Below are 56,340 nucleotides of genomic sequence, written 5' to 3'. Positions count from 1 at the left end.
GCGTACGCCGCGCTGCGCGAGGATCTCGGCCAGGGCGAGACCGACGCGTTCGCCGGATCCGAGTTCCCGGCCGGCCGTTCGTACGACGCGATCGTGGTGATCAGCCGCTCCGGTACGACGACCGAGGTGCTCGACCTGATCCGCGCCACGGACCTGCCCACCGTCGCGATCACCGCGACCCCGGACTCGCCGATCGTCGAGCTGGCCGACCAGACCATCCTGCTCGACTTCGCCGACGAGCAGTCCGTGGTGCAGACCCGGTTCGCGACCACCACACTGGCGCTGCTGCGCGCGTCGCTCGGTGAGGACCTGTCCAAGGCCGCTGCGGACGCTCAGACCGCACTGACCATCGACGTCGACGACCTGGCCAAGCTCGAGCAGGTCACGTACGTCGGAACGCGCTGGAACGTCGGCCTGGCGCATGAGGCCGCGCTCAAGCAGCGTGAGGCCGCCTCGGCATGGACCGAGGCGTACCCGGCGATGGACTACCGGCACGGCCCGATCGCGATCGCGCAGCCCGGCCGCGGCGTCTGGATCTTCGGCGAGCCGCCGGCGGGCCTGCTGGACGACGTCAAGGCCACCGGCGCGACCATCGTCCACCACGCCGACCTCGACCCCATGGCGTCCCTCGTCGTCGCGCAGCGGGTCGCGGTAGCCAAGTCCCTCGCTCTCGGCCTCAACCCCGACCAGCCGCGCAGCCTCTCCCGCTCGGTCATCCTCGACTGACCGCAGCAGCCCTTCTCGAGACGGTTGCGACGCGGCCGAGAGCCGCGGCCGCGACCAGGGCGAGGGCCACGACCAGCAGGGCGTTGTGGGTGCCGACAGCCGGGACCAGGAGGCCGCCGGTGGCCTGGCCGATCGCGGCCGCGCCGACCCGGAGGCTGGCGGCGGAGGTGCTGACTCGGCCTTGCAGGGACTCCGGGCTGTACTGCTGGCGGGCGGCGAACATGGCAGGAAGAGTGGGGCCTTCCAACAGGCCGCTGGCAAACGCCACGAGCACGAGGACGGCGAAGCTGGTGGCCAGGGGCCAGGTGCCCAGGGCGACGCCGTACGCCGCAATCGACACGATGACGATCTGCTCAGGGCGCCACCGCGCTTGGAGACGAGTCAGCAGGAGCGCTGTGGTGACACTGCCGAGCTCGATGGCTGTCCACAGGTAGCCGGCCGCTGACCTGGGCATGCCGAGCGAAGCCATGTGCACCGGCAGGGCGATCAGCAGGATGCCGGTGGCCCCCATCAGCAGGGTTGTGGTCACAGTGGAGGCCCGCAGTCGTGGCGTGCGGACCAGGTGAGTGAGACCGGCCACAACAGCAGGCAGCAACGGTTCTCCAGCGGTCTGCAACGGTGGCAGGGCGGGCAGGCGGCTGATGGCGCAGACGCTGAGTGTCGCGGCCACGGCGATGACTACAACGGCGACTTCGACTGACAGGGTGGCTGCGATCGTGGCGGCCGTCGCAGGGCCGGTGATGGTCGCGGCACCGAAACTGGCAGCCTCGAAGGAGTTGGCGCGGGCCAGTCGCTCTGACGGGACCAGGCTCGGCAACATGCTGGTGAATCCGCCGCTCACCATCGGCAGCGTTGCACCGGCGACTGCTGCGAGCGCCGGCGTGATCCAGTGCGCGCTGTGGCCGACTACGGCCAGCAGACTGAGCATGACCACGCCGAGCACAGCCTGGTTGAGTGCGAGCGCGGTCCGCCGGTACGGCGTTCTGTCCAGCCATGCACCGAGCAGAGGGCCGGTGGCGACCGCTGGAAGCGCATAGGCGGCTCCGGTGATCCCTGCCAGTGCCGGACTGTCCGTCCGCTCCAGCACCAGCAGCACCAGCGTGAACGCGACCATCTCGTCGGCAAGCCGGGCCAACGTCGCCGCCAAGTAGTAGCTCGCCACGCCGGTCCTCCTGTAACGCAAAGATGGTCGTTACGCGTTACTATAATAAAGACGTTACGGAGGGAGTCCAGTGGAAATTCAGACGCCGGACCGGCAGGTGCGGCTCGCGGTCGACCTGGTCAACACGCGCACCCGCAACCCGGAGCAGTTGACGACGCCGGCCGACGTACGCGTATTTCTCCTCGAGCACGGTGAGTCCGACCCGATCACGCTGGACGAGGACGACCTGGTCGCGGTCCGAGAGGTCCGGGAGCGGGTCCGCGAGGTTTTCCACGCCGACCCACGCACAGCGGCCCTGAAGCTCAACGAGCTGCTGGAGGAGTACGCCGTACGCCCGTATCTGTCCGACCACGACGGGTCGCCGTGGCACCTCCACGTGGCGAAGCCCGGAGCCACCTGGGCCGAGTGGCTGGCGGCGACGACCGCGCTCGGGCTGGCGGCCTTCGTGGCCGGTCACGGGTTCGAGGCGCTCGGGATCTGTGCGGCGGCGGACTGCGAGCGGGTGTTCGCCAATGCGGCGGAGAAGCGGCCTCGGAGATTCTGCACGCCGCGGTGCTCGAGCCGGACGCGCGTCGCGTCGTACCGGGCCCGGCAGCACTCCCAGTAGTCGGGCCCTGGTCTGTCACGCCTAGGATCGGGAGTGGGATTCCGGGAGTGGGAGGAGTGCGAGTTGAGTCACACCGTGCTGGCCGAGCTGGTGGCCAACGTGCTGAAGGTCACCGCCAAGGCCGGAGACACGGTGGGCCCGGACGACACGCTCGTCATCCTGGAGTCGATGAAGATGGAGATCCCGGTGCTGGCCGAGGTGGCCGGCACCATCACCGAGCTGAGGGTCGTCGAGGGCGAGGTCGTCCGCGACGGCGACCCGATCGCGGTCATCGAGGAGAAGTAGTTCAACCGAAATGACCTCTCACGCGTCTTGTGTAGTGAAGGCACCGGCCGGGAACTTCCGGCCGGAGCGCCGCGTTGAGCCGTCGTACCAGGAACTCAGGGTCGAACCCGGGTTCTCCCGACGTGCGCAGAGGACGGTGACCGCGGCACCATGGCCTTCACGCTCATTGCCGAGAGGACCCAGGGAGGCGTTGCGGTGAAGCCGTTCGACACGTCGACGGTCCCCGCACCCCAACAGGTGCCGGACGCCCCGGACGCACTGCCGTCGTGGGACGAGATCGTCCGCACCCACTCCGCCCGGGTCTACCGCCTGGCGTACCGGCTGACCGGTAACAAGCACGACGCCGAGGACCTCACCCAGGAAGTGTTCGTCCGGGTGTTCCGCTCGCTGTCGTCGTACACGCCGGGGACGTTCGAGGGCTGGCTCTACCGGATCACCACGAACCTGTTCCTGGACGGCGCCCGCCGCAAGCAGCGGATCCGCTTCGACGGCCTGCCCGAGGACGCACACGACCGGCTCCCGGCCAAGGGCGAGGGCCCGGCCGAGAAGCTCGACTCCGACCTGTTCGACCACGACGTGCAGGACGCGCTCGACGCGCTGCCCGAGGACTTCCGCGCGGCCGTGGTGCTGTGCGACATCGAGGGCATGACGTACGACGAGATCGCGGACGTCCTGGACGTGAAGCTCGGCACCGTCCGTAGCCGCATCCACCGCGGCCGGTCGATGCTGCGTAAGCACCTGGAGCACCGGGCCCCGCGGTCCGGCCAGACCCGGGTCGGCGGCCCGCCGGTCGACGGCGGCCTCTTCGGCGACGGAGGTGACCTCGCATGACGCACCCGCTGGACAAGCTGAGTGCCGTGGTCGACGGCCAGCTCGACCACGACTCCCGTGACAAGGTTCTGAGCCACCTGGTCGGCTGCGACACCTGCCGGTCCGAGGTGGACGCCCAGCGGCGGCTCAAGGCGCGGATCGCCGCGCTGGAGTCGCCGGATCCGTCGACCGACCTGATGCAGCGGCTGATGGGCGTCTCGTCGTTCTCGACCGAGCCACGGGAAGAGGTCCGTCCGGTGGTCACTCCGGTCAACCTGTTCCCACAGCGCTCCGCGTTCCCGGCCGGACGCACAGGTGGCACCCGACCGGGATCCGCCCGCGGCAATCGCTCCCGCCGTCGCAGCGGCGTCCTGGGCGCGGCCGGCTCAGCTGCCGCAGTCGCTTCCCTGCTCGGTACGGCGTTCGTGGTCGGCGACCCGTCCCGCTCGGAGCAGCCTCCGACGCTGCAGCCGCCGGTGGCGAGCTTCTCGTCCGACCACGCGAGCACCAGCGGCGGCGCCCCGTTCGCTGACCCGGTCGCCCTGCTGAACTCCTACAACGGTGCGGGGTACGCCGGGCTCAACAGCCCGACGCTGCGCCCGGTGGCCCTGACAGGACGCTGACCGGTGAGCCTCTCCCGGCTCGCTGTCCTGGTCAGCACCGCCCTGATCGGCTTCGGCCTGCCCACATCCGCCGCGGCGGTCCCGGCGCTGTCGAAGGCCGACTCGCCGACGGCGGTCAGCTGGTTGCAGAGAGCGGCTGTCGCGCCGAACCACATCTCGTACCACGGCACGCAGATCATCACCGCCTGGGGACCGCAGGGCGCCAGCTCGGCGATGCTGGACATCCTGCACGCGGCGTCGCAGGGCTCTGAGATCAGTGTGGTTGGCTCATCCGCGCCAGGGGCCAAGGCGTTCGTACAGCGCGCCACCACCACGGACGCCGCCATCGACGGTGGACCGCTGGCGTTGCTGCAGGCGACGTACCAGCTGGTCGACAAGTGCTGCACCGACCTGATCGGCCGGACCGCTGTGCTCGTGGAGGCGCTGCGGGACGACCAGACGCTGGCGGCGAAGTTCTGGATCGACAAGGCGACCGGACTGCTGCTGCAGCGTCAGCTGTTCAGTGCGGACGGCAAGACAATGGTGCGCGCCACCGTGTTCACCGAACTGGAGGTCGAGGGCTCGGAGTTCCTCGGCCACCTGCCGCCGACGGTCCCCAGCGGTGTCGAAGCGCTCGGCATGGGCAAGGTCGACAACCTGCGTTCCGAGGGCTGGGTCTGCGCACCGCAGCTGCCTGCGTCGCTCAAGCTGTACGACGTCCACCAGGACACCAGCAACGGCTCTCTGCAGTTCTCGTACTCCGACGGGCTGTTCAACGTCTCCCTGTTCGAGCAGCGCGGCACACTGGATCCGGCCGCGGTCGCGGGCTTCAGCAGCACCGACAGTCCTGGTGTATACCTGCGGTACGGCATGCCGTCGTACGTCGTCTGGTCGTCCGGCGGAATTGTCTACACATTGATCGGGGACCTGCCTCCCGACCAGCTCGGACAGGTGGTCAGATCCTTCCCGCACGAGCTGCCGGCCGAGCTGAGCGCGATCCAGCGACTGGGAACCGGGCTGGCCAAAATCGCGACCTGGCTCACTCCGATGGGTGCACTCTCGCCGAAGCTGGGATAATCAAAGGTGGAAGGGTCTCCCGGTTACCTCCGGAGGGCTCCACCGATGACCACGACGACGACGTGAGGCGGGCACCGTGACCAGCGACGACGCCGAGCCGACAGTTCCGAATCCGGCGACCACGGAACCGACCGCGGTCCTGCCCGCCGCGGGCCGGCCCAACGGGAACGGGGCTGCGGCAGGCCCGCCGCTGAGTGCGTTGACCCCGCCGGCTCCCGGATCGGGCGCGATGCCGTTGCGGACGCCCGGCTCGGACGCGGCGTACCGGCAGACGAACGGTGGCCGCTCCACCTCGCAGCGTAGTTTCGGACGTCCGGAGCCGCAGCAGCAGACCTTCCGCCCTGTGTACCAGGGACAGGCCTGGCCGACCGAGCAGCCGCAGTACCGGCCTGCCTACGTGCCGCCGCCACCGCTTGACTGGCACCAGCAGCAGGCCCGCTCGTACGCGGCGGAGCCGCAGAAGGTCAACAGGGTCGTCACCATCGCTGCTTTGGTCGCCCTGGTCATCGGTGTCCTCGCCGGCGCCGGTGCGGCCACAGCCGTCGTCGCGCTCAGCGGCAACAACACCCCGATCGCACAGCAGCCCGAGCCGCCGGTCGGCACCGGGGCCGACCCGAAGATCCGCACCGGCTCGGTGTCCGCGGTCGCCGCGACCCTCCTGCCGAGCGTGGTGCAGTTGAAGGTCGAAGGCTCGGACAACTCCGACGCCACCGGGTCCGGCTTCGTGATCGACAACGCCGGGCACATCCTGACCAACAACCACGTGGTCGCGGCCGCGGCCAAGGGCGGCTCGATCCAGGTCGTCACGAACGACAACAAGACCGCGACCGCGCGGCTCGTCGGCCGTTCCCCGGCGTATGACCTGGCCGTGGTGCAGGTGGCCGGCCTGACCGCGCCGTCGGTGCAGTTCGGTCGCTCGGACCAGGCGGTCGTCGGGCAGGACGTGGTCGCGATCGGCTCGCCGCTCGGACTGGCCGGCACGGTCACCTCGGGCATCATCTCGGCGAAGAACCGCCCGGTGACGACGGGCGACGATCCCGCGGAGGCCGCGTCGTACATCAGTGCGCTGCAGACCGACGCGGCGATCAACCCCGGCAACTCCGGCGGTCCGCTGGTCGACATGAACGCGCGGGTGATCGGGGTGAACTCCGCGATCGCTACCGTCCGCGGCTCTGAGGAGGGCCAGAGCGGGAGCATCGGGCTCGGGTTCGCGATCCCGATCGACCAGGCCCGGCGGACCGCCCAGCAGCTGATCGCCACCGGCAAGGCGTCGTACCCGGTGATCGGGGCCAGCGTGGACATGATGTTCGAGGGCGGCGCCCGGGTCAGCGCGGTGAGCCCGAGCTCGCCGGCCGCGCGGGCCGGTCTGCGGGTCGGTGACGTGATCACCTCCATCAACAGCGACCCTGTGGACAGCGCCGAGGTGCTGATCGTCGCTATCCGCACGCACCAGCCTGGGGAGGCCGTGCGGCTCGCCTACGAGCGCGGCGGGCGCTCCCGAACGGTTACGCTCACTCTCGCCCAGCAGATCGGCTGAGTCCCCATGACAGTATTGATGCCGCGGCTCCGTCGCGGCGGGTCATGTGGCTGTGACTCCCGGCCTTCCCTCGTCGCTCCGGGCGCTTCGTTCCCTGCACTCCTCAGTCCAGGCCGGGAGGCCCCATGACCGGACTCGGGATACCCTGGTCGGCGTCTGAAGCGATGTACAGAAGTGAGGTGGGGACATGTTCGGCATCGGGCCACTCGAACTGGTCGTGATCGCGATCGTCGCCGTACTCGTTTTCGGACCGGACCGACTGCCGGAGTTCGCCCGTACGGCGGGACGTCTGCTGCGCCAGGTCCGTCAGATGGTGACCAATGCGCAGAACGACCTGCGCAACGAGCTCGGCCCGGAGTACGCCGACCTCGAGCTGCAGGACCTGAACCCGAAGAACTTCGTCCGCAAGCACCTGCTCGAGCCGATGGACGAGGACGACAAGCCTGTCGCCAACTTCGCCGACACCACCCCGCAACGCCTCCCAGCCGGCGCCAAGCCGCCGTACGACCCCGAGTCGACCTGACCTACCCCGGTCGCGATCTGGTCAGTCGGTGATCAGTAGGTCGTAGGTGACCTTGTCGTCGACATGTGTGCCGATCTCGAAGGCGGCGCGCTCGGTCCCGACGTGGCGGAAGCCGGCCTTCTCGGCGGTACGGCGGGCCGCCGTGTTGGAGGCCGCCGTACGGATGAAGATCCGCCGACCGCCGAAGCCGCCGGCGCTCGCCGGAGCGAAGTACCACTGGGCGACCCGCTGGATCGCCTCGCTCATCACGCCGCGGCCCTGCGCCTCGGGGTGCATCCAGTACCCGACCTCGGCGTCCCGGACCGCGCCGCGGACATGGATGCCGAACAGCGTGATGTTCCCGAGCCCCTGATCGGTCGCGGCGTCTGCCACGCACCAGTTGAGCCGCTTCCCGGCCGCTGCCTGCTCGGCCAGGTCCTTCAGCCAGAACCGCGCGTCCTCCACGGTGAACGGCTGTGGGATGAACGGCAGGAAATGCGCGGTCGCCTGGTTGGTGCGAGCCGCGGAGATCCGCGGTGCCTCGTCCTCGCGCCACTTCCGCAGCCGCAGCCGTGCTGTCTCCAGCACGGGATGGTCCACGTTCAGCGGCCCGCGGGGGAGAGGCCGAGCTGGCGGCCGAGCAGGCCGCGGGGCTTGCCGCCCAGGGTCGACGCGATCTTGTCGAGGACCTGCGCGGCGGGGGTGTCGGGGTCGGCGGCCACGAGCGGCTGGCCGAGGTCCCCGCCGGCGCGGAGGCGCTCGTCGAGCGGGATCTCGCCGAGCAGCGGGATGTTGTAGCCGAGCCGCGCGGACAGGGTCTCCGCGACGCGCGTACCGCCGCCGCTGCCGAAGATCTCGATGCGGTGCTCGGGACCGCAGTGCGGGCAGGGCAGGAACGACATGTTCTCGACCACGCCGGCCACCCGCTGGTGCACCATCTGCGCCATCGTGCCCGCCCGCTCGGCCACCTCCGCGGCGGCCTCCTGCGGGGTCGTCACGACGATCACCTCGGCACTGGTCAGCCGCTGACCGACGGAGATCGCGATGTCACCGGTGCCGGGCGGCAGGTCGAGGAGCAGTACGTCGAGGTCGCCCCAGTACACGTCCGCGAGCATCTGGACCAGCGCGCGGTCCAGGATCGGGCCGCGCCACGCGACCACCTGGTCGCGCTTGGGCTTCAGCATGCCGATCGAGATCACCTTCACGCCGTGCGCGGGCACCGGCATGATCATGTCGTCCACCGCGGTCGGCCGCTCGTCGGCGACCCCCAGCATGGCCGGCACCGAGTGCCCGTAGATGTCCGCGTCCAGGACGCCGACCGACAGGCCCTGGCGGGCCATCGCGACCGCGAGGTTGACCGTCACCGACGACTTGCCCACGCCGCCCTTGCCGGACGCGATCGCGAACACCTTGGTCAGCGAGTCCGGCCGGGAGAACGGGATCTCCTTCTCGGCCACGCCACCGCGCAACTGCGTCTGCAGGGCCGCCCGCTGCTCGGCCGACATCACGCCGAGGTCGATCTCGACCCCGGTGACACCGTCCAGTTTGCTCACCGCGGCAGTGATGTCGCGGCGCAGCGTGTCCTTCATCGGACAGCCGGCGACGGTCAGCAGGATGCGTACGGCGACCACGCCGTCCTCGCGGACGACGACGGTCTCGACCATCCCCAGATCCGTGATCGGCTTCTTGATCTCCGGATCCATTACGCCACCGAGCGCCGTGGTCACCTGATCAGCAGTGAGAGCCATGCCCCCAGGCTACGTGCTCACACCCATCCACCCGACCACGGTCCATGTGACATACCCCCCGTGGGGGCGTTGCACAGGCACTGGTGCGCCCGCACAGGAAATAACCTGTCCAACGCCCCCGGCGCGCGGGTCCACCCCCGATGCGTGGCGCGCCGGCCGGGAGGCTGGCGTTGCGTCAGAGGCCCGGGGCGCCGTAGATGGGGAACCAGCGGGAGAGGTCCGACTCGAAGTTCAGGTCCGCGCCGACGACGGACTTGATCTGGAGTTCCTGGGCGTTGTCGCGGCGGTCCGTGCCGACGGGGACGAACGGGTACCACGAGCCGCGTTTGTAGAGGTAGACGAGGCCGACTGACTGGGTGCCGTTGGTGAAGGCGACCAGGGTGCAGAGCAGGGCGTTGCCGAAGCCGGCGTCGACGAGGGACGTGTTGACGGCGTGCAGGTCGGTGACCAGGGTCTCCAGATCGTCCGGGGCCGTCTGCCGGACCAGCCAGGTGAAGCCGTACGAGTCCGTCGTACTGGTGAACTTGCCGTTGTCCAGCGCGAGCAGCTTGTCGACCTCCTCGCGGAGTGTGGTGAACCCGCCGCCCTCGGCCGCCTTGAAGCAGACCGAGCCGCTGCCCGTCGGGCGGAAGCCGGCCGCGGTCTCCAGAGTGATCGCGGCCGACGGAAGCGAGAACAGCTGATCGAGGTTCGGCGGGACGGCTTTGCTCCGGCCGAGCAGGATGTCGAGAAGGCCCATAGGTCTAAGCTTGCTCGCCCAGCTCGCGGGAGAGCGTACCGAGGCGGTCGAGGCGTGTCTCCAGGGACGGGTGCGTGGAGAACAGCGACGACAGGCTCTTGCCGGTGATCGCCGGCGCGAAGAAGAACGCGTTGAACGCCTGCGCCTGGCGCAGGTCGCGCGACGGTATCTGGGCGATGTCCCCGCTGATCTTGGTCAGCGCCGACGCCAGCGTCGAGGGTCTACCGGTCAGCATCGCCCCGGCCCGGTCGGCGGCCAGTTCGCGGTACCGCGACAGCGCCCGGGTGAGCAGGAACGAGATCGCATAGACGGCGATGGACACCGCGATGATCGTCAGCATGATCACGGCCGCGTTCTGGTCGCGGTTCCGTCCCAGGCCGCCGTACAGGCCGAAGCGAGTGATGAGGCCGGCGAGTACGCCGAGGAACGACGCGATCGTCATCACGGCCACGTCCCGGTGCGCGACGTGCGAGAGCTCGTGCGACAGCACACCCTCGAGCTCGTCGGCGTCCAGGCGCCGCAAGACGCCGGTGGTCACACAGACCACCGCGTTCTTCGGGTTGCGCCCGGTCGCGAACGCGTTCGGCAGGTCGACGTCGGCGATCGCGACCCGCGGCTTCGGCATGTCCGCCAGCGCGCACAGCCGGTCGATCGCGCCGTGCAGCTGCGGCGCCTCCTCGGGCGTGACGATCCGGCCGTGCATCGCGTACAGCGCGATCCGGTCGGAGAACCAGTACTGCGCGAAGAGCATGCCGCCGGCAATGAGCACGGCCAGTACGGCGCTTCGGGTCAGCGCGATCAGCAGCGCCACGAAGCCGACGTACAGCAGGCCGAGCAGGAAACTGGTGATCACCATCCGGCTGGACAGCCCACGATCGGGCGCGAATCGAGTCTTCATCCCACGTCCTTCCTCACTCACAGCGAGGGTAGCTCGGCGTCAAACCCGATCGTCCTCGCGAGTGTCGAGGTCGGCGAGCAAAGAGCGGAGTTCGGAGCGCAGGAAGTCGCGGGTGGCGACCTCGCCGACGGCCATCCGCAGCGATGCCACCTCGCGGGCCAGGAACTCCATGTCGGCCCGGGTCCGGGCGTCGACGTCGCGGTCGCGCTCGTACTGCACCCGGTCGCGGGCCTCCTGCCGGTTCTGGGCGAGCAGGATGAGCGGAGCGGCGTACGACGCCTGCAGGCTGAGCGCCAGCGTGAGGAAGATGAACGGGTACTGGTCGAAGCGCACGCTCTCCGGCGCGAAGATGTTCCAGCCGACCCAGAACAGGATCGTCGCGGTCATGTAGACCAGGAACTGCCCGGTGCCGAGGAAACGCGCGATCCGTTCGGACAGCCGGCCGAAGGCGTCCGCGTCGTACGCCGAGCGCAGTGCGATCGTGCGGCGCAGCTCGCGCGGGATGTCGAGGCGGTTGGTGCTCCGCATCAGGCGGCGTTCCTCGGCGGTGCCGCTGCCGCGCTGGCGGCGGTCGTCGGTGCTGCGGTCGTCACGGGGCATCGTGGTCCACCTCCTGCGGCTCGGGCAGCTCTGATTGCTCCACGCGATCCATGTGGTCGTGCTCTCGCCAGTCGCTCGGAAGCAGATGGTCGAGTACGTCGTCGACGGTGACCGCACCGATCAGCCGGCCCTCGTCGTCGAGCACCGGCGCGGCGACCAGGTTGTACGTCGCCAGGTACTTGCTGACCGTCTGCAGGCTGTCGTCCGGCCGCAGCCCGTCCAGATCGGTGTCCAGTACGGCGGACACCAGCTCGGACGGCGGCTCGCGCAGCAGTCGCTGGATGTGACCGATCCCGATGAACCTTCCGGTCGGCGTTTCCAGCGGTGGCCGGCAGACGTAGATCATCGCGGCCAGTGCGGGGCTGAGCTCCGCGTTGCGTACGTGGGCGAGGGCGTCGGCCACAGTGGCGTCCGCGGGCAGGATGACCGGTTCGGAGGTCATCATGCCGCCGGCAGTGCGCTCCTCGTAGGTCAGCAGTCGCCGTACGTCTTCTGCTTCCTGGGGTTCCATCAGCGTGAGCAGGCGCTCGGCTGTCTCGGTCGGCAGCTCGGCGATCAGGTCGGCCGCGTCGTCCGGGGACATCTCCTCCAGCACGTCCGCGGCCCGTTCGGTGTCCAGACCGTCGAGGATCTCGACCTGGATGTCCTCGGGCAGTTCCTCGAGTACGTCGGCCAGCCGCTGATCGTCCAGCGCGACGGCGATCTCCTTGCGGCGCTTGGGGGACAGGTCGTGCAGTACGCCGGCCAGGTCGGCCGGCCGCATGGATTCGAAGGCGGCCAGGATGTGTGTCGCGCCCTGTCCTTCCTCGTCCTGGGTGAAGCCGGTCACGTCCATCCAGTCGAGCACGTGGGTCTGTCCGCGGCGCCGGAACCGTTTCGAACCCTCCCGGACCGCCACCTTCGTCAGGAGCCAGTCGCGGGTCCGCCACTGCTCCATCGCCATGTCGTACACCACCGCGGCGGCCCCGGTGTCGGCAATGGTGACGGTCCGGTCGAGCATCTCGCCCAGGACCAGTACTTCGGTCGTGCGCTGCTCGAACCGCCGCATGTTGACCAGACCGGTGGTGACGACGTGTCCGGCCTCGACGGAGGTGACCCGGGTCATCGGCAGGAAGATCCGGCGCCGGGTGAACACCTCGACGACCAGGCCGAGCACGCGGGGCGGCTGGTCGCCCTGACGCATCATGGCCACCACGTCCCGCACCTTGCCGACCTGGTCCCCGTTCGGGTCGTACACCGGCAGACCCGCCAACCGGGCGACATAGACCCGCGACGGTGATCCACTCATGTCCGAAGGCTAACCCGCCGAGCGTGCGTCGCGGCTGAGGACCCTTCGTAGACTTTTGCCCCTCGGGCGACTTTCGAAGGTGGGGTGGGCATGCTCGGATCCACCGGGCTGGGCGCCGACGACGAGGCGGCGTACCTGGACCTGATCCGGCGGGGTGCCGCGTCGTTGGTGGACCTGGCCGCACGGCTCGGCCGTCCGGTGCAGGAGGTCCTGCGCGCGGTCGACGTACTCCTGAGCGAGGGTTTCGTGCACCGTACGCCGCCGCCGGCGGAGCTGATCGTGCCGGTGCCTCCGGAGCTCGCGGTCGAGCAGCTGATCCTGCGGCAGGAGGAGGAGTTCGAGCGGATCCGCAAGGCGGCGTACCGGCTGGCGGCAGAGGCGACCCGGCAGAGTGGTGCGCGGCGGACAGAGGAGCTGATCGAGATCGTCAGCGGGGAGACGGCAGTCGGTCTGGCGTTCGACCGCGTGCAGCGGACGGCCCGTAGCGAGATGCGTGAGCTGGTCGCTCCGCCGTACGTCGCATCGGCCGAGGTGAACAGTACGCAGCTGGCCCGGCAGGGGGCCGGTGTGACGTACAGAGTCGTCTACGACAGCTCAGCGCTGGGCGACGCAGTGCTGAGCGCCAGTGCGGTCAGCCACGTGCGGGCGGGAGAGCAGGCCCGGATCGCGGATGGACTACCGACCAAATTGGCCATCGCGGACCGGGAGCTGGCGCTGCTTCCGCTGGACTGGGCCACCCCGGCCCAGGACGCGGCGCTGCTGGTGCATCCGTGCAGTCTGCTGGACGCACTGGTCGCACTGTTCGAGACGGTGTGGAATCGGGCCAGTCCGCTGTCAGTGACCGAGTCAGACGGCCTGGAGCCGGAGGAGGCGATGTCTGCCGAGGACCGGCACCTCCTGTCGTTGCTGGTGGCAGGGCTGACCGACGACGCGGCCGGTGCGCGTCTCGGGATCAGCCGACGCACTGTTGCCAGACGGGTCCAGCAGCTGATGGAACAGACCCACTCGCGTTCCCGCCTCCAGTTGGGCTGGCATGCTCGCGACCGCGGGTGGCTCTAGTTCGTTGGCCGGATTGGTCGTGACCTCTTTGCGCCAGTCGGATCCGTAGCAGCAGGGGCGGGGAGCCGCATGTAATGCGGAGACCGTTGGACCTCCCCTGAGCTTGGAGCATCCGTGTCCTTGTCTTCCTTCTGCCGTCGTGGGCTGCCCGCGCTCGGCGCCGCCGTGCTGGCGCTGGCCGCCGTCTCGGTGCCGCAGGCCCGTGCAGCCACCCCGGTAGCCATCCCGGCAGCCAGTACGCCGCCGCGCACGGTCACCCTGATCACGGGCGACAAGGTCACCGTGACGACCGTCGACGGCCATCCGTCCGCGACCGTGAGCAAGCCCAACGGCACCCCGGCCGGCGCGCACATCATGACCGTGGGGAACGACCTGTACGTCTACCCGGACGCCGCGCTGCCGTACCTCGCGTCCGGCGTCCTCGACGAGCGCCTCTTCGACGTCACCGAGCTGCTGGCCGACGGGTACGACGACGCCCACAGCGCCGGCACGCCCCTCATCGTCTCCTACGCCCAGGGACGCAAGCAGGCCCCGCCGGCAGGCGCTCGGCAGACCCGCGCACTGACCAGCATCAAAGGCGCCGCACTGACCGCTGACCACGATCAGGCCGCCGCCTTCTGGACGTCCTTCACCGGCGGCAACACCGCAGCCCGCACAGGCATCGCGAAGATCTGGCTGGACGGCAAGGCAAAGGCGACCCTGTCGGACACCACCACCCAGATCGGCGCGCCGGAGGTGTGGCAGGGCGGCAACACCGGTCAAGGCGTGGACGTCGCCGTGCTCGACACCGGCGTCGATGCCGCGCACCCCGACTTCGGCGGCCGGATCGTCGCCTCACAAAGCTTCGTGCCGGGCCAGGACGTCACCGATCGCAACGGTCACGGGACCCACGTCGCCTCGACCATCGCGGGTACGGGCGCGGCGTCCGGCGGCAAGGAAAAGGGCGTCGCGCCTGGCGCCGGACTCCACATCGGCAAGGTCCTGAACGACGACGGCAGCGGCCAGGACTCCTGGATCCTCGCCGGCATGGAGTGGGCCGCGCGCGATCAACACGCCAAGGTGGTCAGCATGAGCCTCGGCTCCGGTCCGTCCGACGGCACGGACCCCATGAGCCAGGCCGTGAACACGCTGAGCGCCGAGACCGGCGCACTGTTCGTGATCGCCGCGGGCAACTCCGGACCGGACCCGTACAGTGTCTCGGCCCCTGGGGCCGCGGACGCGGCCCTGACCGTTGGCGCAGTCGACAGTGCCGACCGCCTGGCCTCGTTCTCAAGCCGCGGTCCGCGACTCGGTGACAATGCGGTCAAGCCGGACTTGACTGCTCCTGGTGTCGGTGTGCTCGCTGCGCGGTCGCAGTACTCGCCGGAAGGTGACGGGTCGTACGTCGCGATGAGCGGTACGTCGATGGCCACACCGCACGTCGCTGGTGCGGCTGCGCTGCTGGCCAACGCGCACCCCGACTGGACGGGGCAGCAGTTGAAGGATGCGCTGGTCAGCACGACCAAGACCACGCAGCAGTACAGCCCGTTCGCGGCAGGTACCGGCCGGCTGGACGTGGCCACCGCGGTGCGCAGCACGCTGTACGCGTCCGGCTCTGCCTTCGCTGCGGTGAAGTGGCCCTACCCGGCGAGCAGACTCGTGCAGAAGGACGTCACCTACACCAACAACGGCACCGAACCCGTCACGCTGAACCTGTCCCTCAAGAACCAGGGCATCCCGGCCGGTCTGTTCACGCTGACGACTCCGTCCCTAACCGTCCCGGCGCACGGTACGGCGACCGCCGGTGTGGTGAGTCACCTCGACCTGGCCGTCGACGACGCCGGCTACAGCTCGATGCTCACGGCAACCGATGGCAGTGGAGCAGTGCTCGCTCACACCTCGATCGGTGTGAGCAAGCAGAGTCAGCGCGTCAAGCTGTCGCTCCGCGCGAAGGACCCGCACGGCGCGGCGCTGTCGGGTGTCGTCGTACTCAAGGACATCAAGCGGGACGTCGTACCTGAGGTGTACGTCGTCGACGGGAGCCTCGATATCGCCGTTCGCCCGAGCACGTACGCCGGATGGATGTACGCCGACGTACCGTGTCTGGACGGCCCGCACTCACTGGGCCGGGCTGTCATCAGTCAGCCGGAGGTCGACGTCACGCAGGACCAGACGCTCACGTTCGACGCTGCCGGACTCCGTAAGGTCGCTGCGGTCACGCCGCGGCCTTCTGACAACACGTATCTGCGGGTCGACCAGTACCGGAGTTACGGCGACCTGCATCGCTTTGTCGACGTGTATCAGCTCGAGTGGTGGATCTACGACTCCCTCTGGGCCACACCGACTCGCAAGGTGACACAGGGCTCCTACACGTTCGCAACACGCTGGCGTCAGGTTCAGCCTGCTCTAACGGTGGGTTCGTTCGACAGCGTCGTACAGAGCTGGTCGCCGAAGGTGCCTGAAGGCGTGGGCACCTATCCGGTGGTGTACGTCGGCTCCGACCGTGCGACGTACGACGTTCGGGGCAAGATTGCTGTTGCTCAGCGCAACGACGCCGTACCGCCGACAGCACAGGCTGCAGCTGCCGCGAAGGGCGGTGCGAAGCTGCTGCTCATCCTGAACGACGGCTACGGGCCTCTGGACGCGTGGGCCGATCTGCCGCAGGAGGAGGCGCCGGCACTCCCCGTGGCGTCCCTGAACACGGACCAGGGCAAGCAGCTGCTGGCCCTCAGTCCCAAGCTGTTGCCGCTCGTTTCGCACCCGTACCCGGACTACCTCTACGACCTCGTCCAGCACCATGACGGGGCGGTGCCGAAAGACCCCGGTTACCGTCCGGGCGCACGTGATCTGGCACGGATCGACGAGTCCTTCCGGGACACGAGGCCCGGGGATGCACTCGACATCCGCTTCGACCTGTCAGCCGACCTGACGTGGGCGGTGGGGGCCGCATCAACACCAGTACCCGCGCAGGGTGACCACACGGTGTGGGTCACCGCCTCGCCGAAGGTGAAGTGGCTCAGCATGGCCGCGGTGCCGGACCTGTCCCAGCAGGGCTCGTCACTGTCCTACCGTGCCGGCAGCACGACAAAGGAGACCTGGTTCGCCGGCATCCAGCGTCCGCGGCTGCTGGGCGACAGTGCGTTGTCGACACCGCCGTCACGCGTCGGGGACATCATGAGCGTCTTCGGCGTGCCCGGCTTCGCCGACTCGGGTCCGCACCAGGGCGTCGTGTACGACGTCGGCGCGCCGGTCACGTCGGCGTTCTACCAGGGCGACACGTTGATCGGCGAGGGCCCCGACGTACTGTCCGTAGAGGTCGCGCCGGAGCCACTGCCGTACCGGCTCGTCGTTGACACCAAGCGCGACCTGCCGAACCGGCCGTACTCGCCGAGCACACACACCGAGTGGGGCTTCACCTCCGGTCAGACCGACTACGCGAACCTGGAGCCGTTGCCGCTGCTCCAGCTCGACTACTCGATCGCGACCGACCTGTCCGGTCGAGCGAAACGCCACACCGACCTCTCGGTGACCGCCTCGCACTTGCCGGGAGCTGTGCGCACAGGCAAGGTCAGTACGGCGACACTGGAGCTGTCGTACGACGACGGTGCCACGTGGCGCCCGATCGGGCTGCAACGGTCTGGAGCCGGTTGGCGCGGGAAGCTGGATGCACCGGCATCCGCCGACTACGTGAGCATGCGGGTCACGGCACGCGACGATGCCGGCAACAGCGTCAGCCAGACGATCCAACGGGCCTTCGGGGTGCGTTAACTCAGCTTGGGGCGGCGACGTACCGGGCGGTGCAGTGTCATCGGTGGCTTGCCGCGGGTCGTGGCTCTGGTCGGTACCGGAGCCTCGGCCCGCGGTGCGGCGTCGTAGCGCCCGGCCGTCTCGCTGATCTCACCGGTCGGGTCCAGGACCAGGATGTCGGCCTCGTTCCGCCACCGCTCCAGCTGTGTGTCCAGCTCGGCTGCGTTGAGTCGCTCACTGCGTAGTACCTGCGCTGCTGCAGTCCACTCGTCGCTTCCGGGCTCCAGTCGCCGTACGGACGCCTTCCAGCTCGCCAGGCGGCTCGTGGCGGGCTTGGCCGGTACGACGACCTCGACTGCGGGTGCTGCTGCGAGTCCGGGCAGGGGCTGCTCCGCGCCGTCAGCCGAGTCCGCGAGTACGACGTACTGGCCCTCAACCGTCGCGAACCACGCCGGCACCGGTCGCCGGCCGTCCCACGCCAGCCAGACGAGTCCGGCCTTCTTCATCACGCCGGCGATCTCGGCCACAGCCTCCTCGATGCTCACGACCCCAGCGTGTCACACCACCAACTTTGAGAAGCCACCGATCACTTTTCCGGCATTGAAATGGATGGTGGCTTCTCAAAGTGGTGAATCGAGACACACTCGGGAGGGAAGTGAGCCGGGTCACCGGGCCGGCGGTGGTGGACGCCGTACGCTGCCGGTGACCGGTGGGTAACCGAGTGGAGGTCGTATGTCGGAGCAGGTGTTGCGCAGTCGACGGTCGTGCTTGGCCACGCCCGGGTCGAACCCACGGTTCCTGACCAAGGCGAAGGGACTGGACGCGGACCAGGTGTTCCTGGATCTCGAGGACTCGGTCGCGCCGATCGCCAAGCCTGACGCCCGCAAGAACATCGTCGCCGCGCTCAACGAGGGCGGGTGGGGCACCAAGCTGCGCGTCGTCCGGGTGAACGACTGGACCACCGAGTGGACGTACGCCGACGTCATCGAGGTCGTCGGCGGCGCCGGCGCGAACCTCGACTGCATCATGCTGCCGAAGGTGCAGACCGCCGAGCAGGTGGTCGCGCTCGACCTGCTGCTCACCCAGCTGGAGAAGGTGCACGGATACGAGCCGGGCCGGATCGGGATCGAGGCGCAGATCGAGAACGCGCTCGGCCTGACCAACGTGAACGCGATCGCGACCGCGTCGCCGCGGGTGGAGACGATCATCTTCGGGCCCGCGGACTTCATGGCGTCGATCAACATGAAGTCGCTGGTGGTCGGCGAGCAGCCGCCCGGGTACGACGTCGGCGACGCTTACCACTACATCCTGATGCAGATCCTGATGGCCGCGCGGGCGCACGGCAAGCAGGCGATCGACGGCCCGTACCTGCAGATCAAGGACGTCGACGGTTTCCGCCGCGTCGCCGGCCGCTCGGCCGCGCTCGGCTTCGACGGCAAGTGGGTCCTGCACCCCGACCAGATCGCCGCCGCGAACGAGGTCTACTCGCCCCGCCAGGACGACTACGACCACGCCGAGAACATCCTCGACGCCTACGACCACTACACCTCCGCCGCCGGCGGCGGCCGCGGCGCGGTGATGCTCGGCGACGAGATGATCGACGAAGCCAGCCGCAAAATGGCCCTCGTCATCTCCGCCAAGGGCCGAGCCGCCGGCCTCACCCGCACCGACGTCTGGGTCCCGCCGACCGACTAATCGGAGCGCGCGGCCTGGAGCAGCTCCTGCAGCGCATCGGCGAGATTCGCATCGTCAGCGGGACTGCTCCAGGAAACGCCCAGCCAGAGCTCTCCTTCCGGTTCGAAGCGGGCTCCGCCTGGAACGGGTTGGTTGGTGATGATCAGTCCCAGCGCCGCGACGTTGTTCTCCGCCGTCAGCCGGAGCATTTCCGTCACCTCGGCCGGCGACTGCGGCCTGCCACGCCACTTGATCTCCACCGCGACCGGTTCGCCGGTTCCGAGCAACAGGTCCCAGCCTTGGGGTGGTCGGGCGAGAGTCGCCCGGGCCGCGATGTCCCCACCGGCCAAGCGCTCGACCGCCGCGGTCGCCCGCAGCCGGTATTCGTCTGCGGCTGCCCGCGCGTCGAGGACCTCGTCGACCGCCCGCTGAGTGCCCGGTGGCAACGGTACGTCGTCCAGTCGTTCGGCGACCTCGGCCTTTGCCTCGTCCGACATGCTCGGGTCACGCAGGATGCGGCCGAGGAACGTCGCCTCGCTGTTCCCGACCTTGACCTGGCTCAGCCGCTGGCCGGACACGGCGAGGTACCCGAAGAGCGCACCGACACCGATCAGCAGCGGTACGCCGCCGACATTGCTGCCGTCGACGAAGACTGCGACTGCTCCGGCTCCGCCCGTGGCAGATCCCACCACGGCACACACAGCTCGCTCGAGCCGGCTCAAACCGGCACCCTCGGGAGTCACCCGCCGATCATGCCAGGTCGGCGGGGGCGGCCTGGGCCATGATCGCCAGGAGTTGGCCGTCGGGGTCGGGGAAGAAGGCCATCCATTCCTCGATGCCGTTGTCGTGCTTGTGGATGAGGTGCGGGGCCTGCTCGAACTCCACGCCGCGGGCGCGGAGTTCGTCGTACGCCGATTGGATGTCGTCGACGCGAAAGTAGAGGATGGAAGGGTCCGCGGGTCCTTCGGTGGCGCTCAGGAACAGCCGCGTTCCACCGCAGTCGAAGAACGCCAGGTCGCCGAACGTGTAGAGGTGGGGGAGTCCCAGTACGCCGCCGTAGAAGTCGACGGCCTGCTGGATGTCACTCACCGGGCGGGCGATCTGCCCGATCGCACCTAGCTGCACCATCTCCGCGCCTCCTTGTCCCTGAAGAGCACTGTCCGCGGGCACACCGCGCCAGGTGCGAAGCTCGGCCCGGCGGTCCAGGCCGAGCTTCATCAGCGCGTTCGCGACGTGGAACTTGACCGCGTCGACGCTGACTCCGCGCCGCCGCGCGATCTCCCGGTTCGACATCCCGTGCCGCACCGCGTGCACCACCTGCCACTCGGCGGGAGTCAGTACGTCGGGATGCCGGGGCCGTCCGCGTGTACCCACACCCTTAAGCTAGCGGCGTAGCGTCCGAATTACCCTCCCCCTCAGTGCACCCAGACCTTGTAGATGCGGATGGGCTTTGCCGGCGGGCCGTCCTGGTCGGGGTCGGCGATGCCGGCGGCGACCATGCGGTCGAAGGTGGACATGCCGGCGATGACGTGGCCGAGAACGGTGTAGTTCGGGGCGATGTTCGCGAACGAGTGCACGACGAAGAACTCGGAGCCGTTGGTTCCCGGGCCCTGGTTGCCGTAGGCAACGGTGCCGCGCGGGTAGGTCTCCTGGCCGGTGACCTCGTCGGGGAACTTGTATCCCGGCCCGCCTTCTTCCTGGCGGTAGATGTCACCGCACTGCAGGACGCCCAGCCGGGACGAGTTCGTCAGCCGGAAGCACTGCGTCGCGTCGTAGAACCGGCTCTTCACCAGGTGCACGAAGTTGTGTACGCCGCAGGGCGCGTTGGCACGGTCCATCCGGACCACGAACGGTCCGTAGTTCGTCACGAAGTACACGTCGACCGTGCCCTTGGCGCGGGCAACCGGGGACGGGACCCGGACAGGCTTGGCGGCCGGGTTCTCGGGCGTCGGCGTGAACTCGCACTTGGCCACGGGCTTGGAGACGGGAACTGCGGAGGCGGTCGTCGTGGTCAGCGTCATCGCAACCAGAGCGGCCGCGATCAGGGCGGTGAATGATCGCTTCATCACCACACCGTAGTACCTCGCTCGCTCTCTGCAGAGGTTGTTCAAGGAATTGGTCGCGGACTCGAACATCCGGCCCTTCCCGCCTAAGGTGATCCGGTCCGCTGCGGAAGGTGTGTTGGTGTGAACGGCGAGGTACTGGCAGGTCGGTACCGGTTGCTGACCCTGCTGGGCAGGGGCGGTGCGGGTGAGGTGTGGCAGGCCGAGGACACGCTCCTCGCCCGCCAGGTCGCGGTGAAGTTGCTGCGCAGCCTCGAAGGCGACCCGATGGACGCGGTGCAGAGGTTCCGCGCTGAGGCTCAATCAGCCGCTCGATTGACCCATCCGAACGTCGTCGCGACGTACGACGTCGGCACCGAAGGCGACCACGTGTTCCTGGTGATGGAGCTCGTGCAAGGACCCGATCTCGCCAAACTGATGCGTACGTCGGGACTCCCCGCCGCCGCCCTGATCGAGGACATCGCCGTCCAGGGCGCCCGTGCGCTGGACGCGGCGCACGCGGCCGGGATCGTGCACCGCGACGTCAAGCCGGGCAACCTGCTGTTGGCTCCCGACGGCACCCTCAAGATGACCGACTTCGGTATCGCCAAGAGTGCGGGCAACGAGACGACCGGACTGGGCGTCCTGCTCGGTACGGCGTCGTACGTGTCGCCGGAACAGGTCCGCGGCGAGCCCGCCACCGCGGCCAGCGACTGGTACTCGTTCGGCTGCGTCCTGCACGAGCTCCTGACCGGTACGCCGCCTTTCACCGGCCCGACCGTCGACGTGGTCATGCGGCAGCATCTCGACGTACCGCCTCCGCCTGTTACGCGTGCCGACGTACCGGCTGAGCTGTCGAACCTCGTGACGCACTTGCTGGCCAAGGATCCGGCGGACCGTCCGTCGTCGGAGCATGAGGTGGCCGCACTGCTCGCACCGGCCAACCAGACCCAGGTGCTGACGTTCACGCCACCTGCGGCTGCCGAGGTGGTCGGTGTGGGTAAGTGGGAGGAGGACGCCGACGAACCGGCGCACCGGGCAACCAGCAGTGGCTTCCCCGTGGCCAAGGCAGGTGTGGCTGCTGCCGTGGTGGTAGCGGGTGTGGCGGGGGCGCTCCTGCTGCGGGCAGGCGTGTCGAACGATCCGCCCGCACAGGCCGGCGGAACGCCTTCTGCCCCGGTGCAGAAGGTCACGACGGCTCCCAAGACCACACCGGAGCCCAAGCCGACTCCCACTCCCACTCCCACCAAGACTCCGACGACGCCGACGAAGAAGCCGACGCAGACGCAGAACCCGCAAGGGATGCTGGTGCAGCGGCTGCGCTCGCTGGCCGCACAGGTACGCGCGACGCAGCAGGGGAGCCGTAGCAAGGCACCGCGGGAGGCTGCGAACGACCTGGATCAGGCTGCCCAGGCAATCGACCACGGCGACACCGAGGCTGCCGCGAAGCACTTCTACGAGGCGCGGCAGCGGCTGGCCGAGGCACAGCAACGACACCGCTGGCAGGCGACCCAGCAGATCGCCGCGCTGTTCTTCACCATCGGCCAGTCGCTCCCACGTCCTGACCACGACCACGAGTGAGGCACGCGACCTTCGCCAGGTGGCCGGTGTCACAGCGGGTGTCACCCTCGTGCCGGGATGCTGATAGCGAGGATACTCGCGGGTAAGCCGGCCGAAGGAGACGCACGATGAGCAGGTTGCAGCAGACCGAGGGGCTGACCGACATCCAGGAAGAGATCCTGAAGACGGTCCGGGCCTTCGTCGAGGCCGAGATCCTCCCGGTCGCGACCGAGCTCGAGCACCGCGACGAGTACCCGACCGAGATCGTCGAGGGACTCAAGGAACTCGGCCTCTTCGGCCTGATGATCCCCGAGGAGTACGGCGGCCTCGGCGAATCGCTGCTCACGTACGCGCTGTGCGTCGAGGAGATCGCCCGCGGCTGGATGAGCGTGTCCGGGATCATCAACACGCACTTCATCGTTGCGTACATGCTGCTGCAGCACGGGACCGACGAGCAGAAGCAGAAGTACCTGCCGCGAATGGCGACCGGTGAGGTCCGTGGCGCGTTCTCGATGTCCGAGCCGGGCTGCGGATCCGACGTCGCCGCGATCAAGACGAAAGCCACTCGTGAGGGTGACGGTTACGTCGTCAACGGTCAGAAGATGTGGCTGACCAACGGCGGCTCGTCGAACCTGGTCGCCGTACTCGTGAAGACCGACGAGGGGCAGGACTCGGTCTACAAGAACATGACCACGTTCCTGGTCGAGAAGGAGCCCGGGTTCGGTGAGGTCGACAAGGGCCTCACGATCCCCGGCAAGATCGAGAAGATGGGCTACAAGGGCGTCGACACCACGGAGCTGGTGTTCGACGGGTACCGGATCGACGCGGGCCAGATCCTCGGCGGCGTGCCGGGCAAGGGTTTCTACCAGATGATGGACGGCGTCGAGGTCGGTCGCGTGAACGTCGCCGCGCGCGGGTGCGGTGTCGCGCGGCGGGCGTTCGAGCTCGGGATCTCGTACGCGCAGCAGCGGGAGACGTTCGGCAAGAAGATCGCCGAGCACCAGGCGGTGCTGTTTCGGCTCGCCGACATGGCCGTCAAGGTGGAGGCCGCGCACGAGCTGATGGTGAGGGCGGCCCGGAAGAAGGACAGCGGCTCCCGCAACGACTTCGAGGCCGGCGTGGCGAAGTACCTGGCCAGCGAGTACTGCTCCCAGGTCGTCGAGGACTCGTTCCGCATCCACGGCGGCTACGGCTTCTCGAAGGAGTACGAGATCGAACGCCTCTACCGCGAGGCCCCGATGCTTCTGATCGGCGAAGGGACCGCCGACATCCAGCGCATGATCATCGGCCGCCGCCTGCTCGAGGACTACAAACTCTGACCGTGCGCTGGGTCGACAGGCGGGGCGGTGCCGGTCGGCCCAGCGCACGGCGGGGCAGGGTCTAGGCCGTACTGCGGGTCGGGACTTGCCGGGTGTTGCCGGAGCCGTGGCCGGAGAGCAGCCAGATGCCGAGCTGGGTGATCTCGTGGCGCACCGAGGCGCCGTCGCGGCGGGTGGTGATCAGGCCGGCCTCCCGCAGCACCGTCGCCTGATGGCTCGCGGCGGCCGGAGAGATCCCGCAGCGTTTCGCCAGCTCCGTCGTCGTACAGCCGCTGACGGTCGCCTCCAGTGCGGCGGCCCGGGTCGACCCGAGCAGGGCTCCCAGGGGGTCACTCGACGGCGGGTGCTCCTTCGGCGTCTGCCGCAGGATCCCGGGCGCATGCTGGATCGGGTACACCAGGATCGGTTTGAGGTCCGGGTCCCGCAGCTTGGTCGGTACCTGCCAGCAGAACGCCGAAGGCTGCAACTCGATTCCCCTGCCATCGAGATACAGATCTCGGTCGTTCATGTCCAGCACCTGCAGCACCGGTGCGACCCACCGGACCCGCGGATGCAACGACGACAGCAGCCGGTCCACACCGTGCCGGGCCAACGCCTCACCTCGATGGGCGTGGTCGGCGGACACGTGCGTCCCGATCGATTTCCAGTACGGCGCGATCGCGGCGTCGTGATACGTCCGGATGGCCCGTCCGAGCTTCTGCATCGACGTACGGCCACCTTGGGCCAGCTCCCGGGTCCAAGGGGAGGCAGGCCGGTACTGCGCGAGCAGGTCGAGCTGGCTGCGGATCTGCTGCCGCGGTGTCGCCAGCGCCTGCTCAAGGGCGGTGTCGAAGTCCGGCGCGGGCTCCGCCGGGGTGAGGAAGTCGGGGGAGTAGCCCTTCGACGGAGTCAGCTCGAGCAGCAGCCGCATCTGGTCCGGTGCGACCGTGGCCCGCACATGGCGGCGCCAGTCCTCGAAGATCAGCCGGCCTTCCGAGTGCTGCAGCATATGCAGGCTCAGCAGCACCTCCCAGAGCGGCGCCGGCGTGGTGGCGACCGTGACCCGGGTCAGGTCGCGCGGCGTGAAATGAATGCGAAGCACCGCGATCCCCTCCTGTCCCTGGTCGGCATTCGGTCGCGGAAAGTAATCGCTTCCTGACCGAATGCGATTCCGGAATTCAATCAAGGGAGGAGATCGCGGGACAACCGTTTGAACATTCCAATCCCGGAGCAGTCCCGGCCATGGCAAAAGGTTGCCAACTCACCCGACCTGGCCAAGCCGATTCCGGGCCCAGGAGGGTGTCTAGAGCCAGTGGTTCCGCTTGAACAACCGGTAAAGGACGGTGCACGCCGCCGCCATCACTCCAAGTACGACGAAGTACGCGTACTTCAGCCGCAGTTCCGGCATGTAATCGAAATTCATGCCGTAGATCCCGGCGATCATGGTCGGCACCGCGAGGATCGCCACCCACGCCGAGATCCGCCGCATGTCCTCGTTCTCGGCCACCTGGACCTGGGCCAGCCCGGCCTGCAGGATCGAGCTGAGCAGCTCGTCGAACGAGATCACCTGCTCCTTCACGCGTTGCAGGTGGTCGTCGACGTCGCGGAAGTAGTTCTTCGTCTCGTCGGCGATCAGCGGGTGCCGCAGCGTGGCCAGGGCCCGCATCGGGCCGGTCAGCGGCGCCACGGCCCGCTTGAGCTCGAGCACCTCACGCTTCAGCTGGTAGACCCGGTCGATGTTCCGCCAGCCACGCGGCGTGAACATGGACGTCTCGATCAGGTCGATATCGGCCTGTACGGCGTCCGCGACCTCCAGGTACCGGTCCACGACGTGGTCCGCGATGGCGTGCAGTACGGCGCCCGGACCGGTGGCGAGTCGGTGCGGCTCCCGCTCCAGCTCCTGCCGCAGTCCGGTCAGCTCACTGTGCTCACCGTGCCGGACCGTGACGACGAAGCCGGGTCCACAGAACACCATGACCTCACCCGTCGCGACCACCTCGCTGGTTGCGGTCAGATCGTCGTGCGGGACATACGTGACCGTTTTGAACACTGCGAACAGCGTCTCGCCGTACCGCTCCAGTTTGGGGCGCTGGTGCGCCTCGTGCGCGTCCTCCAGCGCCAGCGGGTGCAGACCGAACTCCGCACCGATGATGGCGAGCTGGTGGTCGGTCGGCTGGAACAGGCCGATCCACACGAACCCCTGCCCGCGCTGCGCCCGGTCGAGCGCCTCGGTGTAGGAGTTGACCCGGGTGTCGCGGACACCGTCGCGGTACAGCCCCCAGTCGACCAGGGCGCCCTCGAGCTTGCCGGTGACCACGTCGTCCGGCGGACGTCCGGGACCGTCGCCGCGGCGGGCGAAGACCCGTCCCACACGGCGTGTCGCGCCCATGTCCCATCGTCGCCCGGCCATCACCGGCGAGGCTATCAAGACGCGATAACCAGCCGTCGGCAATGATGGGGTGCAAGCACGTGGAGAGGAACGACGATGACCACGCAGGGCATGCCCTCGATGGACCCCAGGCCGACCGGCCTGACGATCGGGACGTACGACACCTACCGGGAGGCACAGCGAGCTGTCGACTATCTCTCGGACGAGAAGTTCCCGGTCGAGCACACGACCATCGTCGGCAACAACCTCCGTCAGGTCGAGAAGATCACCGGCCGGCTCACCTGGGGCCGGGCGCTGGCGGCGGGGCTGGCCAGCGGCGCATGGTTCGGGCTGTTCGTCGGCACGCTGCTGGGGCTGTTCACGAACGGCAACTGGCTTGCGGCGGTGCTGACCGGCGTCGTACTGGGCGCCTTCTTCGGGCTGGTGTTCGGCGGCCTCGGCTACGCGCAGTCGGCCGGCCGGCGGGACTTCACGTCGCGGACCGCCGTGGTGGCCACGACGTACGACGTACTCTGCGACTTCAAGTTCGCTGAAGAGGCCCGCAACCACCTCGCCAAGCTGGCCCTGAAGGGCGAGGTGCACCCGCTGCTGCCGGATCACCAGTCCCCGCAGACCACGCAGCGGCCGATCGACTGAGGTGACCTATCTCTCCTGCCGGTGAGAGCCAGACCACGGCCCGGATGCGCCCGGACCGGCAGCATGGGGAATCCCATCGCCGAGGCCAGAGCCGAGGAGGAACCGAGATGCAGTTCGGGCGCAGCTACGAGGAGTTCGAGGTCGGTGCGGTCTACAAGCACTGGCCGGGTAAGACGGTCACGGAGTACGACGACCACCTGTTCTGCCTGCTCACCATGAACCACCATCCGCTGCACCTGGACACGCACTACGCTTCAGCGTCGACCCAGTTCGGGAAGAACGTTGTGGTCGGCAACTACATCTACTCGATCCTGCTCGGCATGTCGGTCCCGGACGTGAGCGGCAAGGCCATCGCCAACCTGGAGATCGAGTCCCTGCGGCACGTCGCCCCCACCTTCCACGGCGACACGGTGTACGGCGAGACGCTCGTCCTGGACAAGTGGGAGTCGAAGTCCAAGGACGACCGCGGCGTCGTGTACGTCGAGACCAAGGGCTACAAGCAGGACGGCACCGTCGTCTGCCTGTTCCGCCGCAAGGTCATGGTCCCGAAGAACAACTACCTCGAGTCCCGCGGCGGCGAACAACCAGGCCGCCCTGTCCCCGCCGAGTAGCCAGACGTCAGCCGGCGAGCTCCGCCACGACGGTCAGCACGCCGAGGACTGGCTCGGCGCCGACCGACTGGAAGAGGGCCGGCGCAGCGGGCGGCTCACTGCCGGCCCGCATCGCGTCGAGCGCACCACGATCGCGCCACATCGTCTGGATCTGCCAGCGGTTCTGATCGCCCCGCAGCAGCCGGGAGTACAGCAGGCCGGCCGGCAGCGGCGAGTCCGCGAGCTTGCGGTACCCGTCGACCAACTCCTGCGTCCGGCCGGGCTCGACCGTCGCACTTACCTCGGTGAGAATCTCGCCGGCCATCGCTCCCCCTGGTGTACTCGGTGGCTTTCAGCATGACACCGATCCCGGCCGTCCGCATTTGCCTGGCCGACCCACCAATTTGCCTGCCTGACCCACCTGATGAGGGGTTCCCACCCAGAACCAGGGTGAGGAACCCCGAACTAGGTGGGTCAACCCATCAAATGAGGTCAGCTGAGGAACAGCTCGATCACCGGGACCAGGACGTTCGGTTTCTGGATCGGGAGTTTCAGGGTGAGTACGTCGGCCGAGACGCCACCCATCGTGGTGTTCTGCGCCTGCTGATGGGGGTCGTTCTCGATGCGCTTGATCTCGGAGGCGTCGTTCAGGAGTTGGGCGTACTTCACCTTCCCGCCGAGGCCGGCCAGATGCACGTGGCCCATCGGCCAGGAGAACAGGTGCAGATACAGCCGGTTGCCCTTCTGCGTGTAACGGGCGTCCACCGGCGCCGTGTACTCCGAGGGACGGGCGCCGCGGATCGACCGCTCGTGCAGGCGCATCCACCCACCGATGTCGGCCAGCGTCGCCAGCGCCCGCGGGTCGAACTCACCCCGCCCGGTCGGTCCCACGTTCAGCAGCAGGTTGCCGTCCTTGGAGACCGAGTCGATCAGCATCTTCACCAGCAGCTCGGGTGACTTCCAGTCCAGGTTGTCCCGGTCGTAGCCCCAGCTGCCGTTCAGCGTCTGGCACGCCTCCCACAGCACCGGTACGCCGTCGCGCTGCATCGGCGCGTCCGGCTGGTACTGCTCCGGCGTCACGAAGTCGCCCGGGATGTCCAGCCGGTCGTTGATCAGGATGTCCGGCTGCAGCTCCCGGACCATCGCCATCAGCTCGACCGAGCGCCAGTCGTCCTTGCCTTTACCGTGGCCGTCCCGCCCGTCGGGGTACTTCCGGCCCGGGTAGGAGAAGTCGAACCACATGATGTCGATCGGCCCGTAGTTGGTCAGCAGCTCACGCGTCTGCGCGTGCAGGTAATCGGCGTACACCTGGATGTCCCGCCCGGCCGCCTTCGCGATCGCCTCCTCGTCGTCGCGCTGCGGGTGCACGAGGTCGATCGGGAACTCCGGATGGTGCCAGTCGATCAGCGAGTGGTAGAACCCGACGCCCAGGCCTTCGGCCCGGCATGCCTCGACGAACGGCCCGACCAGGTCCTTGCCCCACGCCGTCTTCGCCACCGTGTAGTCGGAGACCTCGGAGTCCCACAGGCAGAAACCCTCGTGGTGCTTGGTCGTGAGTACGGCGTACTTCATGCCGGCCTCGCGCGCGGCGCGGGCCCACTTGGTCGGGTCGTACAGGTCCGGCTCGAAGTGGTCGAAGTACGGCTGGTAGTCCTCGTCGGTCAGCTTTTCGCGGTTCTTCACCCACTCGTGCCGGGCCGGCAGCGAGTACAGGCCCCAGTGGACGAACAGGCCGAACCGCCAGTCGCGGAACTTCTCGACGGAGTGCGCGGGAGGCGCGTCGGTCATCTCGTATCTCCTTCGGAATTAGCGGCCGCCCAGACCGGTGACGAGCAGGCCGCGGACCAGGTGTTTCTGCAGCAGGACGACAAGCAGGACGGTGGGAATCATCGCCATCACCGACGCGGCCATCATCAGGTTCCACTGCGTGCCCTGCTGGCCGACGAACTGCGCCAGGCCCAACGGCACCGTGCCCTTGTCCTCGACGCTGTTGATGATGATCAACGGCCACAGGAAGCTGCCCCAGAAACTGATGAAGGTGAAGACGGTGAGTACGGCGAGGGCCGGCCGCGCGAGCGGCAGCATGATCCGGAAGAACGATCCGAACGGACCGCACCCGTCGACCCGGGCAGCCTCTTCGAGCTCGGCCGGGACGGTCAGGAAGAACTGCCGGAGCAGGAACGTGCCGAACGCGGTGAACGCCCACGGCAGGATCAGCGCCCAGTAGCTGTCCACCCAGCCGAGCGCCTGCATCAGCCAGTACATCGGCACGATCAGCACTTCCTGCGGCACCATCAACGTGCCGAGGAACAGCACGAACAGTTGCTCCCGGCCCCTGAACTTCAAGCGGGCGAAGGCGTACGCCGACAGGCTCGAGGCAGCGACCACCACAAAGGTGCCGGCCACGGCGACCAGCAGACTGTTCAGGAAGTAGCGATCGAACGGGGCGAACGTGAACGCGTCCGCGTAGTTCTTCCAGCGGATCTCGGAGCCGAACAGGTGCGGGGTCGGGGTGAACACCTCGTCGGCGGGCTTCAGCGACGTCGACACGGCGTACACCAAGGGGCCGAGGAAGACGATCGCCACGATCACCAGCAGGGTGTGCGAGACGCCGCTGCGGACCTTGCGGGCGGCACTGTTGGTCTCAGACGTCATAGTTCACCCACCGCTTCTGCCCGAAGAACTGGATCGCGGTGATGCCCATGATGATCACGAACAACACCCAGCCGGCCGCCGACGCCAGCCCCATCGTGAGGAACTGCCAGCCCTGGTTGTAGACGTACATGACGATGGTCTGGGTGGCCACGCCCGGGCCGCCCTGGGTCAGGATGAACGGCTGCGCGAACACCTGGAACGAGGTGATCAGCGTCATCGTGGTGGCGAAGAACATCGACGGGGTGATCATCGGCCAGGTGATGTAGCGGAACCGCTGCAGCGGCCCGGCGCCGTCGATCTGCGCGGACTCCAGTTGCGACTGCGGAACCTGGTCGATCGCGGCCGAGAAGACCAGGAAGTTGTAGCCGAAACCCTGCCAGATCGACATCGCCACGATCGCCGGCATCGCCCAGTTCGACGAGCCCAGGAAGTTCGGCGCGTCGATGCCGAACCAGCTCTGCAGGCCGCCGTCGATCAGCCCGCCGGGCTGGAACAGCAGCCGCCAGACCATCACGTTGGCCACCATCGGCGTCATCACCGGGATGAAGAACAGCACCCGGAACACCTGCCGGCCCTTGATCTGCGGGCCCAGCCAGACCGCGAGGCCGAGCGAGACGACCACGTTCAGCGGGACGTACAGCACCACGAAGAGCACCGTGTTCAGCACCACCCGGCGGAACACCGGGTCGTGCAGCAGGTGCGAGTAGTTGCCGAAGCCGAGGAAGGAGCGGGTGCCGAACACCGGCCAGTCGAACAGGCTGATGCCCAGCGCCATCGCGGTCGGGAACAACGTGAACAGCGCCAGCCCACCGAGACTCGGCGCCAGGAAGACCGACGCATACCGCCCGTCCCGCCGCAACGCAGGCCGGCGCCCCGCCCGGGCGCCGCGGTCAGGCGGCGTACCGGTCGGGGCAACGGTTGTGTTGACAGCCATCAGGAACCAGCGCCTGCCTGGTCCTGGATGGTCTTCAGGGCCTGGTCCGGCGGGATCTCACCGTTCAGCGCCTGCGTACCGAACCGGTTGAGCAGGTCGGCGACCTGGACCCAGTTCTTCGAGGTGACCAGCGGGATCGAGTGCTCGGAGGCGTAGTCGATGGTCTCCTTCGCGCCGTCGATGTTCGCGGCGGTGAACCACGCCGGGTGCGCGACGGTGCGAGCAGGGTACGCGCGGCCGGCCTGGGCCAGCGTGGTCAGCGGCTTCTCACTCGTCATCGACATGATCGCCTGGAACGCGGCGTCCGGTGTCTTGCAGGACCGGGCGATGCCGAAGCCCGAGCCGGCGGTGTAGGTCTTCGAACCGTCCGGACCGGCCGGGATCGGCGCGATGCCGAGGTTGAACTTGACCTTGCCCTTGGTGTCGATCAGCGACCACGGCCCGTTCAGCTGCATCGCGGCCTTGCCGCCGGTGAACTGCTGGGTCTCGAAGTCCGGGTTGCCGCCCGGCACCTGCGGGGCGATCTTGTCGGTCTTGACGAAGTCGGCGTACTGCGAGAAGCCCTGCTCGAACTTCGAGTCGGTGAGGTTGAGCTTGCCGTCGGCCAGCGGCTCGGCGCCGGTCATGGTCCGCACCCAGGACATGGTGCCCAGGTCGCCGGGGGTCGTCACCAGGCCGGTCTTCCCGGCGGCGGTCAGCTTCTTCGCGGCCGCCTTGAACTCGTCCATCGTCCAGCCCGGCTTCGGATCGGGTACGCCGGCGGCCTTGAACAGATCCTTGTTGTAGAAGATCACCATCGGGCCGGAGTCGTACGGGATCGCGATCTGCTTCCCGTCCGCCTTCAGGCCGTCCATGATCGGCTTGTCGAAGTCCTCGGCCTTCATGCCGTACTTCTTCATCAGGTCGTCCAACGGCACCATAGCGTTGGCGTACGACGCCATCCGCAGACTCTGCATGCCGATGATGCACGGTGCCTTGCCGCTGGCCAGCGTGGTCCCGATCTTCGACCAGTAGCTGTCCCACGGGGCGCCCTGGAGCTTGACGGTGATCCCGGCGTGATCGGTGTGGGCCTGGTCGGCGACCTTCTGCCAGGCGGCCTGGTCCTCGGCGCCGGCAACCCAGAACGACCAGGTCAGATCGGCCTTGTCTGCGGAGCCGGAGCTAGCGCTGCTGCCACCGTTGCCGCCCCCGCAGGCAGCGACTGTGGTCAGGGCAAGAACCGACAAGGCGGCCATGCCGGTCTTCAGGGCCCAGCGGTGCGCCCGCACTGGTGTTGCTTTCATCGCTGACCTCCAGGGGATGTACTGATTCGTCCGATCTATAGTCGGAGGTATTCGGCGCAGTCAACACCTCAGAGCCATAATTCATGGCCTGAATCGGCAATTCGGCCCTAGACATCCGATGTATCGTGCCGGAACATCGGATGTCTCAGCAGATTCAGGAGGTGGGGCGATGCGCGTCACCGACGAAGCGATCGATCGGATCAAGCAGATGATCGTCGCCGGTGAACTGCGGCCCGGCGATCGCCTGCCGCGGGAGGCGGACCTGGCCGCCCGCCTCGGCCTGTCCCGGAACTCCTTGCGCGAGGCCGTGAAGGCGCTCGCGCTGATCCGGGTGCTCGAGGTCCGTCAGGGCGACGGGACGTTCGTGACGAGTCTCGACCCGTCGCTGCTGATGGAGACAATGGGCTTCGTACTCGACCTGCACCAGGACGCCTCGGTGCTGGAGTTCTTCGAGGTACGGCGGATCCTCGAGCCGGCTGCCGCGGCGCGGGCGGCGCTGCGGATGGCGGACGACGACATCGCGGCGCTACGCAAGCTGCTCGACGATCTCGGTCCGCAGCCGTCCGTCGAGGATCTGCTCACCAGTGACGTGGAGTTCCACAGGCTGGTGGCGATGGGCAGCGGCAATCGGGCGCTGGCCTCGATGATCGACAGCCTGCGGCAGCCGACGTACCGGGCACGGATCTGGCGAGGGCTGACGCAGAGCGACGCCGTCGCCCGGACGCTGGCCGAGCATCGGGCCATCCTCGACGCGATCGAGGGGCGCGAGCCGGAGGTGGCCAGGTCCTGGGCGACGGTGCACATCGCCGGGGTGGAGCGCTGGATCCAGGAAGCGGTCAATCTCGACGAAGACGAAGCTCCAGCAGAACTGCGGAAGGCATCGGGAGGGACAGTTCGACCGCTCCGTCGCGCAACTCCAGTGGAGTACTGACCATCCTGCTCCGGTCGGCGAGCTCGGCAAGCTCCTCGTCCGTGGGCCAATCACTCAAGCCTTCGGCGGCCGTTGCCACGTCGCCGACGCCGATCGCGAGGGTGGTCGCGGTCGCCCGCCAGGACGGATCAATGCCCGGCAACTCGACGCGAACGTTTCTCGTCAGCTCAGACGCGCCGTTCGCCTTCGTCTGATCAAGCGTGAGGTTCCAGACCAGTACGGCGATGCGGTCGCGGTCCCGGGAGGCCCAGGCCTCCACCAGGCTCCCGCCACCGTCACCGTCGTACGTCACCGGCAACTCGACCGGTCCGAGCCGGCTGAGCAGCGTCATCGCGTGGTAGCGCGGTTTCGCCAGTCCGCCCACGGTTTGCAGCCCGAAGCCGCCGTGCAGGAACCGCGGCGGCCGACCGAGTTCCTCGAAGTGGTCGGACGCGACCCAGTACGAGAGTGCGTCGATCCGCCCGGCCGCGGACCGCATGCCGCGGAGCAGGAACACTCCGGAGAAGACCGAGTCGTTGATCGGGTTGAAATGCCTCGGCGTCACGCCCCACTCGGTCCAGAGGATGCGCGCATCGCCGTACCCGTGCCGCTCCAGCGACGCCCGTACGTCGAGCGGCGGCGATCCGTACGTGTGCGTGGACACGAAGTCGACCGGCGTACCGAACCGTTTGGCGTGGACGAGGAGGTCGTCCACCCAGCCGGCCGCGGCGGAGGACGGGCCGCCGACCGCGAGGCGTGGGTCGACAGACTTCACGGCGGCAGCGGACACGTCGTACAGCTGGAGCCATTCGGTCTTGGTGCCGGACCAGAAGACCTCGAGGTTGGCCTCGTTCCAGACCTCGAAGTCCCAGGTCAGCACCTCGTCGAGGCCGTACCGGTCGACGAGGTGCTGCACCAGCGCGCGGACCAGGTCGTGCCAGCGCTGGTACGACGCCGGCGGCGAGATGATCGCGCCGTACGCGAAGACCGTCTTCGTCGGGTCGCTCGCCAGCTCTCGCGGCATGAACCCGAGCTCGACCACCGGCCGCAGCCCGATCGCGAGCAGCTTGTCGTAGATCGCATCCACGACGGAGAAGTCGTACGAATCGCCGTCGATCACGTGCGTGTCGTCGTGGAAGATCGCGTGCGCGCGGACAGTACTCACGCCGATCTCGTCGTGCATCCGGCGCAACGCGTCTTCGAGTTCGCGGCCGATCTCGTGCCCGTACTGTTTGCCGCGACTCCGTCGCGGCGGGTCATGGGGCTGTTGCTCCCGATCTTCCCTCGTCGCTCCGGTCGCTTCGCTCCCTCCGCTCCTCAGTCCAGATCGGGAGGCCCCATGACCGCCGGTCAGGTCCTTGCACAGCAGTTGGCTCAGGCGCTCACTGCCGACCATCGGCTCCCAAGGCCGGTGCAACTCGGTGCCCTCAGCAACCAGATCGACCATCACGGTGACTTGTGGAGAGATGCTGTCGGCAACCAGTGGTACGGCGCCGACGGTTTGACTCGGACGCCCGTGGGTCGTCACCTCGGGCACGCTCGCGACGGCATAACGGTACGGCGTACCCGGGGTGCACGTGGTGTCCACGTACGGCGGCGACGGGACCGACAGCACGTCGCCGCTGCGGTGATCGACCGGCTCCAGCGGACCGCGTTCGCCGGTTCCCCTGAGGATCAGGTAGCCGACCGCGCCGTCCACCGGCGACCAGTCGATCGTCACCTGGCCGACGCCGCCGACCGCCGTGACCTCCTTCGGCGGATCGAGCTCCGGGAAGGTGAACGAGCGGTCCTCGTCACTGCGGACCGCGATCCGTTCGTCCCAGTCGGTCTTGGCGTCGTGCTGCATCTAGGTCGTCTCCCGTTACTCGAGGCCGGATTCGAACTGCTCCATCCCGATCAGCGGACGGATCCGGCTCTCCACCGTCCGGCTCGCGAAATTCCGCCGGATCAGGTTGTTGCCGAACACGTTGCCGATGGCACCCATCACCATCGCCTGATCGAGCGACAGGTACCGCTTCGCGATCAGCCCGGACTTCACCGCGACCGAGTCGTAGAACCCGCCACCGCCGTACGCGTGCAGGGTCTTCTCGATCTTGCTCAGGTTGTCGATCGCCTGCCGCGGCGCGTACGCCATCGCCAGGAACGCCGCGTGCGGGGTGACGACGCCGTCGCCGTACGTCGGGTTCGGGTTGGTGCCTTCGCGGCAGCCCTCGAAGCCTCCGTCGAAGTTGGTGCCCTCGAGGTCGGACGGGTAGCCGCCCGGGTCCATGCCGAGCGGCTCGACGCCGTAGACGGAGTACCCGCCCTTGGGGTTCGAGGCCGGCGAGAAGCCCCAGTAGCCGTACTTCGCATCCTCGAGGCCGTGCTCGATGTGCGCCCGCACCGTGAGCGGGTGGTTGATACCCCAGCTGCGCGGCGCCCAGGTCGCCTCGGGGACGAACAGGTCGGGCATCAGCGACTCGAACATGTCACCGCCCCAGGACGGGACGATCCGCATCCCGCGATACGAGTACGTGCCTTCAAAGACGTCGAGGCCGAGGTACGTCCGGTGCACGCCCTTCGGCTTCTGCTCCACCCACGACCAGTCGCAGCTGTCCGGGAAGGTGCGGTACGTCGCGAAGTACTGCGTGTGCGGGACCTGGTTGAGCGCGAATCCGACGTACCCGGCGATCCTGGCCTCGGTGTTGCAGGTGTCGTAGTGGAACTTGCGGTAGTACACGTCCGGGCCGACGCCGGCGTGGTTGCCCTTGTCCGTTTCCTCGTCCGGCGGCGGGGTCTCGAAGAAGCCGCCGCGCATCAGTCCGCCCGGGCGAGCGGCGGGGTTGTAGTAGAACGCGAAGTTCATCTTGTTCAGCAGGGAGTCCGCGAGGGCGCGGGCGCCCGGCTCGGCGTTTCGGACCACCATCAACGCGCAGGTGAACCAGCCGTTGTCGACACTCGACACGAACGGTGTGATCGGCTTGGTCCCGTCAGGGTCGACGTACCGGACCTCGCCGGTGGCTTCGTCGTACCAGTTGAAGTACATGCCGCTCGGCTCGTGATGTACGACGTTCTTCATCGTCGTCAGCGTCTGCGTGATGCGGCGCAGCGACTCCTGCGGCGAGATGATGCCGAGGTGCTTGGCGACGACCGTGCTCCACAGGTAGCCGCCGATGTTGGTGGGGGAGGTGTAGCTGCTGCGCACCGGGTTGGTCACCGATTCGCCGATGTTGTCGGCGGGCAGTCCGGTGCGCTCGTCGGTCATCGCGACGATGCTGCGCCAGGTGTCACGAGCCCACCGGCCTACGGTGGCTTTGTCCTCGCGGCTCGGCGTCCAGTTGCCCTTCAAGAGTTCCGCCGGCGACGGCGTTCCTCCGAAGGCGGGGGTTGCGGTTCCGATCAGGGTTGCCGCGGTGCCCGCGGCCAATACTGTGCGGCGACTGATGATGGCGGTCATCTGAGGTCTCCTATTTGAGTCCGGTAATCGCTATGCCTCGCGTGACGTGGCGCTGGAAGGCCAGGAACATCACCAGCACCGGTAGGACGACCACGACCGCGCCGGCCATCAACAGGCCGTAGTTCTGCGCGTTCTGTCCGGTCGAGTACAGCGCCAGGGCGACGGGAAGCGTGTACTTGTCCTCGGTCTGGGCGATCACCAGCGGCCAGAGGAAGTTGTTCCAGGATCCGAGGAAGGTGAGGATGCCGAGCGTGGCCAGCGCGGGCCGGGTCAGCGGCAGCATGATCCGGGCGAAGATGCCCAGCTCGCTGGTGCCGTCGACGCGGCCGGCGTCCATCAGGTCGTCGGGCAGCCCGAGGAAGAACTGCCGCATCAGGAACACGCCGAACGGCGAGACAAGGAACGGCAGGATCAGGCCGGGGTACGAGTTCGCGAGCCCGGCGTTGGTGACGAGGACGAACAGCGGGACGAACGTGACCATGCCGGGAATCATCAGCGTGGCCATCACCAGCACGAACAACGCGTTGCGGCCCTTGAACCGCAACTTCGCCAGCGCGTAGCCGATCATCGAGCAGAAGACCAGGTTGCCGGCCGTGACGGCCAGCGCGACCAGGGTCGAGTTGAGGAAGTAACGCGGGAAGTTCGCCTTGCTGAACAGGTCGCTGTAGTTCTGCGACGTGGGCTGGTCCGGCCACCACGTCGGCGGGACCCGGAGCAGCTCGCCCTGGGTCTTGAAGCTGCCGAGCACCATCCACAGGAACGGCGCCGCGACGGCGATCAGGCCGAGCACTCCGATCAGATAGATCCACCAGGTACGGCGCATCACTTCTCCCTCAGCAGCCGGAACTGGATGAACGTGACGACCGCGATGACGACGAACAGGATGTATGCCATTGACGTCGCCAGCCCGTAGTTCCCGAAGCCGAACTGGTCGTACGTCGCCATCGACACCGATATCGTGCTGTCCAGCGGACCGCCCTGCGTCATCACGAAGGGCTCTTCGAAGAACTGCAGGTACCCGATGCCGGTGGTGACGCTCGTGAACAGGACCGTGGGCCGCAGCAACGGCAGGATCAGGTACCGGAATCGTTGCCAGGAGCCCGCACCGTCGATCTGACCGGCCTCCTCGACCGATTCCGGGATGCCCTGCAGACCGGCCAGGAAGATGATCATCGCGGAGCCGAAGTTCCGCCACACCGCCATCGCGATCAGCGACGGCATCGCCCAGGTCTTGGACGCCAGCCAGTTCGGGCCGTCGATGCCGACCCAGCCGAGCGCGGTGTTCAGCAGACCGTTGTCGGGCGACAGGACGAACCGCCAGATCACCGCGATCGCGACGATCGACGTCACCACGGGAAGGTAGTAGCCGACCTTGAACAGCGCCTGGAACCGCTTGACCCCACGATCCAGCAGCACCGCCGCCCCCAGCGCCACCACCAGCGTCAACGGGACGCCGACAATCACGAAGTACGCCGTGTTGAAAGCCGCCTTGCGGAACGTCTCATCCGACAACGCCTTCACATAGTTGTCGAACCCAACCCCGTCCACCGAGAACGGCGTCCGCAAATCCCGCTGCTTGATATCAGTGAACGACATCCCAAACGAACCGAGCACCGGCCCCGCGGTAAACGCCAGAAAGAGAAGGACGAACGGGAGGACCAGGATCCACGCCGCCGCGGTCTGCCGGTCAAGCCGCCCTCTCCGGCCAGGTGATCCGTCGTCGGACGGACGGGAGGCACGGACAGCCGTCCCACCACCCGCACCAGCCTCTCGCGGCCCCCCAGCCCTCTGCCGAGCACCTCCCACACCCGCACCGCCCACGCCCGTACCGGCCACACCCGTACCGCCCACACCCGCACCGTCCCCCGGCCGACGACCTCCTCCGCTCACACCCACCTCTTCTCCCGCCGGTCCGCCGGGCTGCAGACCCGGCGGACCGGCAGTTTCCTTGGAGCTCATCAGCTACCGCCGGTGCCGATCTGGCTGGCCTTGGTTTGGATCGCCTTGGCGGTGTCGGCGGGGGACTGGCCGGACTTGGCCATCTTCTCGATCTCGGTGTCGAACGCCTTCGCGACCTGCTCCCAGTTCACGATCGCCGGCGGCGCCTTGGCGTCCTCGAGCTGCTTACCGAACACCGGCAGCAGCGGATCGGACGCGATACTCGGGTCCTCCCACGCGCTCTTCACCGCGGGCAGGTCCGACGACAGCTTGAACCACGACGCCTGCGTCTTCGGATCGGACAGGAACTTGACCAGCTTCCAGGCGCTGTCCTTGTTCTTCGACGACTTGAACACCACGAAGTCCGACCCACCGACGAACGACGTCGACGTCTTGTTCTTCGGGATCTGGAACACCCCGATGCTCGGCTTGATCGCGTCCCCGCCGGCCTTCGCCACCGACCCGGCCATCCACGGACCGGAGATGAACATCGGCACCTGCCCGTTCACGAACTGCGCCTCGGTCTGGTTCGGCGGCAGGTCGGTGCCGGCCAGCTTCTCGGTGAAGAAGCTCTGGTAGTACTTCAGCCCCTCCTGCATCTCCGGGGTGTCGAAGGTGAACTCCTTCTGGTCGTCCCCGGTGATGTTCGCGCCGGCCGACCACGCGAACGGCATCACCGTCTGCCAGGAACCGTCGCCGCCCGGCTGCAGGTTGATCCCGTACTTCGCGCCGGCCTTCTCCTTCATCGCCTTGGCCATCGCCTTCAACCCGTCCCAGTCGGTCGGCGGCGTACTGAACCCGGCCTTCGCAGCGAGATCCTTGCGGTAGAACACCAGCCGCGTCTCGACGTACCAGGGAACGCCGTACTGCGTCCCGCCGACCTTCGTGGTGTCGAGCGCGCCCTCGTAGAACCCGGAGTTGTCGAAGCCCTGCGGTGTCGGATCGAGCGCACCGAGGTCGGCGAACTCACCCATCCAGGTGGTGCCGACCATGGCCGCGTCGGGCAGCGTGTTCGCGGTGATCGCGGTCGTGAACTTGTTGTGTGCCGCATCCCAGGGGATCGGCGTGACGGTCACGTTGACGCCCGGGTTGGCCTGCTTGAACTGCTCCATCAGCTTGGGCAGGTTCTCGCCCTCCGTGCCCATCGCCCAGACGGTCAGGTTCCCGGTCGCGGGTCCCTCGCTGACACTGGTCGTCGGTTGCGACCCGCCGCTCGGCGTGTCCTCGGACCGTCCACACCCGGCCAAGGCGAGCGCTGTCGCGGTCAGTGCAGCGCTGCCGATCACCAGCCGGCGGCGGATGCTGTGGGTGAACATGTGTTGTCTCCTCACTAGTTACTGCTGTGCATCCCCCGGGTTTGTGCCGCAGCTGTCCCGCAGCACCAGTTCTGTTGCCAGTACGTCGTTGCGCGCCCGGGTCCGAGCCCCGGTCACCCGCTCGTGCAGCCGTTCCGCGGCCACCCGCCCCAACTCGGCCATCGGCTGCCGCACAGTCGTCAACCCCGGCGACACATACCGAGCCGCCATCACGTCGTCCCACCCGGTCACGACAATCTCCCCAGGCACCCCGACGCCATGCGCACCGAACAGCGCCAGCACCGCCAGCGCCAACTCGTCATTCGCACAAACAAGCCCATCAGGCCGGCCCCCCGACCCACTCGACTCCTCCCCGATGCCCGCGCTTGCCCCGCTCTCCGCGCTCGCGCCGTGCGCAGCGCGAGTGATTGCCTGGAGCATCTTCTCGGCGACCGTCCGTCCGGCCTCCTCGGTCAACGGGACCCGCACCGGCTTGGGCACCTGCAACCCGCGGAGCTCATGCGCCTTCGCAAACCCGGCGTACCGCTCGGAAACGTCGTACGAGCTGGCCGGGTCACCAACGAACAGAAGACTCTCGCGCCCGTGATCAAGCAGTCTGGTAGTGAGCTGCTCGGCACTCGCCGCGCTCTCGCTCCGCACCGAGTCGCATCCGGTGACGGGCGGATGCGCGATCAGCACAACCGGTACGCCGGCCTTCCGCAACCCCTGCACCGTCGGCAGATCGAGAGCGTTGCCGTGGACAACGATCCCGTCGACCCGCCCGGCCAGGTCCATCACCGTGCGCCGCGGATCCGGGTTGCCGTGCGTGACGGTGATGACGACGCTCTGACCGTGTTCACCGGCCCAGCGCTCGTACCCCATCAGCAGGTCGCCGTAGAACGGACCGGCGAGATCCGGCAGCACGAGCCCGTGCGCCTCGTGCCGCTGTACGGCGAGACTCCGCGCGGCCCGCAGCGGTACGTAGTTCAGCTCGCGCGCCGCCTGGTCCACCCGCTCCCGTGCCTTCGCCGACACCGGTCCGGTCCCTTGCAGGACACGCGAAACCGTCGCGATCGACAGCTTCGCGCGGGCCGCGACGTCGTAGATCGTCGCCGGCCGGCCGGTGGGTCCGGAAGGCACTGGGTTCGCTCCTGAGGCAAAGTGGAAGCGCTTACAGTTTTTACACCTTGCCTTGTATCGATCGAACGGTCAAGGGTTCGGCGCCGGTGGATCTGCGGTCTGCGAGGATGCAGGCGTGACCACACAGGAGCGCAAAGACCGGGTCTTCCTGGTCCGGCACGGCGAAACCGATTGGAGCAGGTCGGGCCGGCACACGTCCGTCACCGACCTCCCGCTGACCCCCGAGGGCGAGCGCGTCGCCGCGAGTCTGCGGGACCGATTGGCGGAGGAGTCCTTCGACCTGGTGCTGACATCACCGCGGCAGCGCGCCCGGCGTACGGCGGAACTCGCGGGCTTCCCCGACGCGGAGGTCGACGACGACCTGGTCGAGTGGAACTACGGCGACTACGAGGGCATCACCACTGCACAGATCCGCGAGACCGTCCCTGGCTGGACAGTCTGGGACGATCCGATACCCAACGGCGAAACACCCGCCGAGGTCGCCGCCCGTCTCGACCGCGTCAACGCCCGCCTGGCCGCCGTACCCGGAGACGTCCTCGTCTTCGGCCACTCCCACGCCCTCCGCGGCCTCACGGCCCGCTGGCTGGAACTCGACGTCACCGAAGGCCGCCACTTCGTCCTCAACACCGCCACCATCTCCACCCTGGGCTGGGAACGAGGCTCCCCAGCGGTGTTGCGCTGGAACAGCTGATTTCCGGAACATTTCTTGCACTAGCTGGCAGAAATGTTCCGGAAAGCGGCGACGGCGCACCTGGGTGCGCAGGGGGTGGCGTCGAGGGACGGGTTCGTACGACGAAGTACCTGAAGCACCTGTACGGCGGCATCACACGCCCGGTTCGTGACGTCGAACCACCCGTAGCGCAGCGTTGCCTCGGTCCGCAGCGTGGCGCGATTGTCCCGGTCGAGGTCACGCCACCTCTGCTGTGGCACGAGATGGAGGCGCCCGTCGAGCTCGACGTTCAGACCGAACCCGGTGTAGTGCACGTCCGTGAACTCGCCGTCGACGGATCGCTGCCGTTGTCCGCGTGGCAGACCGTGGCGACGCTCGACGTCCCGTGTGTACCGAATCTCCAGCAGCGAGTGTGATCCGGCGACGACGTCGGCGATGATCGGCCGGAGACTGCTGCGATGTCGCAGACGTGGGCGGTGCGCGAGCGAGCCCAGGATGTCCTCTGCGCCGACGCGGCCGCTCTGACACGCCTCGGCGATGACCGCGGCCGCCTCGTCGAGCGACGGCGCGATACCCACGATGTCGAGGACTGCTTCCGCGGGCGTACGTCGCGGTGGGGCGACTGCGGCGAGACGGGCGGCCCAGTGCTCGTCGCGACGGATGACGAGACCTTTGCGGGGCAGGACCTTCCGATGCTCCGGGATGGTCACGTACACGCGACGCTCCGGATCCGGCTTGATCAGACCGAGCTGCTCTGCGGCAGTGTAATGACTCCACGCCGCCTCGGGCCCGGCGTACAACAGGGCCGCCAGCAAGCGCTCGCCGTACCCGATCGGGCCTGTGTGCGTGACGTAGACGCCGGGATGCACTGCTCGCCAGCGCTTGTTGCGCAGCGGTCGTCTGATGCGCGGCTCGGACCAGCTGGCCGCGAGCAGTTGGGCTCGCGAGACGATCCCGCCCTGGGCATGGATGAGCGCATCGATCCCCTTCTCGCGCAACGGCTGCGCCCACCACCACTCCACGCGCTCAAGGGTGACCGATTTTGCGCGCGGCCGTCGTACGGCCTGTGGACAACCGGGGGTGACCGCTGCTTTCCGGAACTTATTTTGCGCCGGCTGGCGAATTCTTTCCGGAAAGACGGGATAGGAGGAGCTCAAGCCGGGCGTCACCTTGGCGGGGGCGAAGGCGGCGGGCGTGGGCGAGGGTGGCTTGGCCGTGGAGGGCGCTCCAGAAGACTTCGGTGAGGGTTTCGGGGTCTTCGCCGGCGGCGAAGGGCTCGATCGCGGCCTGGAACTCGCCGAACGCGGTCTTCAGTAGCAGCGGGCTATCACTGCTAGCGAATTCCAGGTCGGTCGGGCGGACGAAGATCGCCTCGTAGACGGCCGGGTGGTTGGACGCGTACTCGAGGTAGGCCTTGGCCAGTGCGCTGAGTCCGGCCGCGGGGTCGGGTGCGCTTGTGCGGGCATAGCGCAGTACGGCGATCAGTTCTTCGATGCCCTGGATGGCGACGGCGTCGGCGATCGCGTTCATGTTCTCGAAGTGGCCGTAGAGGACCGGCTGGCTGTAGTCGATGGCCTCGGCGAGACGGCGGGTCGTGACTGCGCCCCAGCCGATGGATTCGGCGAGCTCGCGGGCGGTGCGGAGGATCAGCTCGTGACGCTCGGCACGGGCCCGTTCACGACGTGACTGAGTCGGCATGGCCCGGATCCTAGCACTGCTAGACACTCTAGCAACGCTCGATCTTCTATCAGCGCTAGACAATCTAGCAACGCTAGACAATCTAGCGGCGATAGGGTTAGCATCGCTAGGAAAGCTAGCGCTGCTAGATTCTGCCCATGATGTCGAGGAGTCCTGTGATGTTGAGGAGTACTGCGATGCGCCGCTTTACCACCGTCCTGACGGTTCTGCTGGGTGTCTTTCCGCTGACGTTCGGATCCCAGTTCGTGTTCAACGGGCTGTTCGGCGGGGACGGCGCCGCCGCGTCGTTCGGGATCGACCCGTGGCCGACCGGCACCGCCGCCGGGTACTTCGCGGTGAAGGGCGTTCGCGACATCGCCCTCGGCCTCGTCATCCTGGCCCTGTTCGCGCTCGGCCAGCGGCGCTCGACGGGGGTCGTTCTGGCGATCACCACGATCGTTCCGATCATCGACATGATCACGGTCTTCACACACCACGGCCCGGCGGCCACGGCACTCGGCATTCACGGACTCACAGCACTCGTCGTCCTCTTCGACGCAGTCCTACTGCTCCGCGAACGCCCTACCCCCGACACCGCCCGGACCGACGACACCGCCCAGACAGGCGACACGGGTGACACCGCCCGGACCGACGACACCGCCCAGACAGGCGAGACCGTTCGGACCGGTGAGGCCGTTCAGCCGGTCCACTCGTAGAGGTCGATGGTGCAGTACTCGTGGAAGCCGAGGGTCTCGTATACGGGCCGTCCTGCCGGGGAGGATTCCAGTACGGCGTACTGCGTGCCTGCTGCACGCAGTACGTCGTACGTGATTGCTGCACCGATCCCGCGTCGGCGCGCTTCCGGCACCGTCATCACGAAGTACAGCCCGGCAACGCCCGCCCCGAGGTACACCGTGGCGGTCGCGACCGGCGTACCGTCCAGCCATCCGAGGTAGTGCCGCCACGGGTCGTCGTACCCGAGCTTCTGGTACACCGACGCCACCCACTGCGCCTCGCGCTCGCCCTCGCCGAACCCCTGCCCGAGCGTCGCTTCCCACACCGCCAACGCCTCGTCGTCCTGCACCCGCGTCAACGACAGCCCCGGTACGGCGCGGGGCGCGACCAGCTCCGAGATCCGCACCGCCATCCCCGGCTCCGACCCAGCCGCGACGAACCCCGCCGCGGTCAGGGACGCGCCGTCGATCGGCATCGACGGCCCGACATGCCAGTTCCCCGGTACACCGTGTTTCTTCAACTCCGCCAGGGATTCCGCAACCACGTCCACAGAAGACGCCCGCACCACCGCGTTGTGATAGTCGATCGGCGATCCACCGATCGTCCACTCCGCAAGGTCGTCGACCCGCTGCGACCCACCGCCCGCGGCGCCCATCGCCATCAGCAACTCGGCCGCGTTGTCCTCGATCGCCCGCACCACATCAGCGTCGTCCATCCGAACCACCTGAGCCTCGTCGACCATGCGTCGCCCCAGTGTCGTCCATCCACGCCACCTGAGTCTCGTCTATTACGCGCAGCGTCGTCGACGTCAGCGTTGTCTAAGTGCTACTGAACAGAGTGCGGTGCGTCTCGATCCATTGCCGGAAGGTTCTGGCTGGCCGGCCAAGAACCTGCTGTACGTCGTTCGTCAGCGTCCGCTCGCCGCCGCTCCGGATCAGGGCCGCGCCTCGTAGGGCAACGGAGACCACCGATTCGTCCAGACCTGCCGACCGCAGTTGTTCCGCATAGACCTCCAGCGGTACGTCGACCACCCGCAACGCCAGCCCGAGTACATCCGACATCACCGCTACCTGGTCCGGAACGCTCAACAATGCAGGGCCTGTCAGCGTGTAGACGCGCTCATCGTGGGCTCCGGAGACCAGGGCCTCGGCCGCGACCGCTGCGACGTCCGCGGGGTCGACGAACGCGTGCTGACCGTCCCCGGTCTGGTTGGGAATCGGCTGGCCGGTGCGCACAGCCGGCAACCAGCGCAGCACGTTCGACGCGAAGCCGGTTGGCCGCAGGATCGTCCACGCCAGGCCGCTGTCGCGCACCGCATGCTCGCCGGCCGCATGCCAGTTCGCCGGCATCCCCTCGTCGGTGCTCCCGATCGCCGACAACTTCACGATCCGGTGCACTCCGGCGTCGATCGCGACCGCGACCAGAGCCCGGTCGTGATCCGGCACCCATGGTCCCGGCGCGCTCAGCAGGAAAACTGTGTCAACTCCATCGATTGCCTTTCGCAACGAAACCGGATCCTCGAAGTCACCCTGGACGAAGCCTGGAAGGGCTTTTCGCGTCATCCGGCGCACCGGGATGCCGCGGGCAATCAGTTGCCGGCTGAGCTCACTGCCGACGGTGCCGGTCGCACCCGTGATCAGAATCATGCCGCCACCCTGACCAACCGAACGACCAGTGGATAGGAAGTTTCGGTACTACGGAACTCCCGGATGAGCTGGTTACGCTCGAAGGCGTGCACCCTTGGATCGAGAACGTCACGCTGCAGGCGCCAACGACGCCGATCACCGTCCTCCCGCCGGACCCCGCGACCACGGTGGTCTGGCGGATGACGCGCGCCGGCGAGAGCGACGTACTGATCGCAGGACCGCGCACCAAAGCGGCGTACCACACCTCGAAGGATCTGCCGGTGTGCCTGAGACTCCGGATCCGCCCGGGCCGTGCGCTGCCGTTGCTCGGCGCGGCTGCTGACGAACTGGTCGACCGGACCGTCCCGCTGAGCGACCTCACCGGGCCGTCGGCGAATGCTCTCGCCGGGCGTCTGGCCAGTTACAAAGATGAACCCGAGCAGGCCGCCGCGGTTCTCGGCGACTTCCTGCTCGGGCGACTGCCGCGCCGCCTGCCGGATCGATTGGAGCTCGTCGGTGAGGCGGCCGCCGAGCTGGGAGCAGGGGGAGCACCACGCACAGTAGGAGAGACCGCTCAGCGCCTCGGGGTGAGCGAGCGGTATCTGCGGCGTGTGTTCCGCGAGGCAGTCGGTGTGTCGCCCAAGCACTTCGCCCGGATCACCCGCGTACGTACCGTGATCGCGCAGGCTCGCCGCTCCTGGTCCGACGCCGCGGCGTGCGCCGGCTACACCGACCAGTCACACCTGATCGCTGACTTTCGCTCCCTGATGCGGGTCACTCCCGAGGCCTACGCAACCGGCCGTGTGCCCTTGAGCACCTGTTAGCCGGGCAGCGCGTTCCACTGCTCCAACGTGGAAACGAGCAGCGTCGTGGTCGGGAGAGCCGCGAACTCGGAGCGGGTCACGAACCGCGCTTCCGACGCGTCGTCACCGGCCGTGAGCGTGCCGCCCACGGCAGTCGCCGCGTAGTCGCGAATCACGTACAGCTGTCCGCGCGGGCCTGGCCGTTCGACCTCGCCCACGAGATCGCCGACCTCGACGGTCAGCCCGGTCTCCTCCGCGACCTCTCGCGCGACCGCGGTCGGATCGTCCTCACCGGACTCGACCCGGCCGCCAGGAATCGACCAGAGTCCCCGGCCGGGATCATGCGCTCGCCGTACGACGAGCAACCGGTGCTGCTCGTCGTACACCAGGGCACCTACGCAGTCGACGCGCTCCATGCACCCCGAGGATAGGCGTTCTGTGCACAAGTGCCAGGCCCCGGAGATGAACGCGGCTAGCATCAGCGGTGACAGTTGACGTCGGCGAAGGGACGCGGCCCGCATCGTGCGCATCGACCTGCACACCCACTCGAACCGTTCGGACGGCACCGACACGGTGGACGTCCTGATGAGGCACGCGCAGCAGGCCGGGCTCGATGTGATCGCGCTCACCGACCACGACACCGCCGACGGCTGGGTGGACGGCCGGCGGGCCGCCGAGGAGCTCGGCATCGGGTTCGTCCCGGGGCTGGAGATTTCCTGCAAGCTCAACGGGATCAGCGTTCACCTGCTCGCCTACCTTGCCGACCCGACCTACGTCCCGCTCGCCAAGGACCTGCAGGTGGTTCGCGAGGGCCGCACCGACCGGATTCCGACGATCGTGGCTCGGCTGAACAGCATCGGCGTACCGCTCACCGTCGACGAAGTGCTGGCCCAGGCGACGGGTACGCCGTCGGTCGGCCGGCCGCACGTTGCCGACGCACTGGTTGCGAACGGGACGGTCGCCAACCGCAGCGAGGCGTTCGACCGGTTCCTCGCCGACGGCCGCGCCGGCCACGTGCCGCACTACGCGCTCGAGCCGGGCGCTGCGATCGAGCTGGTCCGTGCGGCCGGTGGCGTGCCGGTGATCGCGCACCCGTGGGGACGGTCGAGCTACAAGGTCATGACCGAGGAAAACCTGGCCGGCCTGGTCGCGGACCACGGTCTGGCGGGTATCGAGGTCGACCACCAGGACCACTCGCCGGCGTCGCGGGAGGCGTTGCGGGCCATCGCAAGGAACCTCGGCATCATCTACACCGGTTCCAGCGACCACCACGGCCTTGGCAAGATCGATCACGACCTGGGCGTGAACTCCACCGAGCCCGAGCAGTTCGAGCGCCTGCTGGACGTTGCCAAGACCAACGCCGCGGCCTCCGGCTCTGTTGTTCCCGAGGCCTACCTGCCGTGAACAGTGTCATCAACCTCGGCCTGTTCAGCTCGGTCTTCGTCACGCTGTTCGTGATCATGGACCCGCCGGGCACCGTGCCGTTGTTCATCTCACTCACCGCCGGCCAGTCCCGCGCGGTGCGGAAGAAGGCGGCCTGGCAGGCCGTGCTGGTCGCGTTCGGCGTCATCGTGGTGTTTGCGGCGTTCGGGCAACAGATTCTGCACCGCCTGGGGATCACGCTGCCCGCGCTGCAGTGCGCCGGCGGCCTGCTGCTCCTGCTGATCGCGCTGCAGTTGCTGACCGACACCGCCGAGGACCCGGTGCAGACCAAGAACGTGAACATCGCGTTCGTTCCGCTCGGTACGCCGTTGCTCGCCGGGCCGGGCGCGATCGTGGCCACGATGGTCTTCGTGCAGCGGGCCAACGGCTCGTTGCCGGACGTGGTCGCGATCTCGATCGGCATCATCGCGATCCATCTGGTGATGTGGCTGACGCTGCGGTTCTCCGGCGTCATCATGCGGATCCTGGGGGAGAACGGCGTACTGCTCGTCACCCGGATCGCCGGTCTGCTGCTGAGCGCCATCGCCGTACAACTGGTCGCTGACGCGGTCACCGACTTCATCAAGGCGGGGTGACGTGCTTCCCGGAATGCCGAAGCGGTTGTTCGTCGCGACGCCGACGAAGCTGCTGACGTTCGCGGACTGCAAGCGGAAATACCGGTACACGTACCTCGAGACGCCGCGGCCGCCCAAGGGTCCGCCGTGGGCGCACAACACGGTCGGCGCGATCGTCCACGAGGTGCTGGCCGACTTCTTCGGACGCTGGCCCGCGTCCCGCCGTACTCCGGACGAGGTCGTCGCGAAGATGCGGTCGAGCTGGCGCAGCGAGGGGTTCCGCGACGAGCAGCAGTCGCTGGACTGGCGGGACCGGTCGACCGAGATGGTGCTCGGGTACCTGCGGGATTCCGATCCGTACTACGAACCTCGCGGAGTGGAGCGCACCGTTGCCTTCACCACCGAGCGGGCCTCGCTGCGCGGGCGGGTGGACCGGATCGACGAGCGGCCGGCGCGGGACGGGAGCGGTGGGACCGAGCTGGCGATCGTCGACTACAAGACCGGCCGCCGGCCCCTGACCGCCGTCGACGCCCGGTCCTCGTTGGCGATGGCCCTTTATGTGCTCGGCGCGCGCCGTGTCCTGCACAAGCCGTGCACGCGTGTCGAGCTTCACCACCTGCCGACCAAAACCGTCGCGGCCGCGGACCACGACGAGGCCTCGCTCGCGCGGCACCAGAAACGCGCCGAGTCGATGGCCGACGACGCGGCCGCCGCCGAAGCGAAGTGGGCGGAGGGACTGACCCCCGCAGAGGCCGACGAGGCCTTCCCGCCGGAGCCGTCCCCACTGTGTGGCTGGTGCGACTTCGCCAAAATCTGCCCCCAAGGCCGCCGCGAAGCCCCCACCCGCGACCCCTGGGCAGGCCTCGACGAGCCATCACCGATCCCCCTCGAAGAGGCCGGCTGAGTTTCCGCGCCAGCTCGACAGGACGTATACGCCCATTGCCAGGTCAGCGGGCGGGTGCGCACGCCTGACGGGCGGGTCGATCGGCGGACACCTCCTGTAGAGCTGCCGCCGTGCCAGCGCCGTGTGCGTGGGGTGCCAGCGGGTGGGTGGAGCCTGAAGGGGAACGAAAGGGGTCCGCCTGATGGGTGCGAAGACTGTGAACAAATTGGCGGTGCCGGGGGCAACGCTGCACTACGAGGTCGCCGGCTCGGGGCCGGTGCTGTTGCTGATCGCGGGCGGCGGGACCGACGCCGGGGTGTTCTGTGGGATGGTCGGGCAGCTCGCCGCCGAGTACACCGTGGTGACCTACGATCCGCGCGGCAACTCCCGCAGCGAGTACGTCGGGGACGCGACGGACGAGACCCTCGCGCAGTCGGCCGCGGACGCGCTGGCCCTGATCGATGCGGTCGCCGGCAGCGAACCGGCGTACGTGTTCGGCACCAGCTCCGGCGCGATCACCGGGCTCGAGCTGATCACGCGCCACCCCGAGCGGGTGCGGATGCTGGTCGCGCACGAGCCGCCGTGCACCGAAGTACTGCCGGGCTCCGACGCGGACGACGCGCGGGCGTTCTTCGCCGACGTGTACGAGACGTATCGCAAGGACGGGCTGACGGCGGCCGACGTGGTGTTCATGATGGGCACCGGCATGGACGACGACGCGATGCCGCCGATGGAGGACCTGCTGCCGGAGTACCGCGAACTCGCGGAGCGGATGCAGGCGAACGCGGCCAACTTCTACGAACACAAGTTGTTGCCGTTCACCCGGTACGAGCCGGATCTGGACGCGTTGAAGCGGGCGGCCGATCGCATCGTCCCGGCGGCCGGGCTGGAGTCGTACAGGCATCTTCCGGGGCGGCCGATCGAGGTCATCGCGGACCACCTCGGCTGGCCGGTGGTCATGTTCCCGGGCGGGCACGGCGGGTACGCCAGCCACCCGGGACCGTTCGCCACCCACCTCGCTCATCTGCTCAAGAGCGAGACCCTGTAGGTTCCTGTATTTTCCGGGCACCGGCCCGGGCGTGGGTCTGAGGGGTCCCACGTCCGGGCCGGTTATTTGTGTTGACGCAAGCCCGAGGTCCGGCGTACCGTCCCTCTTCTGCCTTTGACAATCGGTGTGGTTCAGCCATGCCGTCACAGTGGTGTCCGAACCCCCGGGTCTTTCCAGATTCGGGGCGGTTCTGCGTGCCGCTGTGCTCTCGGACATCACCTGGATTTCGAGAGGAGGTTGCAGTGGGCGTGTATTGGGCGATCGCCGTACGGTCGTTCCGGCGGTTCTCGACGTACCGGGTCGCCACGGCGTCCGGCGCGTTCACCAACACGGTCTTCGGATTCATCCTCTGCGGCATCTACCTGACGCTGTGGCACGAGCGACCCGGGCTCGGTGGGTACGACGTGTCCGATGCGCTCACGTTCGTCTGGCTGCAGCAGGGACTGCTGATGCCGGTCGGGATCTGGGGCGCCACGACGACGGGGGAGCTGGGGGAGCGGGTGCGCAGCGGCGAGATCGCGGTCGACCTGTACCGGCCGACGCACCTGCTGCTGTGGTGGCTGTCCGTCGACCTCGGGCGGGCGATGTTCCAGTTGCTGGTGCGCGGCGGGGTGCCGCTGCTCGCGGGGGCGCTGGTGTTCGATCTCAAGTTCCCTTCAGCACCGCTGAGTTGGCTCGCGGTGGCGGCCGGCGTGTTCCTGGCGATCCTGATCAGCTTCGGCATCCGGTACCTGGTCGCGTTGTCCGGGTTCTGGATCACTGACACCCGCGGGACGGAACAGCTGGCGCTGGTGCTGTCGACGTTCTTCTCGGGGATGATCCTGCCGCTGGTGGTCTTCCCGGGCTGGCTCGGTGACGTCGCACGAGCGACACCGTGGGCCGCGACCATACAGGTGCCGATCGACATCTGGCTCGGCCGGAACCCCGGCGGCATCGGTTCGGCGCTGCTGTTCCAGCTCGGTTGGATCGCGGTCCTGCTGCTCGCCGCGCAGCTGGTGACATCGGTGGCGACCCGGAAGGTGGTGATCCAGGGTGGTTGAACGACTGCTCCGGGCGCCGTCGCAGTACTGGATGCTTGTCCTGATGTGGATCCGGTCGTCGATGGCCTATCCGACGTCGTTCGTGCTGATGCTGTTCGGCTCCATGGTGCTGACCGTGATGGACTTCGTCGCGATCGTGCTGATGTTCAGCCACATCTCGTCGTTCGGCGGGTTCTCGCTGGCGGAGATGGCTTTGCTGTACGCAACGGCCTCGATGACGCTCGGGATCGCGGACCTGTTCACCGGGTCGATCGAGCGGGTCGGGGAGCGGATCCGGACCGGGGCGTTCGACGCCTACCTGATCCGGCCGGTGCCGTCGTTCCTGCAGGCCGCGGCGGACGGATTCGCCCTGCGGCGGATCGGCCGGCCGATCCAGGCCGGGACCGTGCTGGCGTTCGCGCTCAGCCGGCTGCACGTCGACTGGACCGTTGCCCGCGGCATCATGCTGGTGATCTCGATGCTCGCCGGGTCGGTGATCTTCGCCGCGATCTTCGTGCTCGGCGCCGCGTTCCAGTTCGTGTCGACGGACTCCGCAGAGGTTACGAACTCGTTCACCTACGGCGGGCAGACGATGACGCAGTACCCGCTGGCGATCTTCGGCACGCAGATCGTGCGGGCCGTCACGTTCGTCGTACCGATTGCCTTCGTCAACTACTACCCGGTGCTCTACGTGCTGGGCAAGCAGCCACCGTTGGGGTTGCCGTCCTGGATCGGGCTGCTGTCGCCGCTGGTAGCGGTGCTGATGGTCGTGCTGGCATCGCTGGCGTGGCGAGGCGGTCTTCGTCGTTATCGCAGTACAGGGAGCTGAAACCATGCGTGTTATCGAGTTGGAGGACGTGTCGCGGGCCTTCACCGTCACGTCGCGATCCGGGTTCCGCCGTACCCGGCGGGAAGTGCGGGCGGTGGACGGTATGACGTTCAGCGTCGAACCGGGGGAGGTGATGGGATACATCGGGCCGAACGGGGCCGGGAAGTCCACCACGATCAAGATGCTCACCGGGATCCTGGTGCCGTCCGGCGGCTCGATCCGCGTGGCCGGGGTGGACCCGTCGCGGCATCGGCTGAGGCTCGCTCGTCGCATCGGCGTCGTCTTCGGCCAACGAACCACCTTATGGTGGGACCTGCCGTTGAAGGACTCGTTCGCGGTGCTGCAGAAGATGTACGACGTACCGCTCGCACGTCACCGGGAGAACCTCGCGACCTTCGTGGAGCTGCTCGATCTTCGCGATCTGCTCGACGTACCCGTTCGCCAGTTGTCGCTCGGGCAGCGGATGCGCGGCGACATCGCGGCGGCGCTGCTGCACGATCCCGAGATCGTCTACTTGGACGAGCCAACGATCGGGCTGGACGTGATCAGCAAGGCACGGCTCCGCGAGTTCCTGGCCCAGATCAACGCGGAACGCCGTACGACGATCATCCTCACCACCCACGACCTCGACGACATCGAGGCACTCTGCACCCGGGTGATGGTCATCGACCACGGCCACCAGATCTTCGACGGAACCCTGCACGGGTTGAAGTCCAGCCAGTCCGCGCCGCGCACACTCGTCGTGGACCTGGCCGCATCCCTGCCACCCATCGAGGTCGCCGGGGCCACCGTCGTGAAGGTCGACGGTCCCCGCCAGCACCTCACATTCCCGACCAGCACCAGCGCGGCACCTCTCCTGGCCCAGATCGCCGCCAACTACCCGCTCGTAGACCTCTCCGTCTCCGAACCCACCATCGAATCCGTCATCACCCAGCTCTACAACTCCGCATAATCCGGTTTGGCGCAGGTTTATGCAGCCCGGCTGGTCAGCGAACGAGGCCCCCTGGGCGGGTTCTTGTGTTGGGGGGCGCTCGGCGGGCCATGGGCGAGGCGCGCTCGGCGGTCGGATGGGCGAAGCTGCTCGGGCGGGTACGGCGGGGCGAGGCGCCGACGGGTTAGCGGGCGAGGCTGCTGGGGCGGGTTGACGGTGGGGCGGGGGTTCCAGCGAGTTTGCGGGCGAGGCTGCTCGGGCGGGGAGATGGGGGCGGGGCGCCGGCGGGTTAGCGGGTGAGGCCGTCGGGGCGGGTTCTTGTGGGGGTTGCCCGTTCGGTGGTTGCGGCGGCTGGCTCGTTGACGGTTGGTGCCGGGGCGAGGCGGAGTTGCTCGTGCATCACCCGGTTGAAGCCCTCCTGGCCGCGCACCATCCCGTCCAGATCGACTGCCTGCGGCAACACCGGCGCCGCGTCGAACACCCGGGTGTGCGCGGTCGCCAGGAACGTCCGCATGATCGCATCACTCCCGCGCCTGAACTCCGGCCCCTGCACCAGGAAGTACGCCGCATCCGCGAACGCCTGCCGTTGCGCAGGATCCTGTACATCCGCCGTACCCTCAGCCCGCGCCCCCTCCAACTCGGCCAGCGCCTCGAACGACGCCCGCCGCAGTACCTCCCGATCCGCGTACGCCGCGGTCTGCGTTATCACCTGGTCCGCATGCCCCGGATAGGGTTCACCCGTCGACGGATCCCGCGGCGCGGCGATGTAGTGCAACTGGTTCCCGTTCACCGTGGTCCCGTCGCGCAACGTCACGACGTTCTGCAAGTGATGATCCTGGCCCATCCGCTCCAGAGCAACCTGCTCCAGCTCGGACAGCAACTTCCACGCGGGCGACCCCGGCTCGCGACCACCCGTACCTGGCGACAACCGGTACCGCATGTACCCACCCTCGCCGATCGTCGCCCGGACATCGTCCGCATCCGCGTACGGCCGGGTCCACTGCCCCTGCACCGCAACCTGGTACCGCCACTCCGCCACATGCCGGTACGCCGCCTCGAACGCCGCAACCCGCTCCGCCTGCGAGCCCGCCCCCTCCAACCGCTCCGCCAACACCCCCAACGCAGCATTGGCCTCCGCAGCCTGCACCGCAGCAAACCCACCCAACTGATCCCAAGCAGCCGGATTGTTCTCCGTCTTCACAACATCAGGCGTTGGAAAACACCGCCCCGAAATCATCTCCACCCCCGCAAACTACAACCCCACAAGCTCCCAGCCCGCCCGCGCACTTGAGCTCAGCTCGGCGACCCCGCCCGCGAACACCTGCCCCGCCTCCAAGCCCCGCAAGTCAGCCCGCCACTCGCCCAGATGATCCGCCATCCCCCAGACGATCCTCTCCGCTCCCATCCCGCCACCCGATCCCGGCCACCGTCTCTCGAGTCGTGGATTTCGGCGGTTGATTGCGCCTGACAGCAGCCTCGATCCACGACTCGCGGTTTCGGCGACCAGACAAACGCCACGACTCGGCATGACGGCGGATGAGCATTGGCTCTGCGAGGTCGACGCACCCGTGCGAGGTCGACGAGCCGGCCATTTGGGGAGGGTTGTCTACCCGAATCGGGCAGGAAACCTCCCCAGCCGACGCCTCTGCTAGGCGAGGTCGGCGGCCATCGAGGCGAAGACCACCTCGGGGTCCATGCCCTTGGGATCCTCACGCCAGCGGTGGACGGAGTCCGGGAGTACGTCCTCGTCGACCGTACCGACACCAGCCTGGATCAGGCGTTTGGCCTCCGCGATCCCGATGTCGACGTACTGCAACCCGTTGAGAAAGTAGTAGTCATGCCGGGCACCCTCGTTGTAGTGGAACTTCCCGGTGTTCCCGACATACGTCCAAACATCCTCCTCCACCAACGCCGCCACCCAGATCCGCCGCTCACCCTGACTCACAAGAAACAGCCGTGTCACGCCGGCCGCCTACTCGTTGGAGCCGGCGGCCATGGCGAGCACGTCGGAGAGGGCGAGTGGATTGGGGTCTGCCCGCCACTTGGCGAGTGACGTCGCGGAACGAGTCTCGTCGAGCATGCCGACCCCCTGATCGATCAGCCGCCGAGCCTCCGCTGGCCCGATCGGCTCATAGTCGAGGTCGCGTACCATGTAGAAGTCGTTGCGCAAGGCATTGTTGTTGTGGAACTTCCCGGTGTTCGCGACATACGAATACATCACCTCATGCGCCAGGGCAGCAACCCACACCAAGCGCTCCTCTTCCTTGACCAAGTAGAGCCTCATCGCACAATCCCATCAGTCTTGTAGAACGCGGTGGTGCGTGGCGTCTGCCGCTCGCCTCGTGGTGTCCCACGCCCGTTGTCCACAGGGCGCAGCCTGGAGTCACTGTAGTTGTTCACCTGAACCCGTGTTCCGCCCAGTTTCGTCAACCCGTCGATCCCCTGTGGAGGCGCCAACGTCCTCGAGGCCTCCACGGACCGCTGCCTGGCCTCCGTACGCTCCTCCAACGTGGCGGTCGCGCTGCGCTCGATCTCGTACCAGGGCGTTGTCATCTCCTTGACCTTCGCGGACGCGACCGAATGGAACTGGACCTCGACACGCGGACACCCTGAGATCGTCATGCCCGCATGGATGCCCTTGTACCTCGAACCTTCGGTGTACGAGTGCATCGCTGTCCTGACGTGCCAGTCGTGACTGTTCAGCTCGTCGACGGTTTGCCGAGCTGCCGCGACCAGTTCGTCAGGATTCTCGGTCAGCGCCGTGTAACGCAGTACGTCGTCGATCGGGAGGTGCTGGTCGGCGTCCATCCAGTCGGCAAGCTTGCGCGCGAGGGACTCTGGTGACTTGACTCGGCGGTCCAGCTGGTACGGCATGGTGCCTGACGGAAGTGAGTCGAGGAACTGAGCGGTCACGGTGGGTTCCACAGCCGCTGCCTGTTCGAGAAGGCGCAGGCTCCGCTCGGTTGCTTCGGGACCG

Annotated in this window: 59 protein-coding genes (1 of these 59 cut by a window edge); 26 read left to right on the top strand and 33 right to left on the bottom strand. The window is 67.9% G+C overall.

What is annotated here, in order from left to right; all coding sequences use genetic code 11:
- Positions 1-726, top strand: partial view of an SIS domain-containing protein gene (locus EV651_RS14465; RefSeq protein WP_238156883.1) — the 3' portion only. Its footprint begins 150 nt before the window's first position; only the last 726 of its 876 coding nucleotides appear in the window; its start codon lies beyond the left edge, outside the window; the stop codon is at positions 724-726.
- Here the strand turns inward: EV651_RS14465 and EV651_RS14460 are convergent.
- A complete protein-coding gene (locus EV651_RS14460) occupies positions 713-1,888 on the bottom strand; it encodes an MFS transporter (RefSeq protein ID WP_238156882.1) in 1,176 nt (391 codons plus the stop codon). The genes EV651_RS14465 and EV651_RS14460 overlap by 14 nt on opposite strands.
- 70 nt (positions 1,889-1,958) lie before the next feature.
- Between EV651_RS14460 and EV651_RS14455 the strand changes: the two genes are divergently transcribed.
- From EV651_RS14455 to EV651_RS14425, 7 genes are all read left to right on the top strand, one after another.
- Entirely contained in the window at positions 1,959-2,495 is a 537-nt protein-coding gene (locus EV651_RS14455; protein ID WP_133785663.1) for a CGNR zinc finger domain-containing protein, read from the top strand.
- Between the two features lie 63 nt (positions 2,496-2,558).
- Positions 2,559-2,780: a biotin/lipoyl-binding carrier protein gene (locus EV651_RS14450; protein WP_133785662.1), complete on the top strand. Its 222-nt coding sequence runs from the start codon at positions 2,559-2,561 to the stop codon at positions 2,778-2,780.
- 150 nt (positions 2,781-2,930) lie between these two features.
- Positions 2,931-3,611 (top strand): RNA polymerase sigma factor SigE, encoded by a 681-nt coding sequence (gene sigE / locus EV651_RS14445; RefSeq protein ID WP_133785661.1) that lies wholly within the window; start codon positions 2,931-2,933, stop codon positions 3,609-3,611.
- Positions 3,608-4,213 (top strand): anti-sigma factor, encoded by a 606-nt coding sequence (locus EV651_RS14440; RefSeq protein WP_133785660.1) that lies wholly within the window; start codon positions 3,608-3,610, stop codon positions 4,211-4,213. The genes sigE and EV651_RS14440 overlap by 4 nt, the downstream gene beginning before the upstream one ends.
- Positions 4,214-4,216: 3 nt before the next feature.
- The gene (locus EV651_RS14435; RefSeq protein ID WP_133785659.1) at positions 4,217-5,269 is read left to right on the top strand and encodes a sigma-E factor regulatory protein RseB domain-containing protein; all 1,053 of its coding nucleotides are present in this window, start codon (positions 4,217-4,219) and stop codon (positions 5,267-5,269) included.
- A gap of 76 nt (positions 5,270-5,345) precedes the next feature.
- Complete coding sequence (locus EV651_RS14430) at positions 5,346-6,806, top strand: S1C family serine protease (protein ID WP_133785658.1); 1,461 nt, start codon at positions 5,346-5,348, stop codon at positions 6,804-6,806.
- 187 nt (positions 6,807-6,993) lie between these two features.
- A complete protein-coding gene (locus EV651_RS14425; protein WP_133785657.1) occupies positions 6,994-7,329 on the top strand; it encodes a sec-independent translocase in 336 nt (111 codons plus the stop codon).
- A gap of 21 nt (positions 7,330-7,350) precedes the next feature.
- Here the strand turns inward: EV651_RS14425 and EV651_RS14420 are convergent, their stop codons facing one another.
- The 6 genes from EV651_RS14420 to EV651_RS14395 form a co-directional block, all read right to left on the bottom strand.
- On the bottom strand, positions 7,351-7,896 hold the full coding sequence (locus EV651_RS14420; protein ID WP_238156881.1) for a GNAT family N-acetyltransferase: 546 nt from the start codon (positions 7,894-7,896) through the stop codon (positions 7,351-7,353).
- A 14-nt stretch (positions 7,897-7,910) separates the two neighbouring features.
- Positions 7,911-9,056 (bottom strand): Mrp/NBP35 family ATP-binding protein, encoded by a 1,146-nt coding sequence (locus EV651_RS14415; protein ID WP_133785655.1) that lies wholly within the window; start codon positions 9,054-9,056, stop codon positions 7,911-7,913.
- Positions 9,057-9,231: 175 nt separating this feature from the next.
- A complete protein-coding gene (locus tag EV651_RS14410; protein ID WP_133785654.1) occupies positions 9,232-9,795 on the bottom strand; it encodes a hypothetical protein in 564 nt (187 codons plus the stop codon).
- 4 nt (positions 9,796-9,799) lie between these two features.
- On the bottom strand, positions 9,800-10,693 hold the full coding sequence (gene htpX / locus EV651_RS14405) for a zinc metalloprotease HtpX (RefSeq protein WP_133785653.1): 894 nt from the start codon (positions 10,691-10,693) through the stop codon (positions 9,800-9,802).
- A 39-nt stretch (positions 10,694-10,732) separates the two neighbouring features.
- Positions 10,733-11,293, bottom strand: a complete 561-nt coding sequence (locus EV651_RS14400) for a DUF1003 domain-containing protein (RefSeq protein WP_133785652.1) — start codon at positions 11,291-11,293, stop codon at positions 10,733-10,735.
- Positions 11,283-12,581 (bottom strand): magnesium transporter MgtE N-terminal domain-containing protein, encoded by a 1,299-nt coding sequence (locus EV651_RS14395; RefSeq protein ID WP_133785651.1) that lies wholly within the window; start codon positions 12,579-12,581, stop codon positions 11,283-11,285. Before EV651_RS14395 ends, EV651_RS14400 begins: the two co-directional genes overlap by 11 nt.
- A gap of 90 nt (positions 12,582-12,671) precedes the next feature.
- Between EV651_RS14395 and EV651_RS14390 the strand changes: the two genes are divergently transcribed.
- Entirely contained in the window at positions 12,672-13,640 is a 969-nt protein-coding gene (locus tag EV651_RS14390) for a helix-turn-helix domain-containing protein (protein WP_133785650.1), read from the top strand.
- Between the two features lie 114 nt (positions 13,641-13,754).
- A complete protein-coding gene (locus EV651_RS14385; protein WP_133785649.1) occupies positions 13,755-17,387 on the top strand; it encodes a S8 family peptidase in 3,633 nt (1,210 codons plus the stop codon).
- Here the strand turns inward: EV651_RS14385 and EV651_RS14380 are convergent.
- Positions 17,384-17,911 carry a hypothetical protein gene (locus EV651_RS14380; protein ID WP_133785648.1) on the bottom strand — a complete coding sequence of 176 codons (528 nt, stop codon included), beginning with the start codon at positions 17,909-17,911 and terminating at the stop codon, positions 17,384-17,386. The two genes, EV651_RS14385 and EV651_RS14380, sit on opposite strands and share 4 nt — an antisense overlap.
- 187 nt (positions 17,912-18,098) lie before the next feature.
- Between EV651_RS14380 and EV651_RS14375 the strand changes: the two genes are divergently transcribed.
- On the top strand, positions 18,099-19,061 hold the full coding sequence (locus tag EV651_RS14375; RefSeq protein ID WP_133785647.1) for a CoA ester lyase: 963 nt from the start codon (positions 18,099-18,101) through the stop codon (positions 19,059-19,061).
- On the opposite strand, the gene EV651_RS14370 is transcribed toward EV651_RS14375, so the two are convergent.
- From EV651_RS14370 to EV651_RS14360, 3 genes are all read right to left on the bottom strand, one after another.
- On the bottom strand, positions 19,058-19,729 hold the full coding sequence (locus tag EV651_RS14370; protein WP_133785646.1) for a hypothetical protein: 672 nt from the start codon (positions 19,727-19,729) through the stop codon (positions 19,058-19,060). The genes EV651_RS14375 and EV651_RS14370 overlap by 4 nt on opposite strands.
- A gap of 61 nt (positions 19,730-19,790) precedes the next feature.
- On the bottom strand, positions 19,791-20,414 hold the full coding sequence (locus tag EV651_RS14365) for a VOC family protein (RefSeq protein ID WP_133785645.1): 624 nt from the start codon (positions 20,412-20,414) through the stop codon (positions 19,791-19,793).
- Positions 20,415-20,455: 41 nt separating this feature from the next.
- Positions 20,456-21,106: a peptidylprolyl isomerase gene (locus tag EV651_RS14360; RefSeq protein WP_133785644.1), complete on the bottom strand. Its 651-nt coding sequence runs from the start codon at positions 21,104-21,106 to the stop codon at positions 20,456-20,458.
- A 120-nt stretch (positions 21,107-21,226) separates the two neighbouring features.
- On the opposite strand from EV651_RS14360, the gene EV651_RS14355 reads away from it, so the two are divergent.
- Both EV651_RS14355 and EV651_RS14350 read left to right on the top strand, forming a co-directional pair.
- Positions 21,227-22,663 carry a serine/threonine-protein kinase gene (locus EV651_RS14355; RefSeq protein ID WP_133785643.1) on the top strand — a complete coding sequence of 479 codons (1,437 nt, stop codon included), beginning with the start codon at positions 21,227-21,229 and terminating at the stop codon, positions 22,661-22,663.
- Positions 22,664-22,770: 107 nt separating this feature from the next.
- Positions 22,771-23,961 (top strand): acyl-CoA dehydrogenase family protein, encoded by a 1,191-nt coding sequence (locus EV651_RS14350; RefSeq protein ID WP_133785642.1) that lies wholly within the window; start codon positions 22,771-22,773, stop codon positions 23,959-23,961.
- 61 nt (positions 23,962-24,022) lie between these two features.
- On the opposite strand, the gene EV651_RS14345 is transcribed toward EV651_RS14350, so the two are convergent.
- Both EV651_RS14345 and EV651_RS14340 read right to left on the bottom strand, forming a co-directional pair.
- On the bottom strand, positions 24,023-25,042 hold the full coding sequence (locus tag EV651_RS14345; protein ID WP_133785641.1) for a helix-turn-helix transcriptional regulator: 1,020 nt from the start codon (positions 25,040-25,042) through the stop codon (positions 24,023-24,025).
- A 201-nt stretch (positions 25,043-25,243) separates the two neighbouring features.
- Positions 25,244-26,350 carry a magnesium and cobalt transport protein CorA gene (locus tag EV651_RS14340; RefSeq protein WP_133785640.1) on the bottom strand — a complete coding sequence of 369 codons (1,107 nt, stop codon included), beginning with the start codon at positions 26,348-26,350 and terminating at the stop codon, positions 25,244-25,246.
- 75 nt (positions 26,351-26,425) lie between these two features.
- On the opposite strand from EV651_RS14340, the gene EV651_RS14335 reads away from it, so the two are divergent.
- Together EV651_RS14335 and EV651_RS14330 are read left to right on the top strand one after the other, a co-directional pair.
- Positions 26,426-26,965 carry a general stress protein gene (locus tag EV651_RS14335; protein ID WP_133785639.1) on the top strand — a complete coding sequence of 180 codons (540 nt, stop codon included), beginning with the start codon at positions 26,426-26,428 and terminating at the stop codon, positions 26,963-26,965.
- A gap of 107 nt (positions 26,966-27,072) precedes the next feature.
- Positions 27,073-27,576: a MaoC family dehydratase gene (locus EV651_RS14330; protein ID WP_133785638.1), complete on the top strand. Its 504-nt coding sequence runs from the start codon at positions 27,073-27,075 to the stop codon at positions 27,574-27,576.
- A 7-nt stretch (positions 27,577-27,583) separates the two neighbouring features.
- Here the strand turns inward: EV651_RS14330 and EV651_RS14325 are convergent, their stop codons facing one another.
- The 5 genes from EV651_RS14325 to EV651_RS14305 all read right to left on the bottom strand — a co-directional run bounded on the left by EV651_RS14325 (position 27,584) and on the right by EV651_RS14305 (position 32,427).
- Positions 27,584-27,880 carry a hypothetical protein gene (locus tag EV651_RS14325; RefSeq protein ID WP_133785637.1) on the bottom strand — a complete coding sequence of 99 codons (297 nt, stop codon included), beginning with the start codon at positions 27,878-27,880 and terminating at the stop codon, positions 27,584-27,586.
- Between the two features lie 167 nt (positions 27,881-28,047).
- Positions 28,048-29,343: an alpha-L-fucosidase gene (locus tag EV651_RS14320; RefSeq protein WP_133785636.1), complete on the bottom strand. Its 1,296-nt coding sequence runs from the start codon at positions 29,341-29,343 to the stop codon at positions 28,048-28,050.
- Positions 29,344-29,361: 18 nt separating this feature from the next.
- Complete coding sequence (locus EV651_RS14315) at positions 29,362-30,210, bottom strand: carbohydrate ABC transporter permease (RefSeq protein ID WP_133785635.1); 849 nt, start codon at positions 30,208-30,210, stop codon at positions 29,362-29,364.
- Positions 30,200-31,144 carry a carbohydrate ABC transporter permease gene (locus EV651_RS14310; RefSeq protein ID WP_133785634.1) on the bottom strand — a complete coding sequence of 315 codons (945 nt, stop codon included), beginning with the start codon at positions 31,142-31,144 and terminating at the stop codon, positions 30,200-30,202. The genes EV651_RS14315 and EV651_RS14310 overlap by 11 nt, the downstream gene beginning before the upstream one ends.
- Positions 31,144-32,427 (bottom strand): sugar ABC transporter substrate-binding protein, encoded by a 1,284-nt coding sequence (locus tag EV651_RS14305; protein ID WP_133785633.1) that lies wholly within the window; start codon positions 32,425-32,427, stop codon positions 31,144-31,146. Before EV651_RS14305 ends, EV651_RS14310 begins: the two co-directional genes overlap by 1 nt.
- Before the next feature lie 169 nt (positions 32,428-32,596).
- Between EV651_RS14305 and EV651_RS14300 the strand changes: the two genes are divergently transcribed.
- Positions 32,597-33,358, top strand: a complete 762-nt coding sequence (locus tag EV651_RS14300; RefSeq protein ID WP_133785632.1) for a FadR/GntR family transcriptional regulator — start codon at positions 32,597-32,599, stop codon at positions 33,356-33,358.
- Here EV651_RS14300 and EV651_RS14295 read toward each other — a convergent pair.
- From EV651_RS14295 to EV651_RS14270, 6 genes are all read right to left on the bottom strand, one after another.
- Entirely contained in the window at positions 33,264-35,183 is a 1,920-nt protein-coding gene (locus EV651_RS14295; protein ID WP_133785631.1) for a xylan 1,4-beta-xylosidase, read from the bottom strand. The genes EV651_RS14300 and EV651_RS14295 overlap by 95 nt on opposite strands.
- 15 nt (positions 35,184-35,198) lie before the next feature.
- Positions 35,199-36,773, bottom strand: coding sequence for a glucoamylase family protein (locus EV651_RS14290; protein ID WP_133785630.1), 1,575 nt, complete (start codon positions 36,771-36,773; stop codon positions 35,199-35,201).
- A 10-nt stretch (positions 36,774-36,783) separates the two neighbouring features.
- Positions 36,784-37,596, bottom strand: coding sequence for a carbohydrate ABC transporter permease (locus EV651_RS14285; RefSeq protein WP_133785629.1), 813 nt, complete (start codon positions 37,594-37,596; stop codon positions 36,784-36,786).
- On the bottom strand, positions 37,596-38,369 hold the full coding sequence (locus EV651_RS14280; RefSeq protein ID WP_238156880.1) for a carbohydrate ABC transporter permease: 774 nt from the start codon (positions 38,367-38,369) through the stop codon (positions 37,596-37,598). Before EV651_RS14280 ends, EV651_RS14285 begins: the two co-directional genes overlap by 1 nt.
- A 362-nt stretch (positions 38,370-38,731) precedes the next feature.
- Positions 38,732-40,027, bottom strand: a complete 1,296-nt coding sequence (locus tag EV651_RS14275) for a sugar ABC transporter substrate-binding protein (protein WP_133785628.1) — start codon at positions 40,025-40,027, stop codon at positions 38,732-38,734.
- Positions 40,028-40,045: 18 nt separating this feature from the next.
- Positions 40,046-41,146, bottom strand: coding sequence for a LacI family DNA-binding transcriptional regulator (locus EV651_RS14270; RefSeq protein WP_133785627.1), 1,101 nt, complete (start codon positions 41,144-41,146; stop codon positions 40,046-40,048).
- 115 nt (positions 41,147-41,261) lie between these two features.
- On the opposite strand from EV651_RS14270, the gene EV651_RS14265 reads away from it, so the two are divergent.
- On the top strand, positions 41,262-41,837 hold the full coding sequence (locus EV651_RS14265) for a histidine phosphatase family protein (RefSeq protein WP_133785626.1): 576 nt from the start codon (positions 41,262-41,264) through the stop codon (positions 41,835-41,837).
- Between the two features lie 20 nt (positions 41,838-41,857).
- Here EV651_RS14265 and EV651_RS14260 read toward each other — a convergent pair whose 3' ends face one another.
- Entirely contained in the window at positions 41,858-42,838 is a 981-nt protein-coding gene (locus EV651_RS14260) for a type IV toxin-antitoxin system AbiEi family antitoxin domain-containing protein (RefSeq protein WP_133785625.1), read from the bottom strand.
- Positions 42,839-42,917: 79 nt separating this feature from the next.
- Entirely contained in the window at positions 42,918-43,514 is a 597-nt protein-coding gene (locus tag EV651_RS14255; RefSeq protein WP_133785624.1) for a TetR/AcrR family transcriptional regulator, read from the bottom strand.
- Positions 43,515-43,690: 176 nt separating this feature from the next.
- Between EV651_RS14255 and EV651_RS14250 the strand changes: the two genes are divergently transcribed.
- Positions 43,691-44,209 (top strand): DUF4267 domain-containing protein, encoded by a 519-nt coding sequence (locus EV651_RS14250; protein WP_133785623.1) that lies wholly within the window; start codon positions 43,691-43,693, stop codon positions 44,207-44,209.
- On the opposite strand, the gene EV651_RS14245 is transcribed toward EV651_RS14250, so the two are convergent.
- Both EV651_RS14245 and EV651_RS14240 read right to left on the bottom strand, forming a co-directional pair.
- Positions 44,191-44,943 (bottom strand): GNAT family N-acetyltransferase, encoded by a 753-nt coding sequence (locus tag EV651_RS14245; protein WP_133785622.1) that lies wholly within the window; start codon positions 44,941-44,943, stop codon positions 44,191-44,193. The genes EV651_RS14250 and EV651_RS14245 overlap by 19 nt on opposite strands.
- A 103-nt stretch (positions 44,944-45,046) precedes the next feature.
- Positions 45,047-45,874 carry an NAD(P)H-binding protein gene (locus EV651_RS14240; RefSeq protein WP_133785621.1) on the bottom strand — a complete coding sequence of 276 codons (828 nt, stop codon included), beginning with the start codon at positions 45,872-45,874 and terminating at the stop codon, positions 45,047-45,049.
- Between the two features lie 86 nt (positions 45,875-45,960).
- On the opposite strand from EV651_RS14240, the gene EV651_RS14235 reads away from it, so the two are divergent.
- Positions 45,961-46,677 (top strand): helix-turn-helix transcriptional regulator, encoded by a 717-nt coding sequence (locus EV651_RS14235; protein ID WP_133785620.1) that lies wholly within the window; start codon positions 45,961-45,963, stop codon positions 46,675-46,677.
- Here EV651_RS14235 and EV651_RS14230 read toward each other — a convergent pair.
- Positions 46,674-47,072: an NUDIX hydrolase gene (locus EV651_RS14230; RefSeq protein ID WP_133785619.1), complete on the bottom strand. Its 399-nt coding sequence runs from the start codon at positions 47,070-47,072 to the stop codon at positions 46,674-46,676. The two genes, EV651_RS14235 and EV651_RS14230, sit on opposite strands and share 4 nt — an antisense overlap.
- Positions 47,073-47,178: 106 nt before the next feature.
- On the opposite strand from EV651_RS14230, the gene EV651_RS14225 reads away from it, so the two are divergent.
- The 7 genes from EV651_RS14225 (at position 47,179) to EV651_RS14195 (ending at position 53,384) form a co-directional block, all read left to right on the top strand.
- Positions 47,179-48,060 carry a PHP domain-containing protein gene (locus EV651_RS14225; protein ID WP_133785618.1) on the top strand — a complete coding sequence of 294 codons (882 nt, stop codon included), beginning with the start codon at positions 47,179-47,181 and terminating at the stop codon, positions 48,058-48,060.
- Entirely contained in the window at positions 48,057-48,674 is a 618-nt protein-coding gene (locus EV651_RS14220) for a MarC family protein (RefSeq protein ID WP_133785617.1), read from the top strand. Before EV651_RS14225 ends, EV651_RS14220 begins: the two co-directional genes overlap by 4 nt.
- 13 nt (positions 48,675-48,687) lie before the next feature.
- Complete coding sequence (locus tag EV651_RS14215) at positions 48,688-49,557, top strand: PD-(D/E)XK nuclease family protein (RefSeq protein ID WP_133785616.1); 870 nt, start codon at positions 48,688-48,690, stop codon at positions 49,555-49,557.
- A gap of 181 nt (positions 49,558-49,738) precedes the next feature.
- A complete protein-coding gene (locus EV651_RS14210) occupies positions 49,739-50,584 on the top strand; it encodes an alpha/beta fold hydrolase (RefSeq protein WP_133785615.1) in 846 nt (281 codons plus the stop codon).
- 242 nt (positions 50,585-50,826) lie between these two features.
- Positions 50,827-51,624, top strand: coding sequence for an ABC-2 family transporter protein (locus EV651_RS14205; RefSeq protein ID WP_202870328.1), 798 nt, complete (start codon positions 50,827-50,829; stop codon positions 51,622-51,624).
- Positions 51,617-52,432: an ABC transporter permease gene (locus tag EV651_RS14200; RefSeq protein ID WP_238156879.1), complete on the top strand. Its 816-nt coding sequence runs from the start codon at positions 51,617-51,619 to the stop codon at positions 52,430-52,432. Before EV651_RS14205 ends, EV651_RS14200 begins: the two co-directional genes overlap by 8 nt.
- 4 nt (positions 52,433-52,436) lie before the next feature.
- A complete protein-coding gene (locus EV651_RS14195) occupies positions 52,437-53,384 on the top strand; it encodes an ATP-binding cassette domain-containing protein (RefSeq protein WP_133785613.1) in 948 nt (315 codons plus the stop codon).
- A gap of 268 nt (positions 53,385-53,652) precedes the next feature.
- On the opposite strand, the gene EV651_RS14190 is transcribed toward EV651_RS14195, so the two are convergent.
- From EV651_RS14190 to EV651_RS14175, 4 genes are all read right to left on the bottom strand, one after another.
- Positions 53,653-54,510 (bottom strand): hypothetical protein, encoded by an 858-nt coding sequence (locus EV651_RS14190; protein WP_133785612.1) that lies wholly within the window; start codon positions 54,508-54,510, stop codon positions 53,653-53,655.
- 501 nt (positions 54,511-55,011) lie between these two features.
- A complete protein-coding gene (locus tag EV651_RS14185; RefSeq protein ID WP_133785611.1) occupies positions 55,012-55,326 on the bottom strand; it encodes a hypothetical protein in 315 nt (104 codons plus the stop codon).
- Between the two features lie 9 nt (positions 55,327-55,335).
- Positions 55,336-55,647: a hypothetical protein gene (locus EV651_RS14180; RefSeq protein WP_133785610.1), complete on the bottom strand. Its 312-nt coding sequence runs from the start codon at positions 55,645-55,647 to the stop codon at positions 55,336-55,338.
- Positions 55,644-56,276 carry a hypothetical protein gene (locus EV651_RS14175; RefSeq protein ID WP_133785609.1) on the bottom strand — a complete coding sequence of 211 codons (633 nt, stop codon included), beginning with the start codon at positions 56,274-56,276 and terminating at the stop codon, positions 55,644-55,646. The genes EV651_RS14180 and EV651_RS14175 overlap by 4 nt, the downstream gene beginning before the upstream one ends.
- Positions 56,277-56,340 lie beyond the last annotated feature (64 nt).

Origin of the sequence: Kribbella sp. VKM Ac-2571 (assembly GCF_004362255.1) — a bacterium.
GTDB classification, from domain to species: Bacteria; Actinomycetota; Actinomycetes; order Propionibacteriales; family Kribbellaceae; genus Kribbella; species Kribbella pratensis.
The sequence above is the reverse complement of the archived record's forward strand: the minus strand, read 5'-3'. Positions and strand labels throughout refer to the sequence as shown.

Bases quoted from the DNA above. Each gene is read 5' to 3' on its own strand.
- EV651_RS14350 (WP_133785642.1), top strand. From the start codon at position 22,771: ATGAGCAGGTTGCAGCAGACCGAGGGGCTGACCGACATCCAGGAAGAG.
- EV651_RS14440 (WP_133785660.1), top strand. From the start codon at position 3,608: ATGACGCACCCGCTGGACAAGCTGAGTGCCGTGGTCGACGGCCAGCTC.
- EV651_RS14300 (WP_133785632.1), top strand. From the start codon at position 32,597: ATGCGCGTCACCGACGAAGCGATCGATCGGATCAAGCAGATGATCGTC.
- EV651_RS14180 (WP_133785610.1), bottom strand. From the start codon at position 55,647: ATGAGGCTCTACTTGGTCAAGGAAGAGGAGCGCTTGGTGTGGGTTGCT.
- EV651_RS14330 (WP_133785638.1), top strand. From the start codon at position 27,073: ATGCAGTTCGGGCGCAGCTACGAGGAGTTCGAGGTCGGTGCGGTCTAC.
- EV651_RS14285 (WP_133785629.1), bottom strand. From the start codon at position 37,596: ATGCGCCGTACCTGGTGGATCTATCTGATCGGAGTGCTCGGCCTGATC.
- EV651_RS14215 (WP_133785616.1), top strand. From the start codon at position 48,688: ATGCCGAAGCGGTTGTTCGTCGCGACGCCGACGAAGCTGCTGACGTTC.
- EV651_RS14395 (WP_133785651.1), bottom strand. From the start codon at position 12,581: ATGAGTGGATCACCGTCGCGGGTCTATGTCGCCCGGTTGGCGGGTCTG.
- EV651_RS14195 (WP_133785613.1), top strand. From the start codon at position 52,437: ATGCGTGTTATCGAGTTGGAGGACGTGTCGCGGGCCTTCACCGTCACG.
- EV651_RS14315 (WP_133785635.1), bottom strand. From the start codon at position 30,210: ATGACGTCTGAGACCAACAGTGCCGCCCGCAAGGTCCGCAGCGGCGTC.
- EV651_RS14415 (WP_133785655.1), bottom strand. From the start codon at position 9,056: ATGGCTCTCACTGCTGATCAGGTGACCACGGCGCTCGGTGGCGTAATG.
- EV651_RS14210 (WP_133785615.1), top strand. From the start codon at position 49,739: ATGGGTGCGAAGACTGTGAACAAATTGGCGGTGCCGGGGGCAACGCTG.
- EV651_RS14400 (WP_133785652.1), bottom strand. From the start codon at position 11,293: ATGCCCCGTGACGACCGCAGCACCGACGACCGCCGCCAGCGCGGCAGC.
- EV651_RS14335 (WP_133785639.1), top strand. From the start codon at position 26,426: ATGACCACGCAGGGCATGCCCTCGATGGACCCCAGGCCGACCGGCCTG.
- htpX (WP_133785653.1), bottom strand. From the start codon at position 10,693: ATGAAGACTCGATTCGCGCCCGATCGTGGGCTGTCCAGCCGGATGGTG.
- EV651_RS14250 (WP_133785623.1), top strand. From the start codon at position 43,691: ATGCGCCGCTTTACCACCGTCCTGACGGTTCTGCTGGGTGTCTTTCCG.
- EV651_RS14230 (WP_133785619.1), bottom strand. From the start codon at position 47,072: ATGGAGCGCGTCGACTGCGTAGGTGCCCTGGTGTACGACGAGCAGCAC.
- sigE (WP_133785661.1), top strand. From the start codon at position 2,931: ATGGCCTTCACGCTCATTGCCGAGAGGACCCAGGGAGGCGTTGCGGTG.
- EV651_RS14255 (WP_133785624.1), bottom strand. From the start codon at position 43,514: ATGCCGACTCAGTCACGTCGTGAACGGGCCCGTGCCGAGCGTCACGAG.
- EV651_RS14240 (WP_133785621.1), bottom strand. From the start codon at position 45,874: ATGATTCTGATCACGGGTGCGACCGGCACCGTCGGCAGTGAGCTCAGC.
- EV651_RS14290 (WP_133785630.1), bottom strand. From the start codon at position 36,773: ATGACCGCCATCATCAGTCGCCGCACAGTATTGGCCGCGGGCACCGCG.
- EV651_RS14280 (WP_238156880.1), bottom strand. From the start codon at position 38,369: ATGTCGTTCACTGATATCAAGCAGCGGGATTTGCGGACGCCGTTCTCG.
- EV651_RS14305 (WP_133785633.1), bottom strand. From the start codon at position 32,427: ATGAAAGCAACACCAGTGCGGGCGCACCGCTGGGCCCTGAAGACCGGC.
- EV651_RS14310 (WP_133785634.1), bottom strand. From the start codon at position 31,144: ATGGCTGTCAACACAACCGTTGCCCCGACCGGTACGCCGCCTGACCGC.
- EV651_RS14425 (WP_133785657.1), top strand. From the start codon at position 6,994: ATGTTCGGCATCGGGCCACTCGAACTGGTCGTGATCGCGATCGTCGCC.
- EV651_RS14410 (WP_133785654.1), bottom strand. From the start codon at position 9,795: ATGGGCCTTCTCGACATCCTGCTCGGCCGGAGCAAAGCCGTCCCGCCG.
- EV651_RS14320 (WP_133785636.1), bottom strand. From the start codon at position 29,343: ATGACCGACGCGCCTCCCGCGCACTCCGTCGAGAAGTTCCGCGACTGG.
- EV651_RS14245 (WP_133785622.1), bottom strand. From the start codon at position 44,943: ATGGACGACGCTGATGTGGTGCGGGCGATCGAGGACAACGCGGCCGAG.
- EV651_RS14360 (WP_133785644.1), bottom strand. From the start codon at position 21,106: ATGAAGCGATCATTCACCGCCCTGATCGCGGCCGCTCTGGTTGCGATG.
- EV651_RS14275 (WP_133785628.1), bottom strand. From the start codon at position 40,027: ATGTTCACCCACAGCATCCGCCGCCGGCTGGTGATCGGCAGCGCTGCA.
- EV651_RS14295 (WP_133785631.1), bottom strand. From the start codon at position 35,183: ATGCAGCACGACGCCAAGACCGACTGGGACGAACGGATCGCGGTCCGC.
- EV651_RS14390 (WP_133785650.1), top strand. From the start codon at position 12,672: ATGCTCGGATCCACCGGGCTGGGCGCCGACGACGAGGCGGCGTACCTG.
- EV651_RS14325 (WP_133785637.1), bottom strand. From the start codon at position 27,880: ATGGCCGGCGAGATTCTCACCGAGGTAAGTGCGACGGTCGAGCCCGGC.
- EV651_RS14340 (WP_133785640.1), bottom strand. From the start codon at position 26,350: ATGGCCGGGCGACGATGGGACATGGGCGCGACACGCCGTGTGGGACGG.
- EV651_RS14375 (WP_133785647.1), top strand. From the start codon at position 18,099: ATGTCGGAGCAGGTGTTGCGCAGTCGACGGTCGTGCTTGGCCACGCCC.